The following is a 56,981-nucleotide window of genomic DNA, read 5'->3' as shown; positions in this document are numbered from 1 at the left end:
TGTTTTTTACAATGGCAGTTTTTGAGTGCAGTCTTTAAACTCAAATATCAATTTATTATGTAACGCCATTCGTTGATTTTCAATAATCTTTCCATGAAAAAGTTCGACAATTGTCCATCCTTCCCGACAAAATAATAAAGCCTGCTACCAGAGCAGGTTTTGTTATTTAGAGTATATTATTTCCTTGCTGATTTATTGAAGATCAATACATTAATAGTTCGAAATAAATTTAAGCCCAGTTATTTCTTACCCGTTAAAGTCTGATTACTCAGACCTTACCTATTTACGACCTCGTTACTGTTTTATTTCATAATACCAATCAGGATACCTTAATGTGGGGCTTTTCAATACACCTACCGTCTTCTCATAAGCATCATCTTTAATATAAATCACTGCATAACCGTTAAAGTTCTCCAGCAGCTCTCCCCGATAGCCTTTAAATGTTATAAACCTATCAAACTCCTCCTGATCGGAAATTGAAAAGAAATCAAGTCCTACAAATTCATAACAGCTCCAAAGCTCCATACAAAGCTGAAGGATCTCTTCCAACTGATGAATATCAATCTTCCAATACAGTCCAAAATCAGATTTATCTTTTTTATATGGGGTGGCTCTTAAAGAGTCTATTAATGTATTTATTCTTTCTTTGATAGCCCAATCAGGACTCTTAAACACAAAACATGTAACTACTAATGTATTCGTAATGGTAAAATACTCCTGCACAAGATCTCTTAAAAATTCCCGGGATATTACCTCAGGAGGATTTTTCTCAATAGAACATATTTTCTTATCATGAACTATTATCTTTAACTCATTAGGCTGAATCATACTTATTTATTAAAGCTAAAACAAATCGTCTTTGACAAAAGACTACTAAACTTTCTTATAAAAATACTGTTTCTCTTCACAAAAATTGCTATCACATCTATACTGAAATTGAAAGGTAACCATTTGCAATTCCAATACTGTGATGATATCATTATACATTGTAAAAGCGAGCTTCAGGCAATTTACATACAAGGCAAAATCGCAGAAAGGATGAGTGCATGTCAACTATACCTTAGTCCTGAAAAGACCAAGATAGTCTTCTGCATAAGTCCTAATAACAAAATGATTCAGACAAAGCGGCCAGTTAGCTTTGATTTTCTTGGGTACAGTTTTCGACCAGGATTAGTGCCAACTAAAAATGGTATCTTATTACTAACATTACCAGCGATGAGCCAAAAGTCTAAGAATAAGGTAATGGAAAAGATTCAGGAAATGAAATTATTCAAAAGACCAGAAAGATTAGAAACACTGGCGAAACTGATCAACGAAAAAACGCGTGATAGACATCCCAAGGCGGTGAAGGATGCTCTTGGTTATTCGCTGACACCTACTAAAGAGGGAGGGATCGAAACAGTGGGTGTTATGTGGGTAGATGAAGATCAGACAATAGCAAGGATTTCAGACATAGTTGGGGTAATTTTAGGGCTAGGTTGGAACCAGAAAAGGTACTAATACACTGGGACGAACAGACTTCTACTTTCATGACTCACATAAAGGGTATTCCGCCGGGTGTCACGAATGTGAAACCGGTCTATTTGATATGCTATAGAATACAGGAAAAACAATCCAAATGAGAAGGACATTAAAGTGGTCGTACGTTATAGTAGTCCGGAGCAATCCACAAATGGAGGTACTTATAAAGAGGACCCACCTAAATAACAGCCAGCTTCTCATTAAGGCAATAGTAATGGACTATATAATCTAAAAAAAAGTAAATAATGAAAATTTTTATAGTGATCTCAATGATGTTATGTATGAAGGGTATTGAAGTATCTGCCCAGGCGAAAGATAGCATTGTGGATGCCGTTTCCGTTACCGGGATGAAAAAGTCATACAAAAAAGGAGAAGTTATTCAATTTTGTCTGAAGAATAATCTTACCCGTGAAATATTTATAGAGGCCATCGAACTGTATTCTTACTTTGAAGCGAAGAAAGAATGGTATATACAGGTATTTGACATTCTAAATCCTGATTGTAAAGAGTTTGCCGGCGTTACAATGTTTAAATTAAGGGGCAATGGAACTAAGGTAATTACCTGGAATCCGAAAAAGATGAATCCACATATTTGTTTCGATTACAAAGTAAACAAGGGAAAATATTTAATAACTTTTTTATGGTCAGACGATTTTGAAAAAGATATCAATTTGTTTAAAAAAGTTGAAGTCGGAGAGTTCGTTATCCAATAGCAGATGTATTCATTCTTCCTGTATTTACCTTTTGCACATTGGAAAGATGCTACGAATTTAACGCATACTATTCATTGATTTTCAATAATTCTTCAATAAACGAGTTCGACAATTGTCCATCCTTCCCGACAAAAACCGGAAAAAAGGAGATCAATTGGTCTCCTTTTTTGTTTTTGTTCTATCAAAGAATATCAAGTTATTATGTGAGCTATTCCCTGAGTCAATTTATGTATAAATATTACTCAGGGAATAACTCACAAACAAGTAATTATCAAATTAATGCATTATATCATTTTAACGAATGAAACCGCCTTTTCAATTTATGGTTTCATCCATACCATTCGCCAGTTCGTATCCTTCCCTCTCTGCTCTAGTTTCACTATTACGTACATTCCTGTTTCTTTTCTATAATCACTAGCTGCATAAGCCCCCATAGTATGTTCCCGCTTTTCATCCGGTTCTCCAAAAAGAGAAGCCACCTTCGGCACTTCATCCTTCCCGATCAGGGTGTAATAATATCCATTCCAATCATCCATCGTGGTTACTTTATGTACTCTTTTGCCTGATTGTACACGCTCTACATTATCAGCATCATCATTTAGAAGCAGGTAATTATTTTCGCCCGCACTCAGATAACCAGCTAGTACTGGCAATGGGAAATCTTTCCCCGGCCTGGGCCAGAAATTCCTGGGGACAGTATAATTTGCTATTTCCTGCGTGCAATCTTTTGATATAAGACTCACGGAAAAGTCTCCATAATGTGAATGACTGGAATTAACGATAGGACCATTATTTGTAAAAAACTCATATTCTTCATACAGAATAGTAAAGGAGCCATCTTCATTTGGAAAAATATTCCTTGGAAGATCGTTCCGCTCCTTATTCAGCTTCATCTTTGTAATAGCAGTCTTATTATAAGGATCTACTACCGTTGATGTATATCCTTCCTTATCCACCTTTTCTACAACCAACATCTTTTTCGACAATGCATTATAACTCGCTATCGAAAAAGAAGAGGCTCTTTTGGAAGTGCCCAGTTTATCTATTTCCAGCGTTGTATCACCTGTAGTAAGCGTTCCATATATCAACTCACACTCTTTGCCACCTGAGGATGCTGTATTATAACCATAAGCCAGTATCCCTAGCTTATTCTTCTCCATAGGGGCCATACCTAAGTATTGCATATACTTATACCTCTCCTCCGGAGATTTGTAAAATGCATGGCTAAGCTCCTTGTTATCTATACCATATATAGAAACAACGATACGCTTGCTTCTGTCTGGCTGAAAACTATTCATGGCCACTACCGCATACCCATTCCCTTCCGGCATTTCTTCTGAAAAGAAATCTGGATCAGGCACATCGCCAAAGGCCACACCACCCAGTTTGAAATAAGACACCTTCTCTAGCTCACCAATAATACTCTGGTCCTTTAAAGCCCCTGTATTACCATCAATGATCACTCTTTGCAACTTTAACTGGTGCTCCACCACGGCACTCACCAATAGAATGACATCTCCATTCATATCATATAGGCCTTTGATCTTAAAGCTGGATGCCTTACCAAGACGGGGAGATAATTTCTTGTTAGCTTTTACCGTAAACTTTGAAGAGTAAATTCTAACGACCAATGATTCTTTACTCAGACAGAGATAAAACGTCTGGCCATTTTTCATAAGTAACACTCTTTGTATGCCAGGATTATCGTCGTTCGAAAATATTGGCCCCTGAGAGGTGACTTTTATTTGCCCAAAGGCAACCATGCCCAAAAACAAAAATACAGGGATCAGAAACAAACATTTCATAGATGGAATATTGAGGTTTGAAAGTTACAGTTAAAAAACTAATTAGCAATAGGTTGTATGGTGTTTAAAATCAATTTATAAATTATAATAAGTTGTAACCTGCCTCTCTTTTCCATGTACTATATAGTATTGCTCAAATCTGCTATAAAATAGTTGGAAAAGTGTCGGCTCACCCCGACAATGTACAAAATGGTATAATTAAATCAGGGAATGCTTAGTTATACCATTTTTTGTATTAAATAATTTCATTTTCCTATTTCTGATTTCGAACAGACATAAAATACATTTAATTGGGTCCATCGAAAGTCCAAGGGGGGAGTAATATTCAACGGTTAAAGGGAACCCATCCAAGACAGTACGATTAATTAAATTCTTCTTCGGTCATATACAATAATTAAGTTTTTCCTTTGCATCTTCAGTGCCTTTTTTAAACTCACAGAAAAGGGTTTGTTCGCCACAATAAATGCTACATCCTGTAATAGGTTTATTGGGTTATTTATAATTTTCAGTTTCATTTATATTCCGTAAATGTCAGGTTCAAAAAGTCAGGGATGAGTTCTTTATACGGTTTGGCCCAACTTTTTGAAACAAAATCTTCAAAAATACCAATCTGTTCAATGTCCAGCTGAAACCCTATTTTGTCAAAGAATGACATCATTATTGTATAACCTACTACGGTCGGGTTTGTGTCTGTAACGGCACGCCCCTCTATTTTATTTATCTGTACTGTCCAATTGGTATCAACTAAGGAAAAGGCAAATTCCAAACCCTTTATTGCTGCAAGTTTCCAGGATTGATAGCCAAATTCGGGGACCTCTTCTATATAACCCTGGCTATAAAACCCCTTCCCGGAATAATTTTCTTTTATTTCATTTCGGCCGGATAAATTGGGTGACACGTCAATATTTACAATGGCAAAACATCTAATGTCATTTTTAAATATTTTCCATTTGAAATCATTTGTTTGGTCTAACATTTATTTGAGTGATGGGCTAGGAGCCTTATACCGAACTCCCGGTGGTTCAATTGAAAAAAAGTAGTTAGTTGAACTATATCTAAAGATAAATGTTATACATCTCTTTATATACCACAAAATAGATGTTTTACATCAATAAGTATTTCATTCTTCACTTCTAATAATTACATTCTATGGAACCTCAATTAAAATCAGCAGCAATTTCCTATTCTGAAGCCACCTCTATATGTGGCTACGTCGCCATAGCGGTCGGTATTAACAAAAAGGCGATGAAGAAGGGGGGAGACCCAGATCCCAATCCTTCCCTGGATGCATATAAAGACATATGTGCGGACCCTACCTATGCCCTGTTGTTAAATCCGGCATTTCTCAACAAATACAGAATACTGTATAATATACAGATACCAGAAAAAGACAAGTTTTTAAATATCTGGTCCTATTTTGGTTTTATCGCACAGCATAAGATGACTAAAAATTATGTGATAGCCATTCGAGGTACGCAAAACCAATTTGAATCCTTAGCAGATGAGGATATTATTCCAGTCCCATTTAGGGAGTATAATAACCAGGCCCAGGTACCACAAGGCTTTTACAAAATTTTTGAAACAGGCAGGATTGTATCCCTACCAGAGGATGCAAACCCCATTACTCCCGTTTCGTTAAGCAAACTTGCAACCGATCTGGGTAAATATTTGAGCGGAGCGGGCCAACAACGGGTAACCGTAACAGGGCATAGTTTGGGTGCTGCAGTGGCTACCTATTTTGCTGCAGTCGCCACTTTGACGCTAGGGAAAAGGCTTAATCTTAGCCTCTGTACCTTTGCATCGCCCATGACAGGTGACAAGAAATTTACTTCTTCTGCTAGCAGTACCATCGCTGAATGCGTTCGTATCTATAATGCAGAAGATAAAGTTCCTAACCTTCCAGTGTGGCTTGTAGATAACAACAATATCTATACACACGTCACTGGTGGTTTCGAGATTGATTCAACAGGTGATCACAATGTAAACCACGATCCTAATACCGGATTTGGTTGTGCACACCAACTACCCGTTTATATGTATCTACTGGAGAAACTTGATGGTAATTATAACCCCAACATCATCAGCGCCGGTGATGACGCAAGATGTAGAGTTTGATAATGGTCACCCCGACAAAAGAAATGGTATAACTAAGTCAGAGAATACTTAGTTATACCATTTCTTCTTTAGAATGACAACGAATAGTAACTTAATGGATAAAGTTAAAATAACAACCCCATCATTTCACCACCGGGAAATTCCCTCCATCTATAATTAAATTCGTTCCGCTGATATAAGAAGCTGCAGGTGAAACAAGAAAGTAGATCAACTCCGCCGTTTCCTCCGGCGCTGCCATCCTTCCCATGGGTACACCCCCCAACCTTTCAAAAAGCTTCCCCGTCATTTCCTCCACACTGATATTGCTTTGTTTTGCATAATCTTCCAAAAAGGTAGTCATCGCCTCCGTTTTATTTAAACCGGGAGATACGGTTACTACCCTTACCCCTTTACCAGCTACCTCTGTTGCCAATGCTTTACTATAAGTATTCAATGCAGACTTTGCAACACTATAAGCCATCGTCGACTCCCATATTGGGAACTGGCTGCTGGTAGAGGATATGTGAATGATCACACCACTTTTCTGCGCCAGCATTGTGGGTAACAAAGCCCGGTCCAGCCGGACTGAAGCAAGCAAATTAACCTGCAGGGCCTGGTCCCAATGTTCATCCGTCAATGTACTGAATCCTCCACCCGGATACACGTTTGCCCCCATGTTATTGATGATGATATCTATCCGTCCAAATTGCTGATCAATAATATTAGCTACTTTGCTCACCTCTTCAGCCCGCGATAGGTCTGCCGGAATAAATGTATATGTTACATCGGGGTCTTCCGGTTGGTTACGGGCTGTGACGATAACAGTTGCACCTGCCTGCTCAAGTCTTTTCACCACGGCTTTCCCAATTCCTTTTGTTCCGCCGGTTACCAGTGCTATTTTGCCCGCTAATACCGTATCAATTGTTGGTTTACTTTTCATGCTATTTTTTTTAAATTCCCTTATTGTTAGCTTTGATTTAAATTAGTTTCATAAAGTAACTAAAACGGTTGCTTCTATTCATTCTCACAATATGAATAGGTGGTAACGTTCATGTAACTAAAAGGCCAAAAGTGGTCACATTCATGTAACCAATGAAGAAATTTAAAGAACATACATCAACCTGCCCGATCGTTCACACGATGACCTATTTAGGGGGAAAGTGGAAGCCAATTATTCTGGGCCGGCTGGTAAATGGTGCTGTCCGTTTTGGAAAGCTGGCAGTACAAATACCGGATATATCGCGAAAGATATTGACTGAACAGCTCAAGGAATTAGAGGATGACGGATTGATTTTGCGACATAGCTATAACGAAAAACCACCGCGTGTAGAATATGAGCTAAGTGAGATTGGCAAAACGGTTATTCCGGTTTTAATGGCTATGACAGAATTAGGTGGGCAAATGCATGATGCGATTACCAGGTATAAGGATAGTATTAAAGTGCATCAAAAGACGATCCAGGTTTAAGCTAATGTACGATTTGGGGTGGATCCTGCAGCCATTTAAATTGATGTACCGTTTTCCTACAAGCAGTTATTGCGACAACATTTTTGAAACATATTCTTTATAGCTCGCCCCAATAGGTATTTCAGTTCCGCCAACCTCAATATCGTTCGCAGTAAAAGCAGTAATTCTATTTATGTTCACCAGGAAGGAACGGTGAATACGAAGGAAGGGTTTGCCTGTCAATTCCTTTTCAAAATCCCCAAATTTATATTTGGCTGTAATTTTTTTATCTGCAAAATGAATGACTATATAATCCTTTATGCTTTCCACATAAATAATCTCATCGATCTGGATTCTATGTATCTTACCTTGAGCCCGGATATGCATGACCATGTCGTTGTATCCCATTACTGGTGCTGGTTGCTGCACGGGCGATTTTATTCTTAAAAAGCGGTCAATAGCCTTGATGAACCTTTCGAAGGTGATAGGCTTCAATAAATAATCTACCAGATCCAGCTCATATCCTTCCACTGCATATTCGCGGTACGCAGTAGTAATTATTACAGCAGGAGGATCCTGCAAAGCTCTGAGGAATGAAAGCCCGGTAATCTTTGGCATCTTTATATCGAGAAAAAGCAGGTCGATAGTCGTCGACCTTAATACCTCCATCGCCTGCACTGCATTAGAACAGGTGCCCACTACTTCAAAACCATCCAGCTGCGAAATATGGTTCTGGATTAATTGTATGGCCAATGGCTCGTCATCAACTAAAAGGCACTTTATTTTCATACGATTATTTTTATTGTACTTCATTACCATTGAGATGAATACTCAATACAACTACATAAATATTATCTTCAGTATTTACCTGTAGTTGGTACCTGTCTCCATAAAGTAAATCAAGCTGTTTCCGGATATTAACCAGTCCGATCCTATCTGTTTTATTTTCGCCAGGCTCCGGTAAAAAGCCATTGGAAACCCTGAAATGAAAATTTCCTTCCCGTAAACTAAGATCTATATCAATAACAGGTTTCCCTATATTTTCTCCTGCTCCATGCTTAAAAGAGTTTTCTACGAGTGATAACAGCACCAGGGGTACGACCATTGCATCTTCATCTATTGAGTACTTAAAATTTACCTGAAGACGGTCATTATACCTTAATTTTTCAAGGTCAATATAGTTATTGATAAGGTTGATCTCTTCACTTATGGGCACATACTTCTTATTACATTTATACAATACGTGGTCAAGGATCTCTGAAAGGCCGGCAATAGATTTCGAAGTGATTGGAGAATTTATGAGGGACAGGGAGTAAATATTATTCAATGTATTGAATAGGAAATGCGGATTGAGCTGAGCTTTTAACACATTTAATTCTGACTGTACCTTTTCCTTTTCCAAAACCAGGCTGCGTTGTTGCACTATATATTGATCTTTGATCAATTTCATCAGGGCAAACACCCACGCTGCGGAAAAGGTCTGTGCGAAATAATGCACAAACAATTTTGGAAAATCTGTCATGATATCCCAAAGGGACTCCTGCCCAAAAGGCGGTACCCTGATGAGCGGCTCCAGCCAATAGACCACTGTGGCCCTGGATGCGACACATATAATATAACTGCCCGCCAGGAAAAAAATCAGTATCGATAAATAACTCCTGCCAGCAATGAATGCCGGTATAATCAGGTAAGCTACAAAATAGGAAGACAGGATCATAAAGGACATGTAATAGACATGCCTGTAAAAGATATGCCCAGGTTCTTTATATTCAACCAAATCATACCTGTTCAGAAATATGATGGTGACCGCCGCCCAGAATAGCAAATGGCTCAGGACGCGGTGTGCAGAATTAAATTGTACAATCCTTTCTATTAATGCCATGACAAACAATTGTTAATATACGAATGTTAGATTGTTTAAAACCCTCCTGTCGATGAACCTGGAATTTTAGATGTTAATCACTTCAAAAATGCATATATAAACTGAATAACATCCGAAAATGTCTATTTGTCATCTTATCGCATTCCTATATCTACGATATCATTTCCGTATAGGTTAGATATTTATCTTAAATAATCAATACCACTGCAAGTGAGAAATGTATCATTTGAGCGGGATAAATATAATAGACAAAAAAACAAAAAATGAACACAGGGAAAAGATTGATTGCATTCGTCCTTTTTTATATCCCAACACTGTTTACCCAACAGGCAGTAGGACAGCAAAATGTGAAAGCAAGAGAACTGGATAGCATCATTATTAGTAACATGGATCAGGCCGGCATGGTAGGGGTGGGTGCTGCTGTAATCGTAAATAAGCAGGTGGTTTGGATGAAAGGCTACGGATATGCTGACCAGGATAAAAAAATCCCCTTTACGCCAAATACAATCATGAACATCGCATCTATCTCGAAAACGTTTACCGGTGTGTGTGTCATGAAAGCGCAGGAAGAAGGTAAGTTATCCCTTGATGAGGATATCAACACCTATTTACCTTTCAGGGTCATCAACCCCAATTTCCCTGATGAAAAGATCACATTGAGACACCTGGCAACACATACCTCCGGCATTACTGATAGGGAGCCCATCTACAGCAATGCCTACCATTATGGAGGAGATAGTCCTGAGCACCTGGGCGATTTCTTAAAAAACTATTTTGATCCGAAAGGTAAATATTATTCCAGCGGGAATTTTTTAAACCAAAGACCAGGAACCTATTGGGAATATTCAAATATTGCCACTGCATTGGCGGGGTATATTGTAGAGCAGGTAACGGGAGAACCCTTAAATGAATATAGTAAGAATCATATTTTTAAACCATTAGGGATGAAGAATACCGGATGGTTTCAAACAGAAATTGATCTGTCAAAATATTCTAAGCATTATGACAAAGAAGGCGACTCTTTAAAAGTGATTCCATTTTACGGACTTCCCACTTATCCTGATGGTGGGGTGCGCACCTCAGTATCCGCATTGTCCAAATATTTTATTGCACTATTAAATGGTGGGGTATATAACGGCCATCGCATGCTTAAGCAGGCAAGTATAGAGCAGATGCAAAAAATGCAGTTTACAGCTATTGATAAACCTGAAAATATTAATCCACTGACCAAGAATGAGGGACTATTCTGGACGACGAAAGATGGGGGGACGAAGATAGGTTATGGTGGAACAGATCCGGGTGTGAAGACAGAAATGCTGTCAGATCTTTCCCGCGATGTAGCGGTGATTCTTTTTACAAATACCTCTCTCAACAGGAAGGATCTGTTAAAATATTATTTTAAAGGAATTTTTGACGAACTTTTTAAATATGGATATTTCGTCAGGGACAATAAAATGTAGTTTGCATTATTCGACTTTTGAAACGTTTACTAAATTGCGTTGTAGTTAAAAGGAATGCTAACATAAAGGCTATATTAATGATGAATGTTCATCACCGGGGCGGCTATGTGTTTATCTGCGGGTGCTAAATATATCGTTGCCAGTTATATTTGTTTCCAATGGTGATTTGGCAGTCTAAGGGTAGGCCTGTTTGCGATAAAATGAATTTTATCTGGTTTGATCGCTCTTAGAATGGGGCCTAAATGAGAAATGGTATTATACTTGCCATAGGTAATGCTTTTCAGCGGGGGGCTCCTGTTATCGCAAACTATTATGTTAAAAAATGGCTATTAAGCAAGAAGTGAAGAAGTCTATAACGCAAAGTGTGAAAGTGGTTTTTGGGATTTTATGTATGTTCAGCAGCCTCCTGGCTGGGGCTCAAACGCCACAGGATACGGCAAAAAACCTACAAAAAACTGTTTATCTTTTTAGTGGTATAGGGGCGGACTCTAGTATATTTATGAACCTGAAACTTCCGGGATATCACATCGTCTACATAAACTGGATTCCTGCGTTGCCCTCTGAATCAATCAGGGAATACGCTGGTAGAATAAAGAGCCAGATCACAGTAGATAACCCGGATATTATCGGGCTTTCTTTTGGAGGCATCGTTGCTGTGGAAGTATCCAAGCAGATAAAGATTGATAAAATGGTTTTGATCTCTTCCGTCAAAACAAAGTATGAATTGAACAGGGTACAGTATTTTTTTATGAAATTGGGGTTATATCGAATCATTCCCGGTCCATTAATAAAACGTGCTAATTTTCTCAGCTACCGGTATTTTGGTGCCCAGTCCCCAAATGATAAAAAGACATTAACGAATTTATTGGCGCAAACAGATGTGCCTTTTTTTCGTTGGGCACTAAAAAGCATTGCTTATTGGGATAATAAAGTTCCACCTGACAGAACTATTCAAATACACGGTACGGCCGATAGAGTAATAACCAGCAGGCTTGTGCATCCTGAGTTTCGCATTAAGGGTGGAGGGCATTTAATGGTTTTTAATAAAGCAGATACTATTAGTAAAATTATCACGCATTACCTGGATGAATAATACGCTCTCCATCCGGACTACAAGTCTTATGCACGTGCATGCTTGTTCTTAATCGTGCGCATAATGGCTATATAAGCATTATTGCATTTTTATCCCTACAAGGGATTAAGATCAACATGTTTAATTAGCGACTGTTTGTTATTCTATTCTGGCAATTAGCTTTTTTAACTGAACATTTTCGTTATCAGAGAATTTATTAAATCCCAATCTGTGTGTTTAGTAGGCTCGCTTTTCAACACTGCCAACTTCTTTTGAAATTCATCCTTTCTTTCCTGCTGTTCTTGTATTAACCGCTCTTTATTAATATGTGTAGTGCCCCAATCTTTTTCTACTGCTATCTGAACCTGCGTATCCATTGCTTGAAAGAAGCGATTTCCAAAATCTTCTATCTCATGGATGAACATTTCGTATTCCATTTCAATTTCTCCGTTTTGAGCCGTCCATACAGGAATATTATTCTCTGTTTGATGGTCTGCTTTCCAGACAATGGAAATATTATTCCTGTTTCTAAAAAAACTAATACCCGGTCCGCTTGTTAAGTGCATAGCAGTAAGTGTTCTGCTATATATCCATTCGATCGTCTTATCGTAGCGATCGTAATAGGTATCTATATCAATTGAAGGGTCTTCCGACAAATTATCTAACCATTTTTGGACTGCGCCATAAAACTTGTATAAATGATCATTATTCCGGGCAATTGCGTAAAAGGCATCAGGGATAGGTTCAGCAATAGATTCAAATATGCTTGTCCAATCTTCGATTAACCGGATTATTTGGTAATCTACATAGTGAGAGGCATTCACATCGCCTGATAGCACTTCGTTTGTATATTCGTACAGAGTGGCTTTATTTAGATCAAGCCAATATTCACCATCCGTGAGTCCAAACCAATGCATGCTTGTATCGGGAGCATCGCCCCATGGAAAGATATTATCCGGATGTCTGAGTTTGAAATTAATGAGCGCCATAGATAATTAAAAATCAAAGAATAGGCAAGGTAATAAAAAAGTGATTAAGGGTATATAATATTGCGATTACGTAAGCTGTAGCCATTACTCTTCTTGTAATATAAATTTGTGATAGCATTTGTGTTTTTATAAGGTTACATTTGAGATAATAATAATTAATTCAATTGAATGGCAAATTGGGCATTTGAAATAGATTATGCTAATAATTTCATAGTTGGATTAACGGAAGTCCTTGTAGATAAGGGCTTTAGGATATGGTGTCTCTTCAATGACGGTCAACCCCTGTATCTATTTAGTTCTGAATATTTAATGGCTACGCCGGATGAAAAGGTGAATGTACAAGCCCGTCAGTTAGTGCGGTTTATAGATGGATTGTCCTATTTACTCTTTGAAAATAAGGAGAGTGTGGATAAGGTTAACCTGACGACGGTGATTGATATGAATACATTTGGAACTGTACATCTTCAACGGTTTAATAATATTCCTACAACCCTTAGTATTGATTTTTCTGTTTATAAACCAATGATAGAAGATGAAGAAAACCCGATGGCGCATATTCTTAAATTAGTGCCTTCTGAGGTTTTTATAAGAGATTTATTATTGGTGCTTAGTCATGGAATGGATTTTAAGCAAATGCATCAGGCATTTGACCTTGTCAAATCAAAATTGGATGGGTTAGATTTTCCATTAGCAACATTGGTTCGTTTTTTACAAACTGCCAGGCAGGAGGATATTGAAAATCCAATGCCATTGAAGGAAGCACAGGAATTAATTTCAGATATAATTTTTGCAGTATTAGAAAAATATTATCGGATACATTTGAAGCATTGTGTGGTGAAGGATAGAAGTGCTGAGTGGGGTGATATGTATGATAGCTTATATGATTGACAAATAATAAACCCAACCCGATGAAAAAGAAGTTTGACGCCTTGTAAAGCCAAAAACTCATCATCCTCCCTATTCCCTTCAAATGGCTTTATATACACCGCATTTCCATAATTACTCCTTGCCTTCTCCGGCGAGTCATCCACAATAATGACCTGTTCTAATTTAAAACCTTTATTCTTCACTTTCTCCAACTTCTTTTCGAAGTAGTAATTATCTAAGTTATAATCCCGTTTTATCGTACACCTGCTTCTCCCCCATATCAGGAACCATTCAATTGCATCAGGTGTGATCGTTTTCACAATCTCTTCCACATATTCATCAGATGCAGAACTCCATACGCCTAATGTAAAATGTTGGGATATGTTTAAAAGAAACTGCTCAAGCCCGGGACGCCTATACACATGATATGAATCAAACAGGAAATCAGAGGGCACAGCCAATGGCAAAGAAGTGGCATGTATCAATGTCTCGTCAAGATCAAGTACTAGCAGCTTGTCTGATTTGTCTGGCATAGGTTAGCGCATTTACCAAATATACTTTAAAATTCACACAACCGGTTGCGTAACCACACTCTCCTTAAATAACGCTATTTTAGAAAAGTAAAACGACCAAAATCATGCCCTGGGGAAAAGTATTATCAACTATTCTAATTATTGCTATCTGCAAGTGCTCGTATGCACAAACTGAGTCTATACAAATTAAAAATGGCGAACGCTGGTATGGTGGCGCTGTGACCGAAGGTCAGCAAATGCCGGTTAAAGACGGGTATACATTTAACCTGTTTGCTAATACGGGTGGTAATCAGGCTGCTCCTTTGTTATTATCTACCGGTGGAAGATATATTTGGAGTGATGGCCCATTTACCTTTACAGTGAAAGGAGATGTGCTGGAAATCACAAATGCCGCAGCACCTGTGGAGCTGGACTCTCTGGGACATAATTTAAAAGAAGCTTTTGCGAATGCTGCTAAGAAACATTTTCCTGCAAAAGGAAAATTGCCTGATACCCTGTTATTGTCCAGACCTCAATATAACACATGGATTGAACTGGTGTACAATCAAAATCAGGCTGACATTCTTGCATATGCAAAGGCGATTATCGCGAATGGTTTTCCGGCTGGTGTGTTGATGATTGATGATAACTGGGGTGACTATTATGGTCGGTTCGATTTTAGAAAAGATAGATTTGAGAATGCCACCGCGATGATCGATAGCCTGCACAAAATGGGTTTTAAGGTGATGTTGTGGATAAGCCCTTTCATTTCTCCTGATACTGAAGTATTCAGAGAGTTGCAAAGTAAAAAGCTGTTACTGAATAAGAAGGCTGATACCACAGCTATCCTGACATGGTGGAATGGGTATAGTGCTGTGTTGGATTTTACTAATCCGTCAGCGAAGGAATGGTTTAAGGGAAGACTGGATTATATGGTGCATACCTATCACCTGGATGGATTTAAGTTTGACGCAGGGGATGCTGATTTTTATCCTGCTGATGCTGTTTCTTATGCGAAGGCGATACCTAATGATCATAGTCAGTTGTGGGGTGAGATTGGATTGGGATATGCTTTGAATGAATACCGTGCTATGTGGAAGATGGGGGGAGAGCCATTGGTGCAGCGATTAAGAGATAAACAACATACATGGGTGGATTTACAGAAACTGATTCCGCATATTACGCTTGCAGGGTTGTTGGGGTATAATTTTACTTGTCCGGATATGATTGGTGGAGGTGAATATGGATCTTTTATAGGAAGAGATAAATTGGATGAGGAGTTGGTAGTGCGTTCGGCACAGTGTTCGGCTTTGATGCCGATGATGCAGTTTTCGGTGGCGCCATGGAGGGTTTTGAGTCAGGAGCATTTAGCAATTGTGAAGAAGACGGTGGAGATCAGGGAGAAATATACACCTTATATCATACAATTGGCGAAGGCGTCGGCATTCAATGGGGAGCCTATTGTGAGGAGTATGGAGTATGAGTTTCCCGGGCAGGGGTTTGCTGAAGTGAAGGGGGAGTTTATGTTGGGTGATAAGTATTTGGTGGCGCCTGTGATGGCGAAGGATGGAAAGCAGTCTGTTGTGTTGCCGAAGGGGAAATGGAGGAGTGATAAAGGGGAGGTGTTTAAGGGGCCTAAGACGATTGAGCAGGTGGTGGCGTTGGATAGGTTGCCGGTGTATGAGTTGATTAAATAAGGAGGTGATGAATGGATCTTTTAATGGCGGTTTGGAGAGGTAATTGAATTGGAGTTGTGTACAAATTGGTTAAATAAAATGAAGTTGTATCATAAATGAAATAAAACCTCTGAGAATCGAATAAATAGAAACCTGGCTCCATCAGGTATCTGAATAAAAAGAGCGTGTTTCTTTTGATACACGCTCTTTTCATTACTTCTTTATAATCGTATTCAGATCCAATCCTGCCGCAGTCTCTGCCAATTCCGCCACATCTGCAATCGTCATTTCAGTAATAAACACTTCTTTAGGAGTGCGCACTTTTTTCATATTCACCAACCAGTCATTCTCCGTTTCCCTATATCCCAGCGGCAATATCACCGTACTCTTATACCCGCTTCCCTTTAAATTCAACAACTCATCCAGTTTCTCGGGAATGAACCCTTCCATAGGCGTAGCATCCACCTTCTGCTCCGCAGCCGCAGCAATTGCCATTGCAAAAGAGATATAACTTTGCTTTGCTGCATGATGAGCCTGCCATTCCTGTCCTTTCGCCTCGTACATATTTAAGATCACGCTCTTATAGCTATCCATTGTGTCGTGCGGTAAACCACGCTCATCCATCATAGCATTGAATACACCGGTGATCCGTTCATCACTATACCCATCCCATGCGATCCAGACCAGTAAATGTGAACAATCTATAATCTGGGTTTGATTGTAAGCGATACTTTGTATTTTTTCCAGCAACGCCTTGTCAGAAATGACGATCATTTTATACTGCTGTAAACCGGAAGAAGAAGGTGCCAAACGGGCAGCTTCCAGGATGTAGTCTAATTTTTCCTGAGGGACTTTTGTGCCATTCATCTTTTTGGTGGCATAGCGCCACTTTAAATCTTCAAGTAAACTCATGTTATTCCAATTTTCAACAAAAGTAAATTCACTTGGTGTAAATAAGTAACTTTAGGGTGCCCGATGGTGGTGACATACGGGTAACCTTAGTGACAAAAAAGTAACCAACTTGTATATGGAAAATGAAAACTTAGATTCTCCAACATTCACTGAATGTATGAGAAAGGTCCGGGCAATTGATGATACCCTGCATATCCTGAGAGGTAAATGGACGCTTGTGTTGATTTCACATCTTTGTTATAGACCTATGCGGTATTCAGAGTTGTTGAAAGATTTGAATGGGATAGCGGGGAAAGTGTTGAGCAGGGAGTTGAAGGACCTGGAGATAAATGGACTTATTATCAGAGAGGTGTCGGAGAGTCAGCCGGTAACAGTTACTTATAAGATCTCACAATATGGGAAAAGTTTGAAGGAGCTGACAGATGGGCTGGCGGATTGGGGATTGCAGCATAGAGAGCGGATTTTTAATGCGGCAAAGTTTGAAAAGCCGATGAGTGTTACCAGGTAGGTGATTATTAGCCTTCATAAAGTTTTGAGATAATTATGATTTTTCCATCATAATCAAAACTAAAAGGTTCTATTCATCTTATCGATAGCGGGCTAGGTGCAATTGTTTTATAAACGCCAGCTCATTAGAAATAATGGGTTATATTGTAGACCAGTTCCTAAAAATGTAAATGTTAGCATTATGAGTCTCACCGCCATATTACCCAAAATATTTTATGCAGATATCCAGCAGGCACTGGATTTTTTTATTGATGGACTTGGATTTAAATTAGGCTACCATGATGAGGTATTGTATATCGTGAGTAGGGACAATGCGACCTTTCAATTGATGGTAGAACCTGAGCTGGCAATCAAAGACAGCAGACCTGAAATCAGAATAGTTACTGATGATATTGAGGCGATTTATGCGGATATTAAGTCAAGACGACCTTCTATTTTACATCCGAATCTGAACTACATCAAACAACAACCGTGGGGATTGAAAGAGTTTGCCGTGTTAGATCCTACCACTGTATGTATTGTTTTTCAACAGTCTTAATTTTCCATAACCCTATACTTGTAGCATGTCAAATTCTCGTTGGGAAGGAGTTCCCATTTACAAAATTTATTTGTTAAGACTATTGTATGTCCTGATGTTCGCATTCCTTGGAAAGGATGCATGGACCTTTATTTTTACACATAAGGGGCCATGGGATCCGGCGGAGGCAATGAACTTTTCTATCTGGGCATCTTATTCTTTATTGTCATTCTTCGGTATTTTTCAGCCACTCAGCATGCTGGCCATTGTGATGCTTGAAATTCTGTACAAGTCTATCTGGCTGATCATAGTGGCGTATCCGTTATGGATGGCTGGTCATTTAATGGATTCACCGGCTACAGAAATGATAATGGTTTTCGCCCTGGTGCCATTGCCGATTATTGCAATGCCATGGAAGTATTTCTTCAGGAAGTATATTCTTGTGTTTAAAAGAACTAATTTCCCGGCATAATTGATCTAAATGAAAAACCAGTTTTTTACAATGGCGGTTGGTCTGTCCATTCTTTCTTTCACTGCATGCCAGCAGTCCCAAAATGCACAAAGTGCACACAATGACACTACCCAACAGGCACAGGATAGCACTGCTGCCGTAGCTGAACCTGTAACGGCCGATACGAGCGCCGCTTCTGTACTGCAAACTGTAATGTCTGCACCTGAGAAGGTAAAGGCAGGCAAACCTATCCTGCTGAAATTTACTGTAAACAACCCTTCTGACAAGGAACAGGAATTTTGTAAATGGCATACGCCGTTTGAACAAAGGTTTATGAATTCTTTCTTTGAAGTGACTGACAGCAAAGGCGAGGCTGTACAGTACAAGGGGGTGATGGCGAAGAGAGTGACGCCTCCGCCGGCAGATGCTTATATTAAAGTAGCTGCAAAAGGAAATGTGTCTGCTGAGATTGACTTGCTGACAGGGTACAATATCACTCATCCGGGTACTTACAAGGTAGTGTATCAGGGAGAAGGTGTGAGTGGGTTGACGAAGGTGAATGAAGTGACGGTGGTTGTTGAGTAATGAAATGCATTTGAAAAGCCCCATAGCAGTAATGCTATGGGGCTTTTTTGTTGTATTGTTTTCTTTTTGTTATTATATTGATAATCAGATTATTATGAAATAATTTTGTTTGTTTTTTTAAGCGAAAATCCTAACTTTATATCATGAACACACAAGATATCCAACGTTTGAAAAGTTTGGCGGAAAGAATCCTGAAAAATGGTATAACCAGGGAAGAAGCACTGCTTTCATTACAGCGTGCTGGCCATCTTGATAAGGATGGGAACTTTACGAAACACTACCAACATTTGGCGAGGGCGATAGCCGCAAACACAGCCAATTCCGCAGCTAATTCCACTACTGTAGCCACTGCTACTGACACTTCCGAAACATTTTAATCATTTTTTATTATGTATAGTAATAGGTCCAACTTAGTAATTGGATTTCACGGTTGTGATAAATCCACATGCCATGCATTGGTTCATCATCCACAGATTATTAAGATCAGTGAAGAACCTCATGACTGGCTTGGTCATGGCTTTTATTTCTGGGAGAATAATTTTGCCAGAGCCCGTGAATGGGCCGTGCAGAAGGTAAAACAAGGAAGGTTCAAAGAGCCTGCTGTCGTTGGGGCAGTAATTGATCTTGGTCACTGTTGTGATTTTTTAGACTCCGGTCATATTGAAATGCTCACGACTTATTATTATGCGATGGAAAAGATATATAACGAAATTGGCAAGCCATTGCCAGTTAATAGAAATATTGCCCGTGATGTACATAAAGATAAGTTATTAAGGGAGCTCGATTGTGCAGTTATTGAATATATGCATGCCGTAATTTTTAAAAATTACAAAAATGATATAGGAATACATGGTATGAGCGATCTCAAAATGTTTGACTCTGTACGTTGTGCATTCATTGAGGGCGGACCTGCTTTTAAAGGTGCTGGTATACGTGAGAAAAATCATATCCAAATCTGTATCCGCAACCTCAACAGCATCAAAGGCTTTTTTATTCCAAGAGAAAATTTGGATTTTTACTCCTGGAGTTTAAACAAGTATCTACAACTTGAGAATAATTAAATTTATTCCACCACCACTACCTCATATCCCAACCATCCATTCATCACGCTGACCTTTAAACTATCCACATGCTCCACATCTGCATATCGTGGATAATACTTTCCAACTCTTTTATTCTTATACATCGCCTCCACAAACGGTACCGGATCATTATTTCTTGTCGGCCTGGTATGCCCAAAGGAGGTCACTACTAACTTCATGGTTGTATGTGAACGCCCCCCACATGCCTGATTTCCCCATAGTATGAAAAATATAATGATCGTACCAAAGGAAAAACTATTAAACACACAAAACAAAATCAATTGCACTCCACGTGGTAAGTTATGTTTGCTGGAAGATAAATCTATCCGCTTCCTGAACAGGATCGTAACTGAGAAACCTATAAACAATGCAAGCAGGAATAAGCAATATCCATTAATCAAAGTCGTCCAGAAAATACTTATTGTCCAGAAGACCAGGGGAATACTAATAAGAAATGTTATTCCAAATAATAAACCAAAGAATCTATTTATCCAGTCGTTTGCGCGTTCTTCCTGGTATTGGGATGGGTGTAGGATTATATTTTTCATAGAAAAATATGAAAGGTACAAAAACTTCATATTTCGCAAGAACCGGATTTTTGCTGTCATCAAATTTTGTCAGCTTTGCTATCACAATCAAATATTTATGCACTACATAAGTCATCCGTCCATTCTTTACTTCGGTACACCAGTTGTGGTAGTCAGCACTGTGAATGAAGATGAAACGTATAATCTCGCTCCTATATCGTCTATCTTCTGGTTAGGGTATCGCTGTATGATCGGCATTGCTGCCAGCTCTAAAACGACTGAAAACCTGCTGCGTACAAAAGAGTGTGTATTGAACCTGCCTTCGGTTGAGCAAGCCGCACAGGTGAATCGTTTAGCATTGACTACGGGGACTTATCCTGTGCCGCCAGGGAAGTTAATAAAAGGGTATGTGTATGAACCGGATAAATTTGGCAGATCAGGGTTTACCCCGTTGGCAGCTGATTGTGTGCAGGCCATGAGAATTGAAGAATGTCCGGTACATCTGGAAGCGACATTGGTGAGTGTGGATCCGCTGACGGGAGAGAGGATAAATGTGTTGACGATGGAGTTGGAAATTCAACGGGTGCATCTGCAGGAAGATATCAGGTATGAAGATATGCCGGATCGGGTGGATCCGGATAAATGGCGGCCGATGATCATGAGTTTTCAGGAGTTGTATGGATTGGGCGAAAAGGTACATGCATCTACATTGGCGCAGGTGCCGGAGCAACTTTATCAGCGTTAGGAACAGTGGGTGATTCGATCAGCAGTAACGATAGTACGAGATTTGATCAGCAGTAATGATAGTACAAGATTTAATCAGCGGTAACGATAGTACAAGATTTGATCAGCAATAAAGATAGCACGAGATTTGATCGGCAGTAATAATAGTACGGGATTTGATCAGCAGTAACCAAAGTAAGCAAGATTTAATCAGCAGTAAAAAAAGTACAAGATTTTTAAGCGTTCCTATAAGGCGTAGTATCTCTCCCTGAGATATTACGCCGCTTTGGGCTTCCCTTTCTGCATCACTTTCTGTATCAATGTTTTTAACCTTTCTTTATAATCCGCCACTAACCAATCTGTATAATTCCTCGTCACCCTTCCCAGGCATTTCCCATATTGCTTCACCCTCCATTGTATTTCCTGATCCAATACTTCCACCAGCTCCAGCGCCTGTGATATCGTATCACTATTTTCTATACACATCATCGCATGTTGCCTGATCGCATCTCTGATCACTGTCAATGGCTTTTGCCCTGCATCTACTACACGCTGATGCGCCTCCTGTATATCAAAAGACAGCTGTAATGTATTGGGAAATTTAGCCCGCAGATCAGATGAAATCACCCGTGCCTCATTTGTGGATAAGTAATGCATACTCTCCATATACGCTTCCGGCCTTTCAAATATCAGCTGCCAGTCCATCGGCGCCTGCCATTCTCCAAAACGATCAATGTTATTACCAAGATCAATGATGTTGAAGTTTTTCTTTTTGGGTAACCTTCTTGAACCACGTCCAATCATCTGGTGATAGAGTGTCAATGAAGTCGTTGCGCGATTGAGGATGACGGTTTGTATACCAGGTTCGTCAAATCCAGTGGTCAATATCGAGACAGATGTAAGGATTGCTCCTTTCGTCTTTTTGAACCATTTCAATATCTCCTCGCGCTCCGCAGGAGAATGACGGTTATCCAGGTGTTTGATAGGATAACCTGCATCTTTAAATAATTTGTACACATTCCTCGATGTGAAGATACCATTGTTAAAGATCAGGGTCTTTTTATGCTTCGAATGTGTTTCATATACATGCAGCAATAATTCCAACATCGCATTGGATGAATATAATTCATCCGAAGTGCTGATGGTGAAATCCCCATATATACCTGTTTTTAATGAATTCAGTTCCACGTCGTATCTCCAGTTGACAGGTTTTGCCAGATACCCCTGTTTGATGAGACCGGTTATGCTTTCACCTACTATCAGTTCCTGGTAGGTTTTGTTCATTGGCAAGTCTGCATTAGAACTCAGTGGGGTAGCTGTGACACCCACTACAATGGCACGTGGGAACTTATTCAACAGTTTTTGGAATGCATTGTGATGTGCTTCATCAATTATCACCAGACCAACAGACGCCGGATTAATCATACCCTGTTTCAGACGGTTACGCAACGTTTCGACCATTGCGACATAACAGGCATGTTCCTCCCGTTTACGCAATTGTTTGACAGTGCTATTGATCACTTTATTTTTGATACCAATTTTTGTCAGCGTAGCAGCTGTCTGTTTACAGAGTTCTGTCCGGTGCGTAAGAACCATCACCTGTCTGTTAAAGTTCGTGACATACCACTTTGCTATCTCTGAGAAGATCCTTGTTTTACCACCGCCTGTTGGTAGCTGATAAAGGATCCTATAACCTTTGGATGCATGTGTGAGTTTATCAAATAGTATATTGAGGTCCCGTTCCTGGTAGGGGTACAAGCTATCGTTTCCCATAATTAATCTTACTGTTAGTTATTTAGCTATATCAAATGGGGTGCCATTAGGAAATTGTTTTTAACGCCCGGGCTAACCAGGCTTTCATCCTTTTCTTTTCGTTCACCAATATTTCCTCTTTGTGTTGAAGATACTGTGCTTCTTTGTCACTCAGTTCAGCGGGACGGTATTTTCTGAGTAACCGGAGTGCATTACATTTATCCTGGTAGTCGCCAAGTCTATCCTGTAATGTAGAACTGTGAAGCTGGTTATTATTTGATAATTCCTTGAAGGTTTTCCTGATGGTATGCAGGTCATTGTCACTAAAGGATGTGGGGTGCAGCATTTGCTGCATGGCAATGGTTTTCCCGGCTAAATACTTTTGATAAGTTTTATGGCTGAAACCGGTTTTTACAGCTTTCAGTGTTTTTTTACCCGCTTTTCGCACTGGTTTCTTAGCAAGTGAGTGATGCAATTGGTCCTTACATTGTTCTGCCTTCTTGTGTATTATCTTTCTATAAGTGGGTAAATGTCGGGCATCGTGTTTTGTATACTGCTCCTGTAATTGCAGGTCGCGTAGTGTACCGAGCTGGTGATAAAAATCTTTCAGTTTCCCGGGTATACCGGGAAGCTGAATCATATGTAGAAAAGCTTTTAGTTTTTTATAGTTTGTCCTGAATTTGTGAATAATTTCCGGGTCGTATGCAGGTGGCATTTGCCGGCTCTTTTTGTCGAGTCGTTTGTAATACCGGCCAATGGTTTTTAGCACACGTTTCTTTTTCATAATAATTGTACCGGAAAAAGTATGCCATGTGTCAATTGATAGCGCATCATCCAGAACTTTTTCTATTTCGTTATAGTCCGCTTCTGATTCATAATAATTGTACCGGAAAAAGTATGCCATGTGTCACTTGATAGCGCATCATCCAGGACTTTTTCTATTTCGTTATAGTCCGCTTCAGATTCATAATAATTGTACCGGAAAAAGCATGCCATGTGTCAATTGATAGCGCATCATTCAGAACTTTTTCTATTTCGTTATAGTCCGCTTCAGATCCTGATTTCTGTAATACCACTTTTCCATCCGGACTTATCAGGAATAAATGTGGGATCCCTGGTAAAAGTTATTTCACCTTTTTCGCACCTTCTGGTACCTTGCCTGCTTTAAATGCTTCTCTTTGTTTCTCATCCGCCAGGTCCATATTAAAATTCTCCCATTTCCCTTCTGCATTCAAAACCGCACAATTCCATTCGCCATCTGCATCATCCGGAAACTGCCAGAGTATATGATATCCTTCTTCATTTGTAAATCCTTCTTCATCCGCCTGCAGAATACCATTTACCTGTTCCCAGATAATACCCTGTGTAGTGGTTATGATATGATAGTTCTCCGCCTCCATACTGATTGGTAGTAACTCAATCGCATATATCACCTTCACGCTATCAAAGAATTCATTCAGCCACTTGGCTGCTGATGCCGGTTGGAATTCGAGGATGCTCTGTTTGAATTCATCCAATTCTTCCCTGCCAATGCCTTCGGTTGTGACAGGATTTCTCTCTACTGTCGCCAGCAGTTTCCCCTTTTCATTTTTCAATTCAAACACTGACCATTTCTCCGGTTTCTCATTTTTGAGCACCCCAAATTGAGCTGACAGTGCTTCTGCGTCCAGCTCTTCTGAAATATCGTCGAGATGAATGTCCGGGTCTTGTGTGCCCAGAATACGGATATAATAACTCATGGGCACAAAATTAGGATTATTTTACTACTGTAGCTTCCAGTTCTACCTGCAATGTTTCGAAAAGAGATCTTACTTCCATGAGGGTGGTCGCCTGCCGGATGCCATGTTTTTCAATCCACGCCTGTAGTAGGGGGAAGTGGGGCCAGAGGTCTGCTGAGGAGGTTGTGTAGATGTTTAATCTGACAATACCTTTGGGTGAATAGCCGGCTGTTGCAATCACCTGTTCCAGGTTGGCGATGGCGTGGAGCAACTGGCTTTTCATATCCTCATTGCTGGAGGTGCCATCCGGGAATACGGCTGCCTGTCCTGCACAGTATAGGGTGCTGGTGGCGTTCTTTACTTCTATTGCCTGGGAATAACTACGTTCGTCCTGCCAGGTCCAGGGATTGATGCTTCTTGTTTCCATGAGGCAAAGGTGAGGGTAAAGGGGGGAATTAGCCCTTGATGTACCTCACTATTATGCTGTGAGGTATGTCACACAAAGCAGGCTATAAACAGTGAGGTATGGTATGCCAAGTGGGCTATTACAAGTGAGGTATGGTATGCCAAGCGGGCTATTACAAGTGAGATATGGTATGCCAAGCGGGCTATTACAAGTAAGGTATGGTATGCCAAGCGGGCTATTACAAGTGAGATGTGGTATACCAAACGGGCTATTACAAGTAAGGTAGATTGTACCAATCCAGCGATTATCCATTGAGCTACGTCACACCAACCTGCTCAGGGTTTCCCTGGATACCCCCAGGTAGGCTGCCAGCAAACTTTTAGGAACCCGCTGTAACAGGGACGGATGTTGTTTGAGCAGCTGCTCATACCGCTCTTTGGCATTAGACGTAAGCAGGGAGAGAATACGGCGCTGTGCTGCCAGAAAACCAAAGGTAGATTTCTGCAGGAAAAAACGTTCCATTTTAGGAAGTTCCGTACAAAGCTTTTTATAATTTTCGAAGGAGAAACAGTAGACTTCTGTATCTTCTATACATTCTAAAGACATAGTGGCAACCGACTGTGTATAAAATGCATAGTAGTCGCTTTCCCACCAGTCTTCCATAGCGAAAGAGACAATATGGTCTTTCCCGTTGTCATCATTATATACCAGTTTTAACAGGCCGGAAATGACCAGGTAACAATACTTTACCTCCTCCCCTTCCTGTATAAGGTATTGATGTTTCTTATACTTTTTAGTGGTAAAGAGTGTCTGCACAAATGAAAATTCTTCACCTGTGAGCGGTAGCGTTTTTTCTATATGGTCTCTGAGAAATTGCATAATTTTCAGAACATCAATTCTCCTGTGAACGGATCTATCATACCAGCATATGGACGATCGAGCAGGTCTTGCTGATACGTGACAAAGTAATTTTCCCGGCCATCAGTTTGGTCCTTCGCTTTTAAAAGAAGAACACCGAGCAAACCTCCAGCTGCTGCGGCATCGACAATTTGGCCACCTGTGACTTTCAGGTATACGATTGTATCCCTGTCTGCAATATCAAATGCCAATCCATGACGTTTCAGTGGGATAAAGTTATTCCATTTACACCTGAATAATTGTCCTTTGTAACAAATACCCCATGGATCGGGAATCACATTTCGACTGCTATCGTCATGGATATGATATACGATGGCTTTGTTACGTTCCATCTTTATGGTAAAATTATTCACAGCAGGAGCATTTTTTAAAAACTCCCTGTAACTCATATACACACCGTCTGTATAATGGTTGGCCGTATAAATGGGTTGTTGATAACGTTCCCAGGCTATTTTCATAATTTCCTGCCTGGAATGAGGCGTACCTGATACCTTTTGTTTGTCAGCAGCCGTCATGAACATATCAATGGCTCTGGCCATATTCCAGCTATGGTCGCGGCTGGCATGTTTGTCAGCATCTACCAGTGTGGTATCGAACTGACAGGAGAGTTGGAATTGCTGATTATCCGGCGATAAAAAAGTAGCTCCTTTGATACGTACATATGACCGTTCAGGAGCACTACGATGATCATTAATCCGGAGAAGCTGTACCAGGCAGAGTAGGTATTGACCTTTATTCTGCTGGTACTGATCTCCATATTTTTTGCTGATATACCCCTGTAGGTATTCCTGCAAAGGTTTATCAGGAACAGATACGGTGTTGATTGCACGGTACCTGTTCCTTGAGATACCCAGGTTTGTGCTGTCATCTGCAATGGCAATGACTTCTATATTTTTTACCGGCATAGCAAACTGATGCACGGGGATGCTGGATTCCAGTTTGATAACTCTTATTGTGGGACCATCTTCGTCTGGTACAGGATTACCATTGTCTCCGGGATATTGGGCATATGCTAGTGTGACCTGGGCTAAAAGAAGTGCTACAGTTATGACGTATTTCATTTACGAATCAGTTGTAAGGGATCTGTTCGCAAAGATAGTATATTACAGTTTATGTAGCAGCCCTTCCAGGTCTTTCTCGCCTTCACGTGTCTGGGCACCGGCCTCCATGGCGGCTTTGGTGCGTGCTAAGGTAACAGGTCTGGTGAAGAGGCTCATGCATAGCTGGTTTTCTATGGCCAAATCGTTTGCATCGATCGCTTTTACAGCTGATGCCGCGACATCTTCAGGGAGGTTGGCGATGCGGGTGGCGAGGGTATTGACGTAATTATGTAGGGTAGCCTGTGGCAATGCACGATTAACTAGGCCATATTTTTCTGCCTGTTGCCCATCTAATAATTCTCCGCTGAGAATGACCTCCAATGCACGTGCTCTGCCGATCAACCTGGTCAGGTATTGGGTGCCGCCACCACCGGGGATGATACCCATTAAGGTTTCTGGTTGAGCAAAACGCGCTTTTTCAAGGGAGGCAAAACGCATGTCGCAGGCAAGGGCCAGTTCATTGCCCCCGCCACGTACATAGCCGTCAATGATAGCCATGGTCACCTGTGGCAGCTGGCGGATCTGTTCATGTAGTTGTTGCATGGGATTGATCGGCGCCTGCAACATTTCAGGGGTGGCCAGGTCGGCAAAGGAAGCGGGATTGACGATGTAATTCATGTCTCCATGGGCGATGAAATAGTCGGGATCTGCGCTTTGGAATACGATGACCTGTACGGTTTTGTCCTCCTGCATAGTGGCGACGAATTGTGCCAGGGAGATCATGAGCGGGGCATCCAGCACGTTCATGGGCGGGTTATTGATAGATGCGAAAGCTACTCCATTCCTGATGTCTACATTCAATTTATCCATGATTTGTTAATTTTATGAAGCAAAGGTCATTGTCGCGGGAAGGGGAAAAAAAGTCATTTGACGCAAAATTTTATTGATAAGATGTTTAGTGCGCTGGCTGCATATTTTAGTGATAAGATCAATTTGACTCCGCAGGAGTTGGAGTTCATGGAGGCGCATTGTGTTTCCAGGGGTTTAAAAAAGAAGGAGTTTTTATTGCAGGAGGGAGAGGTGTGTAGGTTTAGTGCGTTTGTGGTGAGTGGGTGTTTGCGATCTTATCGGTTGGATGACGAGGGGAATGAGCATACATTCAAGTTTGTAATTAAGGATTGGTGGATTACGGATAATGAGAGTTATAGTAATGGTACGCCGGCGCAGTTTAATATACAGGCGTTGGAGGAGAGTGAGTTGGTGATAGTGTCGAAGGCGTCGTTTTTGCTTTTGTTGGAGCAGGTTCCTTTACTGAAACCTTTAGTGGATCGGTTGCAGACGAATAGTTATAATGCGAGTCAGCAAAGGATTTATAAACAGATCAGTGCGACGCCGGAAGAGCGGTATCAGGCATTTGTGGAGGAGTACCCGGATATTTTTAACAGGGTGCCATTGCATATGGTCGCTTCGTATTTAGGGATGTCAAGAGAGACGTTGACGAGAGTGAGGAGTCATTTTGCAAAGGGGAAGTAGTGGCTCGTTTTTGTTTGGTTAGCTTGGGTGAGGTATTGATGTGGCGTAGGAGGTATTTTGCAAAGGGGAAGTAGTGGGTAGTTTTTGTTTGGTTAGCTTGGGTAAGGTATTGATGTGGCGCAGGAGGTATTTTGCAAAGGGGAAGTAGTAGGTAGTTTTTGTTTGGTTAGCTTGGGTAAGGTATTGATGTGGCGCAGTAGGTATTTTGCAAAGGGGAAGTAGTAGATCGTTTTTGTTTGGTTAGCTTAGTTGGTATATTCATACAGATCAGCAGGCATTTTGCAATAGGTTTGAAAATCTTAATGATTGGTTTGATTGTCATTATTGGCGTGGGTATTTTCGACGGAGCTTTGTAAAAAAAAAGCTCATGGAACAAGTTATTTCAGTTAGTCCTGTTGTGCTTTCTGCACCAGCACGTGGTTTAGATTTACAGGTACGGATTTCGGCTCCAATCAAAGGTAACCACCTTCCCATTATTTTGTTTGCACATGGTTATGGTAATTCATTGGATGGATACACACCGCTTGTCAATTATTGGGCGGCGAGGGGATTTGTGGTAATACAACCCAGTTTCCTGGATTCGAAAAGAATAGGTTTGAGCCCGGATGATGTGCGTACGCCTGATATCTGGAAAATTCGGGTAGCTGATATGAAACAGGTGCTGGATCATATTGATGATATTATTGGTGTGGTGCCTGGTTTGAGTGAGCGCGTAGATACAACGCGTATTGCAGCGGTAGGACATTCATTTGGTGCGCAAACCACAGGGATGTTACTGGGCATGCGCGTAATAGGAGAAGATATAGATATGTCTGATGCGCGTATTCAGGTGGGCATATTGTTGTGTGCCGGTGGAAATGGTGGTAAAGATCTGAGTGAGTTTGCAGCGACGCATTATTCGTTTATGAATCCTGATTTTAGTGGAATGAAAAAGCCTACATTGGTAGTGGCTGGTGATAAAGATATTTCACCATTGACAGTGCGTGGTTGGGATTGGTTTACGGATCCATATACATTGAGTCCGGGGCCTAAATCACTGGCAGTATTATATGGTGGAGAACATTTATTGGGTGGTATTTCTGGTTATCTTGTAACGGAGACATCGGATGAGAATCCTGCAAGAGTGGCGGCAGTACAGCAATTGACGTGGGCGTACCTGAGAAGTGCGTTTTATCCGCAGGATACCGTGTGGCAGGAAGCAGAAAAAGAATTAACACAAGGAAAGATTGAAAATAAAGGGGATCTGTAATGATCTCCTTTATTTTATATTTAGAATATGGGAAACTACCTGATGGTTTGTGCAATATGCTGTAGCTTGAATAGCTTTGCCCAGACAGGTTTGTATACCATGGAGGATAGAAGCAAACTGATAATTACACCATCGTATGCACCTGATTTTAGGTATAGGAAAACGGATAGTGCTTCCGGCAAATTGTTGCTGCAACCGGATAGTCGTTATCTCTCAGCGCCGGGTTGGGCGGAGAAGAATTCACCGAATATCTTTGTTCAATTACTCGTAAGTAATTTTAATCAGTGACACCGCTTGTCTTGGCAGGTTTATTTTTAGTTTGTAAATACCATTTGTGATTTTAATTTTCTCAGGTGCATTCAGTAAAGCCAATTGACCAGCCTTTTCCAGCGTAGTATACTGTGCCGGAGTCGGTGATGCCGGTGATCCCATTTTCTTCCACACCTCATATGAATTACTATGCTCCTGATCGATCCGATAATGATGAAGTGTCGCTTTTTTACCAGGGATATTTTGAATAGTTAATTCCACTGTTGATACTCCCGTGGTAATATCATCATCATGATAATTCCATAATAAAATAGTCGTAGCTGTTTTGGAAGCAGCAGCCAGCGCATTCACATCTGTTTTATCACCTCTTACACCATTCGTCATAATAGATTGCGCATCATATGCTACATCACCAGTAATGGCTAGCCTGGTACCTGACATCATACCCATCATCCGAAACACATTCAATACAGGTTTATCCACACCATTTGTCGCCAATTCTCTGAAACCATAAAACCAGGGTTGATTCTCAAATTCAAAAGACCAGTTCACCGCACCAATGATATTTGTGCCATAACTGTCATTTAACTCAATGATACGTGCAATCGAAGCCGCCGTATAACTTGAATACATCGTTCCATTTCTATAAGCATTCTGCGGATCTGTTTTCATTCCACAAGCCGCACAACCTTCAGGATCGGATTCACCTATAATAATGGGGATGTTCTTTAATTCCGGAAAAGAAGCAATGATCTTTAAATGCCGGTTCACATCTTTTAATTGATTATTCATACCCATGCGTACCCGATTATCAGTAAACACAGGTGCCCCTTTCGCATGAAAGGCCAGGAAATCGATAGGCGCACCGATTTGTCCGGTGGCTTCGTTTTTCTCTTTTAAACAATGGGTAATAAACCGGCGCATGAACTCTCCCGCTCCACCTGTAGCATGCGGACCACCCACTCTGGCAGTAGGCAAGGCCCGTTTTACACCAGCAGATGCATAGTCGTACATTTTACAATAGGTAGGGATCTTGTCCTCCACCATTAGATAGTATCCATCTGCTTCATTCCAAAGTTCCCAATACCAGCTTTCTACTTCTGCTTTTCCATAGCGGTCCACACAATGTTTTACCCATTGGTAAATCAGTTCTTCCCATTTGTTATAGTCTTTGGGAGGATAGGCCCAGCCGGTACAAATCTCTTTGTAATCATGACCAGGTTGCCAGTAATGTCTATAAGGAGTGGGACGTGTGGATAATGCCTCCGGCATAAAACCAATCTGTGCCAGCGGTTTCATTTTCCGGTTGATATAGGTGTCGAATATGGAGTCAACGATTCGCCAGTTGTAAACAGGGTTTCCATTTGCATCTTCTGTGTACATATTTGTAGAACCCCATTTCAGGGCAGCTTCGCCGTCACCGGTATTCATCAGGTTATGTGCACGTACATATACAGGAACAGGACTGAGGGCGGCCAGTTCGGAAAGCAGTTTCTTCCCATCTTTCATATAGGTATAATTCGGCTCATCATAGCCAAACCAGGCCCAGATAGGTTTGAGCGGACCTTTTTCGTTTTTGAGGTCTACCTGGATGGCGGTCTGGCCAAAGGTGGCAATGGTATACAGGCAACAAATCGTTAGCAGTGATCTGAATTTCATTGGACGTGGGTGGTAATTCGTTTTTGGTAGCTCATTGAACAAGGACGATAATTCGTTTTTGCAAAGCTCATTGAATGTGAGCGGCAATCCGTTTTTGGTAGCTGAGCACGAATACCCTGGCCAAGATACACAAACTGCCGATCCAATCAATGGCTATGAACCGGGTATTTAATAAGGGCTAGCAGAATTCCTTTAATCTCATTACCTTTCATTGGTATTCCTTCAAAATTTCAGAGTACAAAGTTATGCAACCATTTTCTATCCGACTTGCTACAGAAAAAGATTTTCCAGCTATTTTTTTGCTAATCCGCGAGTTTGCTATTTTCCAGAAATCTGTTGATAAGGTCAGTATTACTCCTGAGCAGATGCTGGCTGATAAGGAGCTGTTTCAGGCATTTGTGGTGGAGGCTGATGGTATCATTGTAGGGTTTGCTACTTTCTTCTGGACGTATTATTCCTGGAGTGGGAAAGCGTTGTACCTGGATGATCTTTATTTACAGCCTGCTGTTAGAGGGCAGGGAATGGGGAAGGGCTTGTTGCATTCGGTGATTGAACTGGCCCGTTCCCGGAATTGTAAAAAGGTAAGGTGGCAGGTATCCAATTGGAACCACCATGCAATTGAGTTTTATAAAAACATGGGGGCGATGGTGGATGGTGTTGAATTGAATTGTGATTTATTATTGAATTAGTACATCATCTATGTAAAACACGGCTTCTGGTAGTGGATCGTCTGCCCCTGCTAATGGACCAGATTCTACCTGATTAGGTGTTTTACGATTGGGTAAGTTTCTGTAAGGGCCCGTGCGTAAGGAAAGGCGTTCTACTGATTTTACGGCTTCTGCTAGTTGTGCATGTTGAAGTAACTGCTTTTTATTGATAGAAATAGCGTAGTTTTTATTGGTAATCGTGATGTCGATGGTGTACCAGGTGCCGGGTATGTAGGGTTGAAGCTGTTTGATGGAATCCCCATCCTGTGCGGTAATGTACCCTTGTTCACTGAAACTGATGCGCACAGGTCTGTTGCCAAATCGGTCAGTGATGTCGATATCCAGCATGCCGTGGTCGTTTTGTTGAGGAGAGACTTTCAATTGTAATTTTGTTTGCGTGCTTTCTTTGAATATGCGAATAGCTCTGGCATAGTCGTAAGGATCTTTGTCTGCGAGTCGCAAGGCGTTGTTCGCAATGGTAACGGGCGCCCATTGAGGGGCGTAGATATTCCAGTCTTTGAGCGGGTTGATGGCATTGTCTTTTACAGTACTGATGCTATTATCTTTGCCTGCGCTGATTGAATTGCTTTTGCCATCACTAATGGAATTGTCTTTTCCTGTGTGGATGGTATTGTTTTTCCCAGCGCTGGTGAAACTATCTTTCCCTGTACCATTGAAATTATCTTTTACCGGCCCCGTGACTTTATACTTTACCGGCAGTGGTACACGTGCCACCCATATATCTTCTTTATTCACACTGTAAGCGAGCCACATGTCATTACCCGGTGGAACACCATTGCCTTCTTCAATACCTCTTATATAATTAGGCCCAAAATCTTTCCATCTACCATAAAACCGGCGGGGTGGAACTTCGCCATGTACAAGCAGCAGATCATCGAAGATGATGCCGTCATCACTGGTCACTAACGCCAGTGGATACCGGTATTCCTGTGTTTCGATAGGATTGTAGACCATTGCATACCGACCGTCTTTGGTTCGCTGGCCCCAGTTTTTACCACCAGCCATGAGTAAAGTAGGCACTCTCACTGGTTTGGAAAAGGTCTTGCCTTCATCGTCAGAGAGGGCTGTCCAGGATTTTTTCCAGAGGGCCACTACTTTGCCGTCTTTGCGATGGAAGTAGGAAAGTGCGTTCACGCTGTCTTTATAAGTTTTGAAATTGGGATAGAAGTCGTCGTTGCCGCTGTCTTCATCCAGCCATTGGAAGTTCATTAACTTGTCGGAGAGCAGGGCAGTACAGGCATTTACAAAACCTGTATCGGTGGAGTGAGTGTAGAATGGGAAGCTGGTATTGCTTTCATTCCATTTATTATAACTGCTGTAGCGGATAAAATGGATAGGTCCAAAAGAGCCGTCTTTGTGAATTTCTCTGACTACGCGACCGATGCCGCCTTCACGGAAAGGGTGTTCTGTATGACCATAAAAGGCGACTGTGAGCAGGCGGCCGTTGGGTGCTACATAGAAGCCCATGCGTTGGTGCATCATATACCCCTTGTACCCTTCGGGAATTTTTACACCCGGAGGTGCCTGGTAAGGAGGAAAGACTTCCTGTGGCAGGGTCCAGTGCTGACCGTCTTTGGAGGTCGTAATGAGGGTGTGACCGGGGGCTTCGTGTTCATTGACTGGATTACTGAGGTATTGGAGGTAAAATTGGTGATTCCAGTAGGCGATGAAGGGGGCGTGGTTGTAGGTCCAACCGAAATTGTCAGATAGTTCAGGGTGAGAGCGGTTGGCCCTGAGCACCTGCCTGTTTTCCACGCCGATGGCCCAGCGGAGGCGGCCGTCGTGAACAGAAGGGTCTACGGTTACACCGCCTATGTATCTTACCGGTTCTTTGGCACTGCCCGTTTGGGCGATAGAGAGTTTACACGTAAGGAGGCATAGCAGGAGTGCTACTGGTAGTTTTTGCATGACAATCTTTTTGGCTGAGGAGGGTTAAGCTACAATTTAAAATGGAAAAATTCAAGTGATGTTATTCCTGCCTTTTGAATTTTTTCAACATATGCTACTCCTATCGTACCGGACTTTTGACCGGAGATGCTGTTTTTATTTTAGGGGCTGTCTGAATATAAAATCCATGCATTAAAACTACAAATTAATTCATAGATTGTCTGAACTCCATAGGGCTTTGCTGCGTCTTGGCTTTAAAAAACTTACTAAACGACTGTGAATGCTCAAACCCCAGCTCATAAGCAATCTCACTGACAGATAACTCAGATGTAGAGAGCTTTTCCTTCGCCTTCTCAATCAGTTTTTCATGTATATGTTGCTGTGCAGTTAACCCCGTGAGCTGTTTCAGCATATCGCTGAAGTACTTTGCAGACAGGTGTAATTTATCTGCGAAATACCCAATGGTTGGTAAGCCGGTATTGGTGCTTTTTTGAGAAAAAAAGTCATCTAACAGTATTTCAAATGAAGACAGCAGGTTATTGTTTAATGGCCTCCGCGTAATAAACTGTCTGTCATAAAAACGATTACTATAAGTGAATAATAAATCCAGCTGTGCAATCAGCACATCCTGACTGAATTTATCAATTGGCCTGTTGATCTCCTGCTGTATTTTCCTAAAAAGTTCTTCTATATCCCGCTCTTCATCTGCTGACAAAATCAGCGCTTCATTCACTTCATAATGAAAGAAATCATACTGCCGGATCTTCTTTGCCAACTCCGTACCCTGCAGCAGATCGGGATGAATCATCAGGCACCACCCTGCTTTAGGTAATTCAAAATCCTTATTCACACCCATCACCTGGTTCGGTGCTGTAAACCCCATTATCCCTTCATCAAAGTCGTAATTCGTCTGCCCATATTGTGATTTACAATCGCAATTATATTTGATCGTTACCACATAATAACTCAGGGTGAATTTTAAATTTTCATCAATCTCTATTTTCGGCATTTCATGAAACTGGTATACCCCGATCAATGGATGCTTCGGCTTACCCAGATTGCATGCTGCGTAATATTGTGAAATGCTTTTGATGTGTATCATACCCTACTTTATAACTAAGTTCAGACTTTTTCGCATCATATTTCCATAGATTTTCAGCGCTGTTTTTACCGGGATTATTTGCGCTATGCTTTTCATTAATTTATTCTGAAACCCACTGATGGTCAATATAGATTTTTTTCGCAAGCCCTTCATGGCAGCAGTGACTACCTGCTCAGGCGTTTCCATTTTTTTGGTAGAGAACATACTTTTTCTTTCCCCGCCTATCTTTGCTGCATCAAAGAAACCTGTTTCAGTCGCACCCGGGCATAATAGCATTGTTTGAATATTGTACAACCTGTTTTCTTCCCACAGCGCCTGTGTAAAGTACATCACAAACCCTTTGGTCGCTGCATATACATTCATATAAGGAATGCCATTGAACCCCGCCATAGAACCAACATTGATGATAGTTCCACTTTTTCGCGCACGCATAGCGGGAAGAAATTGATAAGTTAAGGCCACCATGGCATCCATATTCAGGTGCATCATGTTCAGGTATTCATCCAGGGTGTATTCTAACAGATCTCCGCCTGTACCGATGCCTGCATTATTGATGAGCCAATCTACCTGTAAATCTCTTTTAGCGACTTCGTCTGCTATGATTTGGTCACTGCCTGATTTTGCGAGGTCAATAGCCAGGTAGTGTGCGGTGATTTTGTATTGCTGAGTGAGTTGTTCGCTGAGTGCTTTCAACTTATTAGCAGATCTTGCTACCATTAGTAAATGATGGCCTTCTTTGGCCAGTTGTCTGGCAAATGCTTCGCCGATGCCACCTGAGGCGCCTGTGATGAGTGTTACTTTCATATCGCAAAGGTCAGGTGCCTACAGCGTGGAAATGTAGCCAAAAGGCGGAAGGATGTAGTCAATTGGCCGTTGAGTGTTGATTTTGATGGTTATGATTTGCTAATCGGCCACAGTTTTTATCGGGTATTCGGGGGGGACAGCCAGGACGATAATTGGCAGATTATTGATTATCTCCGCCAATTATCGCAGTAATGAAATTATGATTTCAGTTGGTCAATAACCTTTTCGATAGGGAAGGTGGCTCTTAATTTTTCCAGTAATGGACTGGGAGATTCAGCGAAATATTGCTGGCCGACCTGTACTCCAAACATATCATCGAAGTTACTCGTGCTGAGGCGTGCCTGCATTACCCGTCTTGCTTTCTCTCTTGAAATGGTAATAGTCGTAGACGCGGCTTTTTGAAAGACCATTTTTTGATGGTCGATAAATTGCGCTGCATCATAAGGTACGGTTGTGATGGTGATTTGTGGAATGTCTGTCATGGTGAATGATGCGTAGGCGATGTAAATCAACTCCTGCATGGCATTCCTTTTCATTTGTTCTAAGTCGTCAATGTTGCCGGCAGCGGATGAGATCTGGATATGAAGGGGGGATTTGGAAATGACTTTCATAGAACCGTTTTCCTGGGTAAAGTCACCCGATTCCTCTATCATTTCAATCACAGATGCATAGTGTTTGTGTTTTTTTGTTGCCGGGGTGCCAGCTTCGTTTGCTATAGAATCGACAGCGGCTCTTGCTTCGTTAGCTACTGCATCGATTTCTTTATCGGTTGTGGGAGCGGCTGCTACTTCGGCAGTAGTGTCGTGTGTCTGATTAGATGGCGGGGCGTCGCAGGAAGATAGATAGCATGCTAAAGATAAGAATACCAGTTTGTTGAGGTGCTTCATGTTGGGTGTGTTTTGACTTTATTGCAAAGGTATGGGGTATGTAACATGGAGTAGGCAGGGGAATTTTCCCCTAATTATAACTAAGCCCTATACTTCTGCCACAGTAGCGGAGACACCTCTTTAAAAAGTAAGGTCAAAACAATGTCGTTGGGGGAATAAACATGCATAAAGTATAGGATAAAGATGCAAAATTAGGTAAGTTTATAGAAATATGGAAACGTTATGGTCAGGTTGTCTCTAATTTCGTTGTTTATTACGCTGGCGTATATCCCATCCTTTTCTCAACAGGTGCTCCCATCGAAAGATCAGATTGAATGGGCAGATGCGGAGATAGGCGTTATTATTCACCTGGATATTAACATCTTTGCCCCTGAATCATTTGATTACAAAAAGAAAGAGACCTTACCTGATTTATCCATCTTCCATCCATCCAAACTAAATACAGATCAATGGGTGAAGACTGCAAAAGCGGCAGGTGCAAAGTATGCGGTGCTCACGGTAAAGCATGGTACCGGTTTTTGCCTCTGGCCTTCTGCCGTGAATGATTATAATGTAGGGCATACCCCTTATAAAAAGGATATCCTGCAGGATTTTATCGCCTCCTGTAAAAAATATGGTTTACGCCCAGGGCTGTATTATAATACAAATACTAACACTTATTATGGCACCCATGACGAAGCTTATACCAAAGCCGTGCTGGCCCAATTGAATGAGTTGTGGAGTAACTATGGACCTATGTTTGAAATCTGGTTTGATGGAGGTTTGCAAAATGGGTTGGAGGCAGCTGTGGTGAAAATGATTCATGACAAGCAACCGCAAGCCATCCTGTTCCAGGGGCCATTGAAAGCCGGCAATACTATTCGCTGGATTGGTAATGAAGATGGTTTTGCAGCTTATCCACAATGGAGCAGGGCAAATGAAACGACGGCTTCAGATGGCGTTGTTAAAATAGATGATCTGCATGGTGATCCGGAGGGGAAATACTGGTGCCCGGGTGAATCTGATTTTCCTATTCGTAGAAATTACGCATGGAATGGTGGGTGGTTGTGGAAGGCCGGAGAAGAGAAGGACCTGTTTTCTGTAAAGGAGCTGATGGACAAGTATTATAAGAGTGTAGGCAGGAATACGAATATGCTGGTCGGTATGGTGGTGGATACCAGTGGCCTCATTCCAAAGGCGGACTCCCTGGTTTTTGATAGCCTTGGGCATCGTTTAAAGCAGGTTTTTTCAGCACCTTTGGCTGTGCGGAATAATATGACTCAATCTATTATTGAGTTCAGAAATAAGACTGGAAAAGCAGCCAGTCAGATAATGATCATGGAAGACCTGGAATATGGGGAGAATATTTTAGAATATAGTCTGCAGGCAATGATTGGGGATAAATGGAAAGAAGTGGCGACGGGAGAATCTGTTGGACATAAGCGGATTCAGACATTTAGTTCGGTGAATGCGGAGCAGTGGCGATTGATGATTACGGGGAATGCGGGCCCATTGCATATTAGAAAGATCGCTCTCTATTAGTGTTTTAATGGTTGACTATTGGTTATCCGGAAGCGCTGATTGTTTGAAAGTGAGCTGGCGGGCAGATTGCAGGTGGTTCTTCAAGACTTAGTTGGTGGCGGGTGTGGCATGTGCACAGGGGTACATTTCTATGTCCGGGGTGAATGCAGTTTTTATAATGGGGGCTGTTATTCGATCGTTTTAAGCTTTGTTTACATGCCTGGCATTTCTTTTATGGCGGATACTTCGAGGTTCCGTAATTTTCATTACAAATGTCAGGGATTTTTTTAATAAAGAGAATCAAACCAAGTATGATTTTCAAACCCTGGTAGTTCTGATGGCATTTGGGGTGGTGCCGGTGATCCTTTTAAAATAGTTATTAAAATAGGTGGGATATTCAAACCCCAGACCATAGGCGATATCTGCCACACTCCAGTTGGTATGTTGAAGCAAAGCCCTGGCTTCGGCGGTAATTCTCTCGGCAATGAGTACGGAAGTCGGTTTGCCGGTGACGGCCTTCACTGTACGGTTCAGGTAGTTGGTATGTACAGAGAGGGAGTTGGCAAAATCCTGTGCAGTGCGTAGTCTGAGCGGTTCTGCAGGGTTGTCGATGGGAAACTGCCTTTCCAGCAATTCTAAAAAAGACCGGGTGACGCGGGCAGCGGCATTGTGTTCCCGCAGGTCCAGGTTGGCAGGTTGGATCTGTAGGGCTTCGTGAATGATGAGTTCAATACAGTTGCGGAACAATTCATCTCTGTGCTCATAATCACTATTATATACGGTGAGCATTTTCCTGTAAATGCTGGACAAAAATGCGACCTGTTCCTTGTTTAGTAGCAGCACCGGAGATTCGGATGATCTGAATAGCGGTGAATGCTGCACCAGGTCAGTCAGTTCCCTGCCGGCGATGAAATCTTCCGTGAATACGCAGGCATAGCCTGATCTTTCAAGGGAACGGGGGATGATCGTATGATGGACATTCGGATTCGCGAAGAAAAGGTAGGTACCATCTATCTCCATTGTTTTATCTCCGAATTTCAGGATGAAATCCCCCGTTACCATCACTATTTTATAATAATCCCTTCTGGCGTGCACTTCGGCGGCCGGTACGATGCCGGATACTTCATGTACTTTAAAACCTTTAGATTTTAAGTCTGCGCCAATACAGGTACTGATTCTTGTTGCCATTGGGCAAAGTTAAGAAAATCAAACCTTTTATTGGCCAGCTCCTAATGTGCTGTAATTGATAGGAATCCATAGATAGCCATTGGCTTGTGACCTCACATGACCGATGCCAGGGAAAGAGATGTGATCAGCGGCCAACCAGTAGCCTTTAGCAGCCGCATCTTTAAATGTTTTGATTCTTTGTATAGCAGCGTTTTTTTCATCTACATCAAAGTTGATCGTAACGGCAGGGTCTGGGAATTGTACGCTGGCGGCATGTATCATATCGCCGATGAATAACATCTTTTCGCCTTTGCTTTCTAATGCATAGAAGGTGTGGCCGGGTGTATGTCCATGAGCATCGATGGGGGTAATACCCGGGAAGAGTGGGATACCATATTCAAAGGTTTTTACTTTACCGGCTTTTAAGTAAGGGCCTACTTTGTCTTCAGCTTCTTTGAACCATCTGGCTAAGCGGGGTGTCTTGTTTTTCTCATTCATCCAGAAATCTACTTCTGGTTTACTGATGTAAATGGTGGCATTTGGAAAGACCATTTTGCCATCTAGCATGAGTCCACCGGTGTGATCGGTGTGAATGTGTGTGACTAATATCGCGTCTATCTGTTCAGGTGCGATGCCTATTTTGCGCAGGCTCTCCGGCAGGTGGCCTAGTGTGGGGCCATACAATTCAGCCGCGCCTGCATCGATGAGGATGTTTTTGCCGTTGATTTTTAAAAGGTAGGCATTGACAGAGGCTTCTTCGGTAGGTGTTTGATAACTGAGTGTCGTTAAACTATCGATTTCCTGATGCGAGACATTGGTGAGGATATCGTGCAGGTGGATAGGCACAGTGCCGTCTGATAATGCAGTCACTTCGTAGTCGCCGAGTTGAATGCGGTAATAACCGGGTTGGTTTAATTGTGCAATGGCTTGTTGTGCACTGGGGTATTGCGGAATGACTTTTTGTGCAATGGCTTGTTGAGAATTTGTTTGTTGTGAATGTGCATGTTGCGAAATTGCCAGGAATAAAATAAAAAGAATTTGTTTCATCTTGATTGTTTTGAGGGCAAAATTCACGGTATATGTCGTTGGAGTCAAGTACGCAGTTGATTATGACATACGCATAAAATTATGCGTATGTCGGGTTATTGACAGGTGGTGTATCTTTGTGATATGTACGAGCGTAAAATACCAAAGGACCTCGATTGCGGGATGGCCATGACGATGGAGATCATTGGCAATAAGTGGAAGCCTTGTTTGCTGTATGGTATTTACAAGGGTATTAACCGGCCCGGGCAATTGCAGCAGCAAAATCCAAAGGCATCCAGGCAAGTATTGAATCAGCAATTGAAAGAATTGGAGGCACATGGCATCATCCGGAAAGTGGTGTATGCGCAGTTGCCTCCAAAGGTGGAATATTTTCTTACTGAATTGGGTGAGACATTGATTCCTGTATTGGAAGCAATGACTGCGTGGGGGAATTCTTTTATTGTAAAGGAGGAAATATTGCCTATTGAATAGGAAGAAATATTACCTCTTGTAGGGGAAGATACATTACCTATTGTAAAGGAGGAAAGATTGCCGGTTCACCCTTAGGGATTTCCCTGATTTCCACGCTACCCCCATATTTTAATATTGGACAGGATTGGGCCAGTACCATTGCCTCATCTATATTTTCTGCACGTAGCAGGATGCTACTTACCTGCCTTAGATTTTCTTTTGATGTTTCCTGTTGAGCGATCACTTTGCTTTCTCCCGGATAGGCAAAGCTGGTGATGTAATGACCGGATGCTTTCCAGTCAGCAATGGCTTTTTCCCATTGGGGATTGACGGCTTTGGCTTGTTCTGTAGTGTAAGTAAGCGGTACTTTGACGAGTACGACAAAAGCTTTCATGTGTTGTGTGTTTTGTGCGGTGCCGGCGAAGAGCAGCAATGCGATGAGTAAATGTTTCATGTAGCAAAGATGCGCTGGTATCAAACCGGGAAATAGTAAAAAATCATTGATTTTAACATTGGGGTAAATGATTCGTTGTTATTATCTCTGGGAATAGTACAAAATCATTGATTTTACCATTGAGGTAAATGATTCGCTGGTATCATCTCTGGGAATAGTGAAAAAACATTGATTTTACCATTGAGATAAATGATTCGCTGTTATCCTCTCAGAGGAATAGTACAAAATCATTGATTTTACCATTGAGGAGGTGTGTTGAAAAAGCTGGATGGCGTGAGACCGGTGAATTGCTTGAAGGCTTTGTTAAAGTGTGCCTGGTCAAAATAGCCGGCTTCGAGGGCGAGGTGGGTGAAGTCTTTAGAAGAATAGTTTTTAACGATGGATTGCATACGTACAAGGCTTGCAAATTGTTTTGGAGTAGTCCCGATCACTTTTCTGAAACGTTTTTCAAATGCATCCTGACTAATATAAAGGGAGGAGGCGAGTTGGGTGATATTTAAATTGCCCTGTTGCTGTTTGATCGCATTAGTAGCTGCTAATATTAACTGATCGGGTGTGCGGTGTTTGAGTTGTTGCAGCAGGAAATTTTCTACGATGGCGATGTAGTCTGTGCCTTCGCCCAGTTGATCCTCCAGGAAGGCGATGTCTAACAGGTTATCCAGTGAGATACTTTCATTGAAGAATTCATGTGCAGGGATGTCGAAAAAAGCATTGATCCCTCCTTCTTTGAATAATATCAGCAGGTTGGAAGTACCTGCATGATATTGAATGAGGCGGGGTGTTTTTCTCAGTCCAGAGAGCAAATAACCAGGCAGTGGTTCATTTTGGGAAGAGATATGACCTTTTAATCGCAGTGCCAATACAGGTACGGTGCCCGGTAGTACCCTATTGACAATGAGTACCTCACTATCGATGATGCGGTAGCCATCGATGTAGGGTTGTAGAGAAGGGGACGGTATGTAGTTGTGAATATTGATACTGAAAGTTAAAATATTTTCCAGATTTTTTGTAGCAGCAAGCTATACAGCAATAATAAGCAAACAATGAGAACCATTTATACCTGTAATGAGTGTGGGAGATAGCAGGCGTGGCATTAATATATGATTGAAAAAGACGTGCTTATTGCGCACGTCTTTTTTCTTCTTCACTTGCGGTGTTTCTGTTTCTGGCGGCTTTGATGTCTTTGCCCAGGCGGAAGGAGAAACTCAATGTAGCCAGTCTCGATTCATTCTTATGATAGAAGGTACTTTGCTGATCAAGATAATTGATGCTAACCCGGTAAGTGAATGCATTGAAAATATCATTGGCGGTGAGGCGGATGGTACCTTTACCTTTCAGCACATTTGCTTTTACACCCAGGTCTACTTCGCTCAATCCCTTACTGCGATAGATATTCTGGATGCCGGGGCCAATGTATTGAGCTGTTACTTCAGCAGCGATACCATTCTTTTTATCGATGGTGAAAGTTTGATTCAACCGGCCATCGTAAGAGAACATTTTGATGTTGTAGTGACCTTGCAGGTAAGCCGATTTTTCCTGTGTGAAGTAGCCACCTGCTTCTGCATTTACATCCCACCAGCTGGCCGGATGAAAGGAGGCGGAGATACGCAGACCGCTATTGATACTTGCCCCCAGGTTTTGATGGGTGATGTAGTAGGTCTTGGTCGCGTTGTCCTGTACCGTTACGTTGGTAAATATATTGCTGGTAGAAGTGTAGTTCGCAGTAAGGGTGTAGTTTTCTTTGTAGGTGTAGGCCAATTCAACATTGTGCGTAAAGGCCGGTTGCAGGGCAGGATTGCCTACATAGTAATTGTAAGGAGATGAATAATGTCTGGCAGGGTTCATGCGGGCGTATTCGGGTCTGTCTATACGGTAGCTGTAGGTGAGCTGGAATTGGTTATATTGTAAGTATAGGGTGGGAAACAGTTTGAAGTAGCTACGTTTGTTTAAAGAATCCAGTGTGATGGAGTAGCCACGGGTGTTCGTGTATTCAGCTCTTAAGCCACCTTGTACAGTTAATTTGTTGAAAGTGCCGGAGATACTGGTGTATAATGCGGAGGTGTTTTCTGTGTACCTGAAATGATTGCTTTTGTCTGGCATGAGTACATCACTTTCTATGAAGGTGAATTTGTTGTCGCTTTCAATGCTACTGTATTTGAAACCGGTGGTAAGGTTCCATTTATTGAGTGTGTAGACGTAATCTGCCTTGCCGGAAAGAATGTTGATATGTTGTGTAGTTGGTGTGTAAATGCGATAATCATTATCGGTGTTTACATGTGCATAACTGCTGGTAGCGTATGGGGCGTAATCCAGGTCTACATTTAAACTACGTTTACCACTATCCATTTTCAGGCTATAGTTGATATTGTAGGTATAGCCACTGCCATATTTTTTATCGGTAGAGTTGGTTTGCAGGGTGGAATCAAGGGTAGATTTGTCAGCACTGTAAATATGGGTAGGGATGTTGCCATTACTATGACCAGCGCGGTTATTGCCGGTCACGAGCACACCCAGTATCTGGTTGTCAGTAAGTTGGTAGTCTACACCGAGACGGTAGTTGTGGCTATTGGATTCCAGTACCGTGTGGTCGTTGGTGGCCCAGTAAGAATCGCCAAAATTGATATAGGTTCTGTTATCCATGTAGGTATGTTTATGGCCGTAACCATAGTTGCCATAGACATTCAATTTATCCTTGCGGTAGTTGAAAGTAGCGCTGCCATTGTACGAGCCGTATATCCCCTGTATATAGTTGCCATTGAGGGCGAGGTTGATGCCTTGTTTCTTTACTTTTTTAGTGACGATATTGATGATAGATCCACCCTGGGCTTCGAAGCTGGCGGGGGGATTGGTAAGGACTTCGATTTTGGTAATCGTAGAAGAAGGGAGGCCCTGCAGGTAATTCACCAGGTCATCGCCGGAGAGGTGAAGCGGTTTACCATCCATGTATACCTGCACGTCTTTGCGGTAAGCGGAGATGGAATTGTCAGAGTTGACAGTAACCCCGGGGGCTTTGGTCAGGGCTTCCCAGGAGGTGCCGCCGCTGGCGATGATACTGTTTTCTACATTGAAGACCACGCGATCTGTCTGCCGCTCGATGAGTGGTTTGGCTGCGGAGACGGTGATGCCTTGTAGTTGTTTTTGATCAGGCTGTAGGATGATATGGATAGAATCGGCAGGGAGTTGTAACTCTTTAGTATAAGATTGATAACCCATGGATGTAGCGGTAAGGGTGTAGGGCGCATTGGATATACCATTTGGACCTTTGATGCCTTTTACGTCTTTTAGTGCGAAATGGCCCAGATCGGTGATGGCGGTGGCGATATATTTGTTTTGCTGGCTGAGGGTAATGGTAACCCCATCGAGCGGGTGACCTTCGGTATCGGTGACAGTGCCATTGATATTGGACTGGGCGATTGCAAAAATCGGCATAAAGGTCAGGAGTAGTATGGAGATCGTTTTCATGAAACAAACGTACTCCGATGTGATATTAAGGCCGGTTAAACTAGGTTAAATAAGGTTAAATCGTATTTTCGGGAGGGTAAAGTCCCCATCTTTGTAGCATGAAATGGTTTTCTAAAAAGTATGCATATCCTTTGGTGATAGTGGCGATGATCGTCAGTGTCATATTGCAGGTGGCGTGGTTGAGCCAGTTGTACAGTTCGCAGAAGGTACAGGTAAAGCGTGACCTGGACCAGGTGGTGAATAATGTGGTGAGGAGTAGTAATTTCCTGAGCTTATTGCCGGGGAATGAGGGGAATGAAAACTTTTTGAGCTTTTTTCAGTCGCCGGAGTGGTTGCAATTTAAAGAGGCGTATAGCAGGATGAGAGGGCATAAGGTGATGAGCCGGTTTGATTCGGATTTGACGGGGGATAGTTCAATAGTAGATATCAGTATCAGGATACCGAATAAGAAATATGAGCGGAAGAAGCATAAGATACAGCGTATTTTTGAACATGGAGAAACGGAGGAAGGGCAATTGGTTTTAGATTCAGTAGAGTATAACCGGTTGGATAGTTTGGTAGATCAGGAGTTGTTGAAGAATCATCTTAGGGTAAAGTACTTCGTGGTGAAGTATGATTGGGAGAGTGGGGTAATTTTAAATCATCATACGGCTGCAGAGGTTCGGAAGGCGGATTATCATAGTGAGCCGTATAGTTACAATATCCGGTTGTATAATAATTTTCAGTTGGTGGTGCCTTCATTGAGGGGGATTGTGTTTTATCAGATGCGGTATTATTTATTGTCTTCGTTTTTGATGTTGTTATTGACGGGGGCTGCGTTTTACTTTGTGTTTAGATTGTTGAAGCATCAGCATATATATGCGCAGGCGAGGATTGCATTTACGAGCAATATGACGCATGAGTTGAAAACGCCGGTGGCGGTGATGGAGGCAGCATTAGATGCAATTACGAGGTATCAGCTGACGGCGGATCCGGAGAAGTTGTTGCAGTATATCAATATCAGTAAGACGGAGTTGCACCGGCTCAATATGATGATAGAGAAGGTATTGAATTTAGATGAGGTGGATAGTGGGGAGACGCGGTTACGGTCGGAGTTGTATGATGTGCAGCAGGGATTGGAGCAGGTGGTGACATCGATGCAGTTGCAGAATAAGTCAGCAGGCATACATTATCATCCTTCGGAGGAGCCTTGTTTTTTAGATGGGGATCCGGTGCATTTGACGAATGTGTTTTATAATTTGATAGATAATGCGCTGAAGTATGGGGGGAAGGATGTGCGGGTGGATGTAAGTTGTGCGTGTACAGAAAAGCATATTGTAATCAGTGTGAAGGATAATGGGCCGGGGATATCTAAGATCTATCATGAGAGGATATTTGAGCGGTTTTTTAGGGTGCAGGATAATGTGGATGTGCATAATGTGAAGGGGTCCGGGTTGGGGTTGAATTATGTAAAGCAGATAGTGGAGAGGCATGGCGGGAAGATCCGTGTAGTGAGTGAGTTGGGGAAGGGGAGTGAATTTATCATAGAATTACCTGTTTATAATGAAGTATAAAGTATTGTATGCAGAAGATGAGCTGACCTTGGCGCAAATCATTAGTGATGGTTTGGGGCAGAGTGGGTATGAGGTGGTGTTGGCGACGGATGGGAGTCAGGCGTTGGAATTATTTAGGAGTGCCCCGCCGGATATTTGTGTGTTGGATGTGATGATGCCGGTAAAGGATGGGTATACATTGGCGGAGGATATCAGGAAGTTGGATGCGGGGGTGCCGATTATATTTTTGAGTGCGAAGTCATTGCCGGAGGATGTGATTAAGGGGTTTAAGAGTGGGGGGAATGATTATTTGCGGAAGCCGTTTAATATGGGGGAGTTATTGATCAGGATGGAGTCATTGTTGAGTAGATTCGGGGGGCGGCAGCAAGTTGAGTCTGTGTATGTGTTTGGTAGTTGTAAGCTGGATCCGGTGACGCAGGAGTTGGAGACATCTGTGGCGAGGTATACGTTGTCTTATAAGGAGGCGGCGTTGTTGGAGTTGTTGTTGCAGCATAAGAATACGTTGGTGCCAAGGCAGGTGCCTTTGTTGAAGATATGGGGGGATGATACGTATTATAATGCGAGGAGTATGGATGTGTTTATGAGTCATTTGAGGAAGATGTTGAAGGGGGAGCCGGGGGTGCAGTTGATGAGTATTAGAGGGGCGGGGTATAAGTTGATTGTTTAAAATTTTGCTGGAAGAATTATTTTTATCCAATTGTTTTTTTAGGATTGAGTAGAAGGAAAAATATTTTTTTATGCGTTAGTAATGTTGTTACCTTGCGTATACGAAAGACGCAACCAGATTAACCATTGTTTCACTTTTTAGTGCCCAGTTTTTATATGGACAATACCATTGTTATTTGTTCCAATCCTGAAATACGAAGTATATTAATTCCACTGCTTCAGAAGGTATTTCAGGTGTCATTGGAGATTGCAGAAGATTTATTTGATACTCATTTGAAAAGACATATTGATCGGCTGAAGAAGTCGATATGGTTTTTAATTGAGTCGCCTTATGTGGATAAGGTGTATAGGAGTAGTTATTATGCTCATTTTTCTTCGAAGAAGGGTGAGCATGGAAGGGATTGTATTCGGTTGTCGCTATTTGAGGGGGAGATTGTAGCGGGGAATTTCAGGAGTAGCGAGGGGGTGAAGAGGATAACGAAGCAATATATGGGGTTTATGGTGGTCAGGCCAATTGTACCGGGGATATTGGGGCGATCGGTGGTGGCGAAGGAGGCGTTGAAGGCGTGTGATTTTGTGGCTTTATAGTAAAATAACACACTTTATCGTTCCTTTTCATCCGGAAATGCACCTTAGCGCAAAAGAAGCCAAAATCAAATTTAAGACTATACTTTGCACGCCTGAGCTGAATATCGCACTGCATTCATCATTATTTATCCGGATGTTTTTAACATCCAGTGATTCATTTAGAGATCATCTGGCAAAAGATCCTTCTATTCCAAAACCATCAAAGGATGCTTTGTTAAAGAAGGTTATGCCGAGCTTTATTTGGGTGGGAGAGTTATCCACCAAAGAATTGATAAAACAAAGAAAAGGAATGGGGTTGTTTGTCTTTGATGCGACAGATCTGGATGCGTTATCATACACACATTCATTTATAGCCGGTCTGTTTCAGGATAGGTTTCTTTATATGGATTATCCAACCAGGCAATTAAAGTATTCAGATAAGTCGTTTACTACATTCAATTTATTCACTAACAATTTAAATGGTTTTTAATATGGCTGAATTTATTTCAGGTTTTGAAGAAATGATAGAAGAAGATAAAAGAGAAGGTAAACATCACGTGATAGGTTATATAGGTAAAGTAGACCTGACCTTTGAAGAAGCACTTGCTGTCCGTCTGAAATATTTTGCAAGCAGCGTGAGGATAGAAAAATCCCCGGCGCCTCCCATCAAGTGCCGTTAAAACTTCCTCATCAAACCAAAGGCGGCTCACCGAGCCGCCTTTGGTTTATTCACTATTCAGGCGGCAAAATAATGTAAACTAAAAAAAGCCTGCTGATAACCATCAGCAGGCCCTTGTATGTATAACTTTAATCTTATTTCGTCAATGCCCATTCCGGACGGATATAATGACAAGTATATCCATTTGGATGTTTCTGTAAATAATCCTGATGCTCCTCTTCTGCATCCCAGAAATCACCCGCAGGTACCACCTCTGTTACGATCGGATTAGGATAGATCTTTGCTGCATCCAGTTCTTTTATCAGCGCTTCAGCTGTTTCCTGCTGTGCTGCATCCAGGTAAAAGATAGCAGACCGGTAAGACATACCTATATCATTCCCCTGGCGATTCCGGGTAGTCGGATTATGAATCTTGAAAAAGAATTCCAGCAACTGGCGATAAGAAATCACCTCAGGATTGAATTCTATTTTGATGCCCTCTGCATGGGAGCCATGATTCCGATATGTCGCATTTGGCACATCACCACCCGTATAACCCACATGCGTATTGATTACACCCGGTAATTCACGGATGAGCTCTTCTACACCCCAAAAACAACCACCAGCAAGTATTGCAGTTTGATTAGCCATGTTATCTACTTTTATTACTGATAAATATCATCTTTTATGCCAAAGGGAAATATACAGTCATTTTAGCAGTTAAAGGGCACACGCTGTCAAAAACGGTGATCATTCGTCAGATAATTTATATATATTGCCACCGGATTGTTTAAATTTTAACCCTGATGTTCGTAATTGTCAACATTAAACAAGCGGGACGTAAACATACCATTCTTGAAAAACAAAAAATAGAGCTGGATGACATTGGAACCCAACCTACAGTGAAGGAGCTGATCACTGCCGTGGTCAAACAACAGGTACATGCATACAATACTAAAAAAACGGGAACAAATGCATTGCCATACCTGACCAGTGAACAAATGGAGGGACAAGCTGCCAATGGCAAGATCGGTTTTGGAAGCAATTACAATGAAGAAAAAGCAGATCTGACAAAAGCGCAGGAAACAGCACTACTGGCGTTTGAAGATGGAATGTATGCCATATTTGCCAACTATCCTTTCCTGCAAACTATGTATAACCGTGTGAGAGAACACCTGCTGGATATTGAATTGAAACGTGGTGACTCTGCTACGCCTGTATCTGCTTTTGTTACTGAAATAGAAAGACTGGAAGGTATCCATCGTTTTGCTCAGATACTGGCTGGCCTGGGAAAAGACTCCCTGCATAAAGGATACATTTATTCTGCTGATCATAAAAATAAACAACAGCTATTTAGTTCGCTGCTTAAAAAATGTTATCCATCTGCTACTGATACGCAGGCGCAATTTAATGAGGCTATGAAAGCTATCAGTGTAAAAGAAGAACGATTGATAGAGGCAGCGGTGTATGCGCCACAATGGCAACAGCTGGTAAGTGGTTGTCTGAACTGGAAGGGATTGGATACCGCTATCTGGTGGTTGCATGTGCATACTAAGTCGGATGCCTATTCAGCGAAGAATGCGGATTTTGAAAGTGCTGTTGCATTGTATACCTCTATCGAATTACAGGACTTTAAAGATGGTGCGGTGGATAAAGATTGGTTCCAGCAGGCGTACAAGGAAATAGGTAAAGACCGTTGGCAGAAAGTATATAATGCTGCAAAATACATCAGTGATGGAAATGGTCATCGCAGGGCGCGTTTGTATGCCGATGTGATCACTGGTGATCTGAAGATTAAAGAGGTGACACAAAAGGTGAAAGAGAAAAGAGACCAGGATTACCTGCGTATGTATGGATTGATTCCGTTGAGCAAGGCAAACCCACAAAAGGATATACTTGGCAGATATGAATACATCCAGCAATTCAAAAAGGAAAGTAAACAGTTTGGTGCGCAGAAGCAAACCAGCGAAGGCATTGCAATCCGTATTGCGATGGAGAACCTGGCAAGGAATGCAGGATATGCTGATCCGATGCGCTTAAGCTGGGCCATGGAAACCAAACAGGTGCAGAATATCCTTTCTAAAGAAACACAGGTGCAGTATGATGATGTGTTGATAGGTCTGATCATTGAAGAGGATGGTGAAGCAGATGTAGTCGCTTTTAGAGGGGATAAAAAACTGGCTGCTGTACCGGCGAAATACAAGAAGGACAAGAAAGTACTGGAACTACAGGAGTTTAAGAAAACACTGAAGGAGCAATTCCGTCGTTCCCGCAAATCACTGGAAGAAGCTATGGCAAGAGGCGATGGTTTTGAAGCGGCGGAGCTGGCTAATTTGTTTAGTCATCCAGTGATCGCGAAGCATTTGGAAAAGCTGGTGTTTGTGACGGATACAGGTCATGGTTTCTGGAAGGATAATAGGTTGGTATCAGCAAAAGGTGAGCAGTTTGCAATAAAGCCGGATGCATTGGTACGCATAGCGCACTGTACAGATCTTTATGCCTGTGGCAGCTGGGGCGATTACCAGCATTATTGTTTTGAACAGCGCTTACAACAACCTTTCAAACAAATTTTCCGTGAGCTATATACCCCATTGGCCGAAGAGCTGGAAGAGAAATCTATCTCCCGCCGTTATGCCGGGCACCAGGTACAGCCAGCGAAGACGGTGGCATTGCTGAAGTCAAGAGGCTGGAAAGTAGATCATGAAGAAGGTTTGCAGAAGGCATTCCACAAAGAGGGTTTTGTGGTGAAGATGTACGCACAGGCGAACTGGTTCTCTCCTGCGGAAGTAGAATCGCCGGTGTTGGAACAGGTGATCTTCCATGACCTGAAGACATATAAGAATGTAGCTTTCAAAGACATCGATCCCCGCATTTTCAGTGAGGTCATGCGTGATATAGACCTGGTGGTAAGTGTGGCGCATGTAGGTGGGGTAGATCCGGAGGCGAGCCATTCAACTATCGAAATGAGGGCGGTGTTGCTGACAGAGACGGCACGGTTATTTAAACTGGACAACGTGCAGGTAATCGGTAATCACGCCAAAATTAAGGGGCAATACGGCGAATACAGCGTACACCTGGGCAGTGCCATTGTACACATGATGCCTGGAAGGTACCTGTCTGTATTGCCGGTGCATTCTCAGCAAAGAGGGAGGTTGTTCCTGCCATTTGTAGACGACGATCCGAAGTCGGCCGAAGTAATGTCCAAGGTATTGTTGCTCGCAAGGGACAAAGAGATCCAGGATCCGACCATTATCCAGCAATTAACATTTTGATTATGTGTGACTTAGGGTTGGGTGAGGTCAGCCCTGGGGCGATGAACATCATCACAAATGAATGTAGCCTATTGCTGAAATAATATACATCTTATCTGAAATTATATACATCCTGAGTTGTACCTTTGCTGGTACATGAAAAGGGTAACCGCAATATGTTTATTACTGCTTTACTCCCTGACACTAGTTGGTCTGGGTGTAAAGCAGTTTTATTGTTGTGGTAAACTGGCGGAAGTGTCTCTTGGACTGGCCAGTGCTGATGGGCATCATTGTGAGATGGATCAGCAACACAAGGGTTGTTGTGAAACGACATTTAAGACCCTGAAGGTAGAGGATAGTCATTTCTCTGCTGCAGCTATGAATGTGCCCGCTACTTTCTTCTTTACGCTGTTGAATGTACAGCTCAAATCATGGATTGTTACACCTGTTATAGATCTGCCTTACTCCTTTAATTATGGTAATGGGCCACCACTATATAGTATTATCCCCAGTTATATTCTGAACTGTATTTATAGAGTTTGATACCCCCGTGTTTGTCTAAATAACCAACAGTAATTTTTCCCTTTTAATTTAGATTTATATGTATAAGCTTATTATGCTAATAGGTTTCCTATTATGCTATATCAATAACCTATCCGCACAAAAACACACATCCATATCTGTATCCGGCGTTTGTGACCAATGTCAGCATAGAATTGAAACTGCTGCAAAGGGCAATGGGGTGAATATGGCGCACTGGGATGTAGCGACTAAAACCCTGCATTTGGAATATGATACCACTCAGACTAATTTGAATACTATTGAAGAGAGGATTCTGAAAGTAGGGCATGATGTGGGTAGCAGGAAGGCCAGTGACAAGACTTACAAGGCATTGCCGGGGTGTTGTCAGTATAGGAAGGCAGGTGCAGAACATGAGGTGACGACACCGGTATCAGGCGGTCAGCAGAGTACGACACCAGTATCCGGCGCTCAGCAAACTATGCCACCGGTAACTGCCGCTCACCAGGCTACGATCCCGGTATCCGGCGCTTGTGAACAATGCCAGCAAAGAATTGAGACTGCTGCAAAGGGTAATGGGGTGAGTATGGCGCATTGGGATGTAGCGACTAAAACTTTGCAAATTGAATATGATCCTTCACAGACTAATTTGAATACCATTGAAGAGCGTATACTGAAAGTAGGGCATGATGTGGATAACAGGAAGGCCAGTGCAAAGGCTTACAATGCATTACCAGAGTGTTGTCATTACAGGGTGAATGAGCAGCAGTTGAAAGAATTTACAGTGAATTCAAGGGTGAAGACGACGCAAATATCTTCGCTGGCTACAGCAAGGACAGAAATAGTAACGAGTAAAGAATTGTTGAAAGCAGCTTGTTGTAACCTGAGTGAGAGTTTTGAAACCAATCCATCAGTAGATGTATCTTATAATGATGCGATCACGGGTTCCAAGCAGATACAGTTATTAGGGCTGAGTGGGAATTATACACAGTTGACAGTGGAAAACCTGCCTGGTCCAAGAGGGTTGGCTACGCCACTGGGATTGAATTCAATTGCGGGTCCGTGGGTAGAATCTATCCAGCTGACCAAAGGGATTGGTTCTGTAGCGAATGGGTATGAAAGCATAGCCGGACAGATCAATGTGGAGTTAAAGAAACCTGAGAGCAGTGAACAATTATATGCCAATGTGTATGTGAATGACTTTGGCAAGACGGATGTGAATGTAAATCTGGCGCAAAAGATCAATTCAAAATGGTCAGTTGGTTTGTTATTGCATGACGACTTCCTGGCGAATAAGAAAGTAGATTTCACCAAGGATGGTTTTAGAGATGTGCCAACGGGCAATCTGTTCAGTGCTGTGAACAGGTGGAAGTATGATAATGGCAAAGGGTTCATAACCATCTTTGGTGTGAAGGTGTTGAAAGATGAAAAAAAGGGAGGACAGATCGATTATAAATCCGGTTCTTCATTGTATGGACTGGGGATCAACACTGACAGGTATGAAGCGTTTGCAAAGATTGGGTATACCTTTCCGGCAAAGCCTTACAAAAGTGTGGGTTTGCAGTTAGCCGGAATTAGTCATACGCAAAATTCCTTCTTTGGATTGACGAAGTATGATGGTGATCAGAAGAGTGTATATGCGAACCTGATCTATCAATCTATTATTGGTAGTACAATCCATAAATTCAGAACAGGTTTCAGCTTTTTGAATGATGATTATAATGAGTCATACAATGCGCTGAAGTATAAAAGAACGGAAGTGGTACCGGGGGCATTTTTTGAATACACTTTTGCGCCGGTGGAGAAATTCAGTGTGGTAGCTGGTTTGCGTGGAGATAATAACAGCCTGTTTGGTTTTTTTCTGACACCCCGTATCCATGTGAGATATGAGCCTATTCCGGGTACAACAGTACGTGTAAGTGGGGGTAGAGGTCAGCGAACAGCGAATATACTGGCGGAGAATATGAGTGTGATGGCGAGTGCGAGAACGTTACAGATCTTAGGGGCGACAGATGGAAAGGCGTATGGATTGAATCCGGAAGTAGCGTGGAATAAAGGGGTGAGTATAGATCAGAGACTAACGTTATTTGGTCGTGATGCGATGGTGAGTGTGGATTATTTCAGGAATGATTTTAATAGCCAGGTGGTAGTAGATGTAGAAAACCCTACGGAGGTGAAGTTTTATAACCTGGATGGGAAGTCTTATTCCAATAGTATGCAGGCGGAGATAACAGCAGAGCCGTTGCCTAAGCTGGATGTGCGGGTAGCTTACCGTTATTTTGATGTAAAGACGACTTATAGTGGTACCTTAAAACAGCGACCGCTGACAGCTAAGCATCGTGTATTTGCAAATCTGGCCTATGGGGTGAAGACCTGGAAATTTGATTATACAGTGAATTACAATGGGCCAAAGCGTATACCAATGACGGCGGTGAGTCCGGAGGCGTATTCTCAGAGTTATGTGACGATGAATGCACAGGTGAGTAAGACATTTGCGAAGAAACTGGATATTTATGTCGGGGCAGAGAACCTGACTAATTTTTACCAGAAGGATCCGGTGATCAATGCGGGGCAGCCGTTTAGTGCTGGTTTTGATGCGAGTATGGTGTGGGGACCGGTGATTGGAAGAATGTTTTACGGAGGACTGAGATATAAAATTTAATGATTGAATAATGGGGGCATAGGTTGCTAAAATTATTTATATAATTTGGCGCTGTAAAACCTAGCCCCCATTACTACATGAAGAAGAAAATCATTTATAAGGACGAGCATTCGCACAAATTTTGGGACATTGAGATTAACCTAACCAGCCTGACTGTAATATTTAGAAAATACGGCACAACGGGACAAGCTCATACAAAATTATTTACTACAGTAGAAGCCTGTATCAAGGCAGCAAAAAAACTGATTGCAGAAAAGACAAAGAAGGGTTATCAGCCTGTGGTAGAAGACCTGCCTCCCAAAGAGTTATACAATGATTTAATAGCAGCAGCCAGTTTGCTGGAAGCGCAGTTTCCTGATAAGGTGGAGATTGTACCTGTTTCGGCGGAGAACATCAAAGAGATGGAAGTGGCTGTGGGGTGAGGGTGATTTACATGTGGATAAAGATCTGGATAGTGCAGGGGGGGATAGTGGGGTGCTTTGAGGTATCAGCGGAGGTTATGTTCTGAAAGTAAGCGGGGCAGCAGCTGTTTGTTTTTTGAAATAATTAGAGAAGTGAGATACTTCATCAAAGCCTAATACATATGCAATATCAGCAACACTCCAGCTAGTTTGCTTCAGCAGGATCTTAGCTTCCTCTACCAGGCGTTTGCTGATGAGTTCTGAAGTAGTACGACCTGTAGATTCTTTCAATACTTTATTCAGGTGGTTTACATGTACAGCCAACCGGTCTGCGTATTCTTTTGGGGTACGCAGATTTAGTCTTTGTTCAGGCGATTCCAGTGGGAACTGTCTTTCCAGTAGTTCCAGGAACAACATCGAAATACGTTGAGAGGCGTTTTGTGTGGTATTGAGCGCTGTGAGTGGTTGTAACTTCTGACCATAATGGATAAGCTCCATAACGAGGTTACGGAGCAAGTCGAATTTGAATTTGTAATCTGAAGCCAGCTCTTTCTGCATCTTTTTAAAGATATAGGCTACTTCGTGGGCTTCATCTTCACTTAAATGAAATAATGGCACATGGCCGGGTTGGAATAATGGTAGTTCTTCCAATACGACACCTGATTTGCGGGGCATGAGAAAATCCGCTGTAAAGATGCAAAAGAGGCCATGCTGGTTGCTATCGGCAGGGACCCAGTGATAAGGTATCTTTGGAGTGGCGAAGAGGAGGGCGTTTTGTTCCACTTCGATCACTTTGTCAGCATATTCTGCGCGGCTTTTGCCATTAAGCCAGCTGATCTTATAGTAAGCTCTGCGGCTGTAGGGCATGATGCGGTTACCTGTGGCTTTGTCAAAGAGTTTTTGGGGATCAAAGACATTGAAGTGCCCGGTATCCTTTGTAATGCCGGCAGGAAAGGTGGCGGCATTACGTTTGTAAAAGTCTTCGAGAGAGGTATTGGTAAGCATATAATAAAGGTAGTAATTAGTTAAATGTTTGCCGTACACAGTACGGCAGACATTTTTATTATACAAGCATCCCGCCGGAAGCTTCTATTCTTTGTCCATTCACCCACCGAGCATCCTCTGTACACAGGAAAGCTATTGCGCCACCGATATCTTCTGCAGTTCCTACTCTGCCTAAGGCAGTAACCCCGGCGACTGTTTTTTGTGTATCTGCACTGTTTCGCAGGTGTGCACCGCCGAAATCGGTCATAGTAGCACCTGGTGCGACTACATTTGCCCTGATGCCTCTGCTGCCAAGTTCTTTTGCGAGGTAGCGGGTGAAGGTTTCA

Annotated in this window: 60 protein-coding genes and 1 pseudogene (1 of these 61 only partly in view); 31 read left to right on the top strand and 30 right to left on the bottom strand. The window is 42.0% G+C overall.

Going from position 1 to position 56,981, the window contains the following annotated elements; translation table 11 throughout:
* Positions 1-294 precede the first annotated feature (294 nt).
* Entirely contained in the window at positions 295-828 is a 534-nt protein-coding gene (locus SIO70_RS01705) for a hypothetical protein (protein ID WP_320578880.1), read from the bottom strand.
* Positions 829-936: 108 nt separating this feature from the next.
* On the opposite strand from SIO70_RS01705, the pseudogene SIO70_RS33315 reads away from it, so the two are divergent.
* From SIO70_RS33315 to SIO70_RS01695, 3 genes and pseudogenes are all read left to right on the top strand, one after another.
* Positions 937-1,098: pseudogene (locus SIO70_RS33315) on the top strand (group II intron reverse transcriptase/maturase); the annotation flags it as partial.
* Positions 1,099-1,110: 12 nt separating this feature from the next.
* A complete protein-coding gene (locus SIO70_RS01700) occupies positions 1,111-1,500 on the top strand; it encodes a hypothetical protein (RefSeq protein ID WP_320578878.1) in 390 nt (129 codons plus the stop codon).
* Positions 1,501-1,802: 302 nt separating this feature from the next.
* Positions 1,803-2,234, top strand: coding sequence for a hypothetical protein (locus tag SIO70_RS01695; protein WP_320578876.1), 432 nt, complete (start codon positions 1,803-1,805; stop codon positions 2,232-2,234).
* A 320-nt stretch (positions 2,235-2,554) separates the two neighbouring features.
* On the opposite strand, the gene SIO70_RS01690 is transcribed toward SIO70_RS01695, so the two are convergent.
* Positions 2,555-4,039: a hypothetical protein gene (locus tag SIO70_RS01690; RefSeq protein ID WP_320578874.1), complete on the bottom strand. Its 1,485-nt coding sequence runs from the start codon at positions 4,037-4,039 to the stop codon at positions 2,555-2,557.
* Between the two features lie 511 nt (positions 4,040-4,550).
* Positions 4,551-5,015 carry a hypothetical protein gene (locus tag SIO70_RS01685; protein ID WP_320578873.1) on the bottom strand — a complete coding sequence of 155 codons (465 nt, stop codon included), beginning with the start codon at positions 5,013-5,015 and terminating at the stop codon, positions 4,551-4,553.
* A gap of 173 nt (positions 5,016-5,188) precedes the next feature.
* Here SIO70_RS01685 and SIO70_RS01680 point away from each other — a divergent pair, with 173 nt between their 5' ends.
* A complete protein-coding gene (locus SIO70_RS01680) occupies positions 5,189-6,154 on the top strand; it encodes a lipase family protein (RefSeq protein WP_320578871.1) in 966 nt (321 codons plus the stop codon).
* Positions 6,155-6,275: 121 nt separating this feature from the next.
* On the opposite strand, the gene SIO70_RS01675 is transcribed toward SIO70_RS01680, so the two are convergent.
* Positions 6,276-7,073: an SDR family oxidoreductase gene (locus SIO70_RS01675; protein ID WP_320578869.1), complete on the bottom strand. Its 798-nt coding sequence runs from the start codon at positions 7,071-7,073 to the stop codon at positions 6,276-6,278.
* Positions 7,074-7,225: 152 nt separating this feature from the next.
* Here SIO70_RS01675 and SIO70_RS01670 point away from each other — a divergent pair, with 152 nt between their 5' ends.
* On the top strand, positions 7,226-7,600 hold the full coding sequence (locus SIO70_RS01670) for a helix-turn-helix domain-containing protein (protein ID WP_320578867.1): 375 nt from the start codon (positions 7,226-7,228) through the stop codon (positions 7,598-7,600).
* Positions 7,601-7,666: 66 nt separating this feature from the next.
* Here the strand turns inward: SIO70_RS01670 and SIO70_RS01665 are convergent, their stop codons facing one another.
* Positions 7,667-8,368: a response regulator transcription factor gene (locus SIO70_RS01665; protein WP_320578865.1), complete on the bottom strand. Its 702-nt coding sequence runs from the start codon at positions 8,366-8,368 to the stop codon at positions 7,667-7,669.
* A 10-nt stretch (positions 8,369-8,378) separates the two neighbouring features.
* Positions 8,379-9,461, bottom strand: coding sequence for a sensor histidine kinase (locus tag SIO70_RS01660; RefSeq protein ID WP_320578863.1), 1,083 nt, complete (start codon positions 9,459-9,461; stop codon positions 8,379-8,381).
* Positions 9,462-9,724: 263 nt separating this feature from the next.
* Between SIO70_RS01660 and SIO70_RS01655 the strand changes: the two genes are divergently transcribed.
* Both SIO70_RS01655 and SIO70_RS01650 read left to right on the top strand, forming a co-directional pair.
* Entirely contained in the window at positions 9,725-10,921 is a 1,197-nt protein-coding gene (locus SIO70_RS01655; RefSeq protein WP_320578861.1) for a serine hydrolase domain-containing protein, read from the top strand.
* A gap of 322 nt (positions 10,922-11,243) precedes the next feature.
* Positions 11,244-12,014 carry an alpha/beta hydrolase gene (locus tag SIO70_RS01650; RefSeq protein WP_320578860.1) on the top strand — a complete coding sequence of 257 codons (771 nt, stop codon included), beginning with the start codon at positions 11,244-11,246 and terminating at the stop codon, positions 12,012-12,014.
* A gap of 164 nt (positions 12,015-12,178) precedes the next feature.
* Here the strand turns inward: SIO70_RS01650 and SIO70_RS01645 are convergent, their stop codons facing one another.
* Complete coding sequence (locus SIO70_RS01645; RefSeq protein ID WP_320578858.1) at positions 12,179-12,982, bottom strand: DUF5984 family protein; 804 nt, start codon at positions 12,980-12,982, stop codon at positions 12,179-12,181.
* A 168-nt stretch (positions 12,983-13,150) separates the two neighbouring features.
* On the opposite strand from SIO70_RS01645, the gene SIO70_RS01640 reads away from it, so the two are divergent.
* Positions 13,151-13,870 carry a hypothetical protein gene (locus tag SIO70_RS01640; protein ID WP_320578856.1) on the top strand — a complete coding sequence of 240 codons (720 nt, stop codon included), beginning with the start codon at positions 13,151-13,153 and terminating at the stop codon, positions 13,868-13,870.
* Here SIO70_RS01640 and SIO70_RS01635 read toward each other — a convergent pair.
* Entirely contained in the window at positions 13,789-14,382 is a 594-nt protein-coding gene (locus tag SIO70_RS01635) for an HAD family hydrolase (protein WP_320578853.1), read from the bottom strand. The two genes, SIO70_RS01640 and SIO70_RS01635, sit on opposite strands and share 82 nt — an antisense overlap.
* 104 nt (positions 14,383-14,486) lie before the next feature.
* Here SIO70_RS01635 and SIO70_RS01630 point away from each other — a divergent pair, with 104 nt between their 5' ends.
* Positions 14,487-16,058, top strand: coding sequence for a glycoside hydrolase family 31 protein (locus SIO70_RS01630; RefSeq protein WP_320578851.1), 1,572 nt, complete (start codon positions 14,487-14,489; stop codon positions 16,056-16,058).
* A 192-nt stretch (positions 16,059-16,250) separates the two neighbouring features.
* Here the strand turns inward: SIO70_RS01630 and SIO70_RS01625 are convergent, their stop codons facing one another.
* Complete coding sequence (locus tag SIO70_RS01625) at positions 16,251-16,949, bottom strand: nitroreductase family protein (RefSeq protein ID WP_320578850.1); 699 nt, start codon at positions 16,947-16,949, stop codon at positions 16,251-16,253.
* A gap of 157 nt (positions 16,950-17,106) precedes the next feature.
* On the opposite strand from SIO70_RS01625, the gene SIO70_RS01620 reads away from it, so the two are divergent.
* The 6 genes from SIO70_RS01620 (at position 17,107) to SIO70_RS01595 (ending at position 20,070) form a co-directional block, all read left to right on the top strand.
* Positions 17,107-17,457 carry a helix-turn-helix domain-containing protein gene (locus SIO70_RS01620; protein WP_320578848.1) on the top strand — a complete coding sequence of 117 codons (351 nt, stop codon included), beginning with the start codon at positions 17,107-17,109 and terminating at the stop codon, positions 17,455-17,457.
* A 180-nt stretch (positions 17,458-17,637) separates the two neighbouring features.
* Positions 17,638-17,994, top strand: coding sequence for a hypothetical protein (locus SIO70_RS01615; protein WP_320578846.1), 357 nt, complete (start codon positions 17,638-17,640; stop codon positions 17,992-17,994).
* Between the two features lie 94 nt (positions 17,995-18,088).
* Positions 18,089-18,445: a hypothetical protein gene (locus SIO70_RS01610; protein ID WP_320578844.1), complete on the top strand. Its 357-nt coding sequence runs from the start codon at positions 18,089-18,091 to the stop codon at positions 18,443-18,445.
* 9 nt (positions 18,446-18,454) lie between these two features.
* Positions 18,455-19,009, top strand: coding sequence for a hypothetical protein (locus SIO70_RS01605; RefSeq protein WP_320578841.1), 555 nt, complete (start codon positions 18,455-18,457; stop codon positions 19,007-19,009).
* Positions 19,010-19,152: 143 nt separating this feature from the next.
* Positions 19,153-19,386 (top strand): hypothetical protein, encoded by a 234-nt coding sequence (locus SIO70_RS01600; RefSeq protein WP_320578840.1) that lies wholly within the window; start codon positions 19,153-19,155, stop codon positions 19,384-19,386.
* A 12-nt stretch (positions 19,387-19,398) separates the two neighbouring features.
* A complete protein-coding gene (locus tag SIO70_RS01595; RefSeq protein WP_320578838.1) occupies positions 19,399-20,070 on the top strand; it encodes a hypothetical protein in 672 nt (223 codons plus the stop codon).
* A 2-nt stretch (positions 20,071-20,072) separates the two neighbouring features.
* On the opposite strand, the gene SIO70_RS01590 is transcribed toward SIO70_RS01595, so the two are convergent.
* Positions 20,073-20,639, bottom strand: a complete 567-nt coding sequence (locus SIO70_RS01590; RefSeq protein WP_320578836.1) for a hypothetical protein — start codon at positions 20,637-20,639, stop codon at positions 20,073-20,075.
* Between the two features lie 97 nt (positions 20,640-20,736).
* Between SIO70_RS01590 and SIO70_RS01585 the strand changes: the two genes are divergently transcribed.
* Entirely contained in the window at positions 20,737-21,363 is a 627-nt protein-coding gene (locus SIO70_RS01585; protein ID WP_320578834.1) for a flavin reductase family protein, read from the top strand.
* Between the two features lie 254 nt (positions 21,364-21,617).
* Here the strand turns inward: SIO70_RS01585 and SIO70_RS01580 are convergent, their stop codons facing one another.
* The 7 genes from SIO70_RS01580 to SIO70_RS01550 all read right to left on the bottom strand — a co-directional run bounded on the left by SIO70_RS01580 (position 21,618) and on the right by SIO70_RS01550 (position 28,045).
* Positions 21,618-23,114 (bottom strand): DEAD/DEAH box helicase, encoded by a 1,497-nt coding sequence (locus SIO70_RS01580; protein ID WP_320578832.1) that lies wholly within the window; start codon positions 23,112-23,114, stop codon positions 21,618-21,620.
* Positions 23,115-23,160: 46 nt separating this feature from the next.
* Positions 23,161-23,997 carry a CHAD domain-containing protein gene (locus tag SIO70_RS01575; protein ID WP_320578830.1) on the bottom strand — a complete coding sequence of 279 codons (837 nt, stop codon included), beginning with the start codon at positions 23,995-23,997 and terminating at the stop codon, positions 23,161-23,163.
* A gap of 220 nt (positions 23,998-24,217) precedes the next feature.
* The gene (locus SIO70_RS01570) at positions 24,218-24,832 is read right to left on the bottom strand and encodes a hypothetical protein (protein WP_320578828.1); all 615 of its coding nucleotides are present in this window, start codon (positions 24,830-24,832) and stop codon (positions 24,218-24,220) included.
* Positions 24,833-24,848: 16 nt separating this feature from the next.
* Positions 24,849-25,238 (bottom strand): RidA family protein, encoded by a 390-nt coding sequence (locus tag SIO70_RS01565; RefSeq protein WP_320578826.1) that lies wholly within the window; start codon positions 25,236-25,238, stop codon positions 24,849-24,851.
* Between the two features lie 300 nt (positions 25,239-25,538).
* Complete coding sequence (locus SIO70_RS01560) at positions 25,539-26,096, bottom strand: Crp/Fnr family transcriptional regulator (RefSeq protein ID WP_320578824.1); 558 nt, start codon at positions 26,094-26,096, stop codon at positions 25,539-25,541.
* A gap of 5 nt (positions 26,097-26,101) precedes the next feature.
* Positions 26,102-27,196, bottom strand: a complete 1,095-nt coding sequence (locus tag SIO70_RS01555) for a hypothetical protein (protein ID WP_320578823.1) — start codon at positions 27,194-27,196, stop codon at positions 26,102-26,104.
* A 42-nt stretch (positions 27,197-27,238) separates the two neighbouring features.
* The gene (locus SIO70_RS01550) at positions 27,239-28,045 is read right to left on the bottom strand and encodes an enoyl-CoA hydratase/isomerase family protein (RefSeq protein WP_320578822.1); all 807 of its coding nucleotides are present in this window, start codon (positions 28,043-28,045) and stop codon (positions 27,239-27,241) included.
* 57 nt (positions 28,046-28,102) lie between these two features.
* On the opposite strand from SIO70_RS01550, the gene SIO70_RS01545 reads away from it, so the two are divergent.
* From SIO70_RS01545 to SIO70_RS01535, 3 genes are all read left to right on the top strand, one after another.
* Positions 28,103-28,708, top strand: a complete 606-nt coding sequence (locus SIO70_RS01545) for a Crp/Fnr family transcriptional regulator (protein WP_320578820.1) — start codon at positions 28,103-28,105, stop codon at positions 28,706-28,708.
* Between the two features lie 367 nt (positions 28,709-29,075).
* Positions 29,076-29,957 carry an alpha/beta hydrolase family protein gene (locus SIO70_RS01540; protein WP_320578818.1) on the top strand — a complete coding sequence of 294 codons (882 nt, stop codon included), beginning with the start codon at positions 29,076-29,078 and terminating at the stop codon, positions 29,955-29,957.
* Between the two features lie 27 nt (positions 29,958-29,984).
* Entirely contained in the window at positions 29,985-30,245 is a 261-nt protein-coding gene (locus SIO70_RS01535; protein ID WP_320578817.1) for a hypothetical protein, read from the top strand.
* On the opposite strand, the gene SIO70_RS01530 is transcribed toward SIO70_RS01535, so the two are convergent.
* The gene (locus SIO70_RS01530; protein WP_320578816.1) at positions 30,219-31,886 is read right to left on the bottom strand and encodes a GH39 family glycosyl hydrolase; all 1,668 of its coding nucleotides are present in this window, start codon (positions 31,884-31,886) and stop codon (positions 30,219-30,221) included. The two genes, SIO70_RS01535 and SIO70_RS01530, sit on opposite strands and share 27 nt — an antisense overlap.
* 245 nt (positions 31,887-32,131) lie before the next feature.
* Between SIO70_RS01530 and SIO70_RS01525 the strand changes: the two genes are divergently transcribed.
* A complete protein-coding gene (locus SIO70_RS01525; protein ID WP_320578814.1) occupies positions 32,132-32,575 on the top strand; it encodes a GNAT family N-acetyltransferase in 444 nt (147 codons plus the stop codon).
* Here SIO70_RS01525 and SIO70_RS01520 read toward each other — a convergent pair.
* The 4 genes from SIO70_RS01520 to SIO70_RS01505 all read right to left on the bottom strand — a co-directional run bounded on the left by SIO70_RS01520 (position 32,564) and on the right by SIO70_RS01505 (position 37,294).
* A complete protein-coding gene (locus SIO70_RS01520; RefSeq protein ID WP_320578812.1) occupies positions 32,564-34,522 on the bottom strand; it encodes a six-hairpin glycosidase in 1,959 nt (652 codons plus the stop codon). The genes SIO70_RS01525 and SIO70_RS01520 overlap by 12 nt on opposite strands.
* 184 nt (positions 34,523-34,706) lie before the next feature.
* Positions 34,707-35,603 (bottom strand): helix-turn-helix domain-containing protein, encoded by an 897-nt coding sequence (locus SIO70_RS01515; RefSeq protein ID WP_320578810.1) that lies wholly within the window; start codon positions 35,601-35,603, stop codon positions 34,707-34,709.
* A gap of 3 nt (positions 35,604-35,606) precedes the next feature.
* Entirely contained in the window at positions 35,607-36,407 is an 801-nt protein-coding gene (locus SIO70_RS01510) for an SDR family oxidoreductase (protein WP_320578808.1), read from the bottom strand.
* A gap of 197 nt (positions 36,408-36,604) precedes the next feature.
* Entirely contained in the window at positions 36,605-37,294 is a 690-nt protein-coding gene (locus SIO70_RS01505) for a hypothetical protein (RefSeq protein WP_320578807.1), read from the bottom strand.
* Between the two features lie 222 nt (positions 37,295-37,516).
* Here SIO70_RS01505 and SIO70_RS01500 point away from each other — a divergent pair, with 222 nt between their 5' ends.
* Positions 37,517-38,815: an alpha-L-fucosidase gene (locus tag SIO70_RS01500; RefSeq protein ID WP_320578804.1), complete on the top strand. Its 1,299-nt coding sequence runs from the start codon at positions 37,517-37,519 to the stop codon at positions 38,813-38,815.
* A 297-nt stretch (positions 38,816-39,112) separates the two neighbouring features.
* Here SIO70_RS01500 and SIO70_RS01495 read toward each other — a convergent pair whose 3' ends face one another.
* Positions 39,113-39,982, bottom strand: coding sequence for a helix-turn-helix transcriptional regulator (locus SIO70_RS01495; protein WP_320578802.1), 870 nt, complete (start codon positions 39,980-39,982; stop codon positions 39,113-39,115).
* A gap of 27 nt (positions 39,983-40,009) precedes the next feature.
* Positions 40,010-41,008 (bottom strand): MBL fold metallo-hydrolase, encoded by a 999-nt coding sequence (locus SIO70_RS01490; RefSeq protein ID WP_320578800.1) that lies wholly within the window; start codon positions 41,006-41,008, stop codon positions 40,010-40,012.
* A 123-nt stretch (positions 41,009-41,131) separates the two neighbouring features.
* Here SIO70_RS01490 and SIO70_RS01485 point away from each other — a divergent pair, with 123 nt between their 5' ends.
* Complete coding sequence (locus SIO70_RS01485; protein WP_320578798.1) at positions 41,132-41,479, top strand: helix-turn-helix domain-containing protein; 348 nt, start codon at positions 41,132-41,134, stop codon at positions 41,477-41,479.
* 37 nt (positions 41,480-41,516) lie between these two features.
* Here the strand turns inward: SIO70_RS01485 and SIO70_RS01480 are convergent, their stop codons facing one another.
* The 3 genes from SIO70_RS01480 to SIO70_RS01470 form a co-directional block, all read right to left on the bottom strand.
* Positions 41,517-41,912 (bottom strand): hypothetical protein, encoded by a 396-nt coding sequence (locus tag SIO70_RS01480; RefSeq protein ID WP_320578796.1) that lies wholly within the window; start codon positions 41,910-41,912, stop codon positions 41,517-41,519.
* Between the two features lie 236 nt (positions 41,913-42,148).
* Positions 42,149-42,826 (bottom strand): helix-turn-helix transcriptional regulator, encoded by a 678-nt coding sequence (locus SIO70_RS01475; RefSeq protein ID WP_320582079.1) that lies wholly within the window; start codon positions 42,824-42,826, stop codon positions 42,149-42,151.
* 205 nt (positions 42,827-43,031) lie between these two features.
* Positions 43,032-45,374, bottom strand: coding sequence for an outer membrane beta-barrel family protein (locus SIO70_RS01470; RefSeq protein WP_320578794.1), 2,343 nt, complete (start codon positions 45,372-45,374; stop codon positions 43,032-43,034).
* Between the two features lie 98 nt (positions 45,375-45,472).
* Here SIO70_RS01470 and SIO70_RS01465 point away from each other — a divergent pair, with 98 nt between their 5' ends.
* The 5 genes from SIO70_RS01465 to SIO70_RS01445 all read left to right on the top strand — a co-directional run bounded on the left by SIO70_RS01465 (position 45,473) and on the right by SIO70_RS01445 (position 48,840).
* On the top strand, positions 45,473-46,927 hold the full coding sequence (locus SIO70_RS01465) for a HAMP domain-containing sensor histidine kinase (protein ID WP_320578793.1): 1,455 nt from the start codon (positions 45,473-45,475) through the stop codon (positions 46,925-46,927).
* Positions 46,917-47,594, top strand: coding sequence for a response regulator transcription factor (locus SIO70_RS01460; protein ID WP_320578790.1), 678 nt, complete (start codon positions 46,917-46,919; stop codon positions 47,592-47,594). The genes SIO70_RS01465 and SIO70_RS01460 overlap by 11 nt, the downstream gene beginning before the upstream one ends.
* A gap of 272 nt (positions 47,595-47,866) precedes the next feature.
* Complete coding sequence (locus tag SIO70_RS01455; protein ID WP_320578788.1) at positions 47,867-48,181, top strand: hypothetical protein; 315 nt, start codon at positions 47,867-47,869, stop codon at positions 48,179-48,181.
* Positions 48,168-48,650 (top strand): hypothetical protein, encoded by a 483-nt coding sequence (locus tag SIO70_RS01450; RefSeq protein WP_320578786.1) that lies wholly within the window; start codon positions 48,168-48,170, stop codon positions 48,648-48,650. Before SIO70_RS01455 ends, SIO70_RS01450 begins: the two co-directional genes overlap by 14 nt.
* Position 48,651: 1 nt before the next feature.
* Entirely contained in the window at positions 48,652-48,840 is a 189-nt protein-coding gene (locus SIO70_RS01445) for a hypothetical protein (protein WP_320578784.1), read from the top strand.
* Between the two features lie 133 nt (positions 48,841-48,973).
* Here the strand turns inward: SIO70_RS01445 and msrA are convergent, their stop codons facing one another.
* Positions 48,974-49,468 (bottom strand): peptide-methionine (S)-S-oxide reductase MsrA, encoded by a 495-nt coding sequence (msrA, locus tag SIO70_RS01440; RefSeq protein WP_320578782.1) that lies wholly within the window; start codon positions 49,466-49,468, stop codon positions 48,974-48,976.
* A gap of 155 nt (positions 49,469-49,623) precedes the next feature.
* Here msrA and SIO70_RS01435 point away from each other — a divergent pair, with 155 nt between their 5' ends.
* The 4 genes from SIO70_RS01435 to SIO70_RS01420 all read left to right on the top strand — a co-directional run bounded on the left by SIO70_RS01435 (position 49,624) and on the right by SIO70_RS01420 (position 55,671).
* Entirely contained in the window at positions 49,624-52,089 is a 2,466-nt protein-coding gene (locus tag SIO70_RS01435; protein ID WP_320578780.1) for a DUF4132 domain-containing protein, read from the top strand.
* 135 nt (positions 52,090-52,224) lie between these two features.
* Positions 52,225-52,611 (top strand): HYC_CC_PP family protein, encoded by a 387-nt coding sequence (locus SIO70_RS01430; protein ID WP_320578778.1) that lies wholly within the window; start codon positions 52,225-52,227, stop codon positions 52,609-52,611.
* Positions 52,612-52,669: 58 nt separating this feature from the next.
* Positions 52,670-55,249 carry a TonB-dependent receptor domain-containing protein gene (locus tag SIO70_RS01425; protein ID WP_320578776.1) on the top strand — a complete coding sequence of 860 codons (2,580 nt, stop codon included), beginning with the start codon at positions 52,670-52,672 and terminating at the stop codon, positions 55,247-55,249.
* A 77-nt stretch (positions 55,250-55,326) separates the two neighbouring features.
* Positions 55,327-55,671 (top strand): WGR domain-containing protein, encoded by a 345-nt coding sequence (locus SIO70_RS01420; protein WP_320578775.1) that lies wholly within the window; start codon positions 55,327-55,329, stop codon positions 55,669-55,671.
* Between the two features lie 75 nt (positions 55,672-55,746).
* Here SIO70_RS01420 and SIO70_RS01415 read toward each other — a convergent pair whose 3' ends face one another.
* Both SIO70_RS01415 and SIO70_RS01410 read right to left on the bottom strand, forming a co-directional pair.
* Positions 55,747-56,655 carry a helix-turn-helix transcriptional regulator gene (locus SIO70_RS01415; protein ID WP_320578774.1) on the bottom strand — a complete coding sequence of 303 codons (909 nt, stop codon included), beginning with the start codon at positions 56,653-56,655 and terminating at the stop codon, positions 55,747-55,749.
* 58 nt (positions 56,656-56,713) lie between these two features.
* A protein-coding gene (locus SIO70_RS01410) for an SDR family NAD(P)-dependent oxidoreductase (protein ID WP_320578773.1) crosses the window boundary here: on the bottom strand, positions 56,714-56,981 show its end. It continues 491 nt past the right edge of the window; the window shows 268 of its 759 coding nt (coding positions 492-759); its start codon lies beyond the right edge, outside the window — the gene reads right to left on this strand; its stop codon occupies positions 56,714-56,716.

The sequence above is a fragment of the Chitinophaga sancti genome, from assembly GCF_034087045.1.
GTDB classification, from domain to species: domain Bacteria; phylum Bacteroidota; class Bacteroidia; order Chitinophagales; family Chitinophagaceae; genus Chitinophaga; species Chitinophaga sancti_B.
The sequence above is the reverse complement of the archived record's forward strand: the minus strand, read 5'-3'. Positions and strand labels throughout refer to the sequence as shown.

Bases quoted from the DNA above. Each gene is read 5' to 3' on its own strand.
- SIO70_RS01490 (WP_320578800.1), bottom strand. From the start codon at position 41,008: ATGAAACAAATTCTTTTTATTTTATTCCTGGCAATTTCGCAACATGCA.
- SIO70_RS01415 (WP_320578774.1), bottom strand. From the start codon at position 56,655: ATGCTTACCAATACCTCTCTCGAAGACTTTTACAAACGTAATGCCGCC.
- SIO70_RS01670 (WP_320578867.1), top strand. From the start codon at position 7,226: ATGAAGAAATTTAAAGAACATACATCAACCTGCCCGATCGTTCACACG.
- SIO70_RS01500 (WP_320578804.1), top strand. From the start codon at position 37,517: ATGGTCAGGTTGTCTCTAATTTCGTTGTTTATTACGCTGGCGTATATC.
- SIO70_RS01635 (WP_320578853.1), bottom strand. From the start codon at position 14,382: ATGCCAGACAAATCAGACAAGCTGCTAGTACTTGATCTTGACGAGACA.
- SIO70_RS01615 (WP_320578846.1), top strand. From the start codon at position 17,638: ATGAGTCTCACCGCCATATTACCCAAAATATTTTATGCAGATATCCAG.
- SIO70_RS01525 (WP_320578814.1), top strand. From the start codon at position 32,132: ATGCAACCATTTTCTATCCGACTTGCTACAGAAAAAGATTTTCCAGCT.
- SIO70_RS01520 (WP_320578812.1), bottom strand. From the start codon at position 34,522: ATGCAAAAACTACCAGTAGCACTCCTGCTATGCCTCCTTACGTGTAAA.
- SIO70_RS01425 (WP_320578776.1), top strand. From the start codon at position 52,670: ATGTATAAGCTTATTATGCTAATAGGTTTCCTATTATGCTATATCAAT.
- SIO70_RS01600 (WP_320578840.1), top strand. From the start codon at position 19,153: ATGAACACACAAGATATCCAACGTTTGAAAAGTTTGGCGGAAAGAATC.
- SIO70_RS01495 (WP_320578802.1), bottom strand. From the start codon at position 39,982: ATGGCAACAAGAATCAGTACCTGTATTGGCGCAGACTTAAAATCTAAA.
- SIO70_RS01550 (WP_320578822.1), bottom strand. From the start codon at position 28,045: ATGGATAAATTGAATGTAGACATCAGGAATGGAGTAGCTTTCGCATCT.
- SIO70_RS01510 (WP_320578808.1), bottom strand. From the start codon at position 36,407: ATGAAAGTAACACTCATCACAGGCGCCTCAGGTGGCATCGGCGAAGCA.
- msrA (WP_320578782.1), bottom strand. From the start codon at position 49,468: ATGGCTAATCAAACTGCAATACTTGCTGGTGGTTGTTTTTGGGGTGTA.
- SIO70_RS01555 (WP_320578823.1), bottom strand. From the start codon at position 27,196: ATGAAATACGTCATAACTGTAGCACTTCTTTTAGCCCAGGTCACACTA.
- SIO70_RS01575 (WP_320578830.1), bottom strand. From the start codon at position 23,997: ATGGCATACTTTTTCCGGTACAATTATTATGAATCAGAAGCGGACTAT.
- SIO70_RS01505 (WP_320578807.1), bottom strand. From the start codon at position 37,294: ATGAAGCACCTCAACAAACTGGTATTCTTATCTTTAGCATGCTATCTA.
- SIO70_RS01625 (WP_320578850.1), bottom strand. From the start codon at position 16,949: ATGAGTTTACTTGAAGATTTAAAGTGGCGCTATGCCACCAAAAAGATG.
- SIO70_RS01650 (WP_320578860.1), top strand. From the start codon at position 11,244: ATGGCTATTAAGCAAGAAGTGAAGAAGTCTATAACGCAAAGTGTGAAA.
- SIO70_RS01530 (WP_320578816.1), bottom strand. From the start codon at position 31,886: ATGAAATTCAGATCACTGCTAACGATTTGTTGCCTGTATACCATTGCC.
- SIO70_RS01445 (WP_320578784.1), top strand. From the start codon at position 48,652: ATGGCTGAATTTATTTCAGGTTTTGAAGAAATGATAGAAGAAGATAAA.
- SIO70_RS01460 (WP_320578790.1), top strand. From the start codon at position 46,917: ATGAAGTATAAAGTATTGTATGCAGAAGATGAGCTGACCTTGGCGCAA.
- SIO70_RS01585 (WP_320578834.1), top strand. From the start codon at position 20,737: ATGCACTACATAAGTCATCCGTCCATTCTTTACTTCGGTACACCAGTT.
- SIO70_RS01570 (WP_320578828.1), bottom strand. From the start codon at position 24,832: ATGAGTTATTATATCCGTATTCTGGGCACACAAGACCCGGACATTCAT.
- SIO70_RS01435 (WP_320578780.1), top strand. From the start codon at position 49,624: ATGTTCGTAATTGTCAACATTAAACAAGCGGGACGTAAACATACCATT.
- SIO70_RS01560 (WP_320578824.1), bottom strand. From the start codon at position 26,096: ATGCAATTTCTCAGAGACCATATAGAAAAAACGCTACCGCTCACAGGT.
- SIO70_RS01540 (WP_320578818.1), top strand. From the start codon at position 29,076: ATGGAACAAGTTATTTCAGTTAGTCCTGTTGTGCTTTCTGCACCAGCA.
- SIO70_RS01680 (WP_320578871.1), top strand. From the start codon at position 5,189: ATGGAACCTCAATTAAAATCAGCAGCAATTTCCTATTCTGAAGCCACC.
- SIO70_RS01675 (WP_320578869.1), bottom strand. From the start codon at position 7,073: ATGAAAAGTAAACCAACAATTGATACGGTATTAGCGGGCAAAATAGCA.
- SIO70_RS01465 (WP_320578793.1), top strand. From the start codon at position 45,473: ATGAAATGGTTTTCTAAAAAGTATGCATATCCTTTGGTGATAGTGGCG.
- SIO70_RS01590 (WP_320578836.1), bottom strand. From the start codon at position 20,639: ATGAAAAATATAATCCTACACCCATCCCAATACCAGGAAGAACGCGCA.
- SIO70_RS01610 (WP_320578844.1), top strand. From the start codon at position 18,089: ATGTTCGCATTCCTTGGAAAGGATGCATGGACCTTTATTTTTACACAT.
- SIO70_RS01690 (WP_320578874.1), bottom strand. From the start codon at position 4,039: ATGAAATGTTTGTTTCTGATCCCTGTATTTTTGTTTTTGGGCATGGTT.
- SIO70_RS01705 (WP_320578880.1), bottom strand. From the start codon at position 828: ATGATTCAGCCTAATGAGTTAAAGATAATAGTTCATGATAAGAAAATA.
- SIO70_RS01665 (WP_320578865.1), bottom strand. From the start codon at position 8,368: ATGAAAATAAAGTGCCTTTTAGTTGATGACGAGCCATTGGCCATACAA.
- SIO70_RS01655 (WP_320578861.1), top strand. From the start codon at position 9,725: ATGAACACAGGGAAAAGATTGATTGCATTCGTCCTTTTTTATATCCCA.
- SIO70_RS01660 (WP_320578863.1), bottom strand. From the start codon at position 9,461: ATGGCATTAATAGAAAGGATTGTACAATTTAATTCTGCACACCGCGTC.
- SIO70_RS01485 (WP_320578798.1), top strand. From the start codon at position 41,132: ATGTACGAGCGTAAAATACCAAAGGACCTCGATTGCGGGATGGCCATG.
- SIO70_RS01480 (WP_320578796.1), bottom strand. From the start codon at position 41,912: ATGAAACATTTACTCATCGCATTGCTGCTCTTCGCCGGCACCGCACAA.
- SIO70_RS01515 (WP_320578810.1), bottom strand. From the start codon at position 35,603: ATGATACACATCAAAAGCATTTCACAATATTACGCAGCATGCAATCTG.
- SIO70_RS01420 (WP_320578775.1), top strand. From the start codon at position 55,327: ATGAAGAAGAAAATCATTTATAAGGACGAGCATTCGCACAAATTTTGG.
- SIO70_RS01595 (WP_320578838.1), top strand. From the start codon at position 19,399: ATGTATAGTAATAGGTCCAACTTAGTAATTGGATTTCACGGTTGTGAT.
- SIO70_RS01630 (WP_320578851.1), top strand. From the start codon at position 14,487: ATGCCCTGGGGAAAAGTATTATCAACTATTCTAATTATTGCTATCTGC.
- SIO70_RS01605 (WP_320578841.1), top strand. From the start codon at position 18,455: ATGAAAAACCAGTTTTTTACAATGGCGGTTGGTCTGTCCATTCTTTCT.
- SIO70_RS01695 (WP_320578876.1), top strand. From the start codon at position 1,803: ATGAAGGGTATTGAAGTATCTGCCCAGGCGAAAGATAGCATTGTGGAT.
- SIO70_RS01620 (WP_320578848.1), top strand. From the start codon at position 17,107: ATGAGAAAGGTCCGGGCAATTGATGATACCCTGCATATCCTGAGAGGT.
- SIO70_RS01470 (WP_320578794.1), bottom strand. From the start codon at position 45,374: ATGAAAACGATCTCCATACTACTCCTGACCTTTATGCCGATTTTTGCA.
- SIO70_RS01565 (WP_320578826.1), bottom strand. From the start codon at position 25,238: ATGGAAACAAGAAGCATCAATCCCTGGACCTGGCAGGACGAACGTAGT.
- SIO70_RS01535 (WP_320578817.1), top strand. From the start codon at position 29,985: ATGGGAAACTACCTGATGGTTTGTGCAATATGCTGTAGCTTGAATAGC.
- SIO70_RS01580 (WP_320578832.1), bottom strand. From the start codon at position 23,114: ATGGGAAACGATAGCTTGTACCCCTACCAGGAACGGGACCTCAATATA.
- SIO70_RS01685 (WP_320578873.1), bottom strand. From the start codon at position 5,015: ATGTTAGACCAAACAAATGATTTCAAATGGAAAATATTTAAAAATGAC.
- SIO70_RS01645 (WP_320578858.1), bottom strand. From the start codon at position 12,982: ATGGCGCTCATTAATTTCAAACTCAGACATCCGGATAATATCTTTCCA.
- SIO70_RS01640 (WP_320578856.1), top strand. From the start codon at position 13,151: ATGGCAAATTGGGCATTTGAAATAGATTATGCTAATAATTTCATAGTT.
- SIO70_RS01700 (WP_320578878.1), top strand. From the start codon at position 1,111: ATGATTCAGACAAAGCGGCCAGTTAGCTTTGATTTTCTTGGGTACAGT.
- SIO70_RS01430 (WP_320578778.1), top strand. From the start codon at position 52,225: ATGAAAAGGGTAACCGCAATATGTTTATTACTGCTTTACTCCCTGACA.